General features: G+C 68.2%; 48 protein-coding genes (1 of these 48 running past the window's edge). 16 read left to right on the forward strand and 32 right to left on the reverse strand.

Features of this window, described 5'->3' with window-relative positions; translation table 11 throughout:
* Positions 1 to 99: 99 nt before the first annotated feature.
* Genes kce through HV742_RS24085 form a run of 3 tightly spaced genes read right to left on the reverse strand, consistent with a single transcriptional unit; the run spans position 100 to position 2772 of the window.
* A complete protein-coding gene (kce, locus tag HV742_RS24075) occupies positions 100 to 1035 on the reverse strand; it encodes a 3,5-dioxohexanoate:acetyl-CoA acetone transferase (RefSeq protein ID WP_054417316.1) in 936 nt (311 codons plus the stop codon).
* Entirely contained in the window at positions 1028 to 1990 is a 963-nt protein-coding gene (locus tag HV742_RS24080; RefSeq protein ID WP_175146573.1) for a 3-hydroxyacyl-CoA dehydrogenase, read from the reverse strand. The genes kce and HV742_RS24080 overlap by 8 nt, the downstream gene beginning before the upstream one ends.
* The gene (locus HV742_RS24085) at positions 1990 to 2772 is read right to left on the reverse strand and encodes an SDR family oxidoreductase (protein WP_026383327.1); all 783 of its coding nucleotides are present in this window, start codon (positions 2770 to 2772) and stop codon (positions 1990 to 1992) included. Before HV742_RS24085 ends, HV742_RS24080 begins: the two co-directional genes overlap by 1 nt.
* A 380-nt stretch (positions 2773 to 3152) precedes the next feature.
* Between HV742_RS24085 and HV742_RS24090 the strand changes: the two genes are divergently transcribed.
* The 6 genes from HV742_RS24090 (at position 3153) to HV742_RS24115 (ending at position 9600) form a co-directional block, all read left to right on the forward strand.
* Positions 3153 to 4304: an ABC transporter substrate-binding protein gene (locus HV742_RS24090; RefSeq protein ID WP_211485570.1), complete on the forward strand. Its 1152-nt coding sequence runs from the start codon at positions 3153 to 3155 to the stop codon at positions 4302 to 4304.
* A 149-nt stretch (positions 4305 to 4453) separates the two neighbouring features.
* Positions 4454 to 5320, forward strand: a complete 867-nt coding sequence (locus HV742_RS24095) for a branched-chain amino acid ABC transporter permease (protein WP_006387153.1) — start codon at positions 4454 to 4456, stop codon at positions 5318 to 5320.
* 22 nt (positions 5321 to 5342) lie between these two features.
* Complete coding sequence (locus tag HV742_RS24100) at positions 5343 to 7124, forward strand: branched-chain amino acid ABC transporter ATP-binding protein/permease (protein ID WP_175146574.1); 1782 nt, start codon at positions 5343 to 5345, stop codon at positions 7122 to 7124.
* On the forward strand, positions 7117 to 7821 hold the full coding sequence (locus HV742_RS24105; RefSeq protein WP_049073023.1) for an ABC transporter ATP-binding protein: 705 nt from the start codon (positions 7117 to 7119) through the stop codon (positions 7819 to 7821). The genes HV742_RS24100 and HV742_RS24105 overlap by 8 nt, the downstream gene beginning before the upstream one ends.
* 19 nt (positions 7822 to 7840) lie before the next feature.
* The gene (locus HV742_RS24110) at positions 7841 to 8836 is read left to right on the forward strand and encodes an NAD(P)H-quinone oxidoreductase (protein ID WP_169536192.1); all 996 of its coding nucleotides are present in this window, start codon (positions 7841 to 7843) and stop codon (positions 8834 to 8836) included.
* Positions 8833 to 9600, forward strand: a complete 768-nt coding sequence (locus HV742_RS24115; RefSeq protein ID WP_175146575.1) for an SDR family oxidoreductase — start codon at positions 8833 to 8835, stop codon at positions 9598 to 9600. The genes HV742_RS24110 and HV742_RS24115 overlap by 4 nt, the downstream gene beginning before the upstream one ends.
* Positions 9601 to 9746: 146 nt before the next feature.
* Here the strand turns inward: HV742_RS24115 and HV742_RS24120 are convergent, their stop codons facing one another.
* Both HV742_RS24120 and HV742_RS24125 read right to left on the reverse strand, forming a co-directional pair.
* Positions 9747 to 11945, reverse strand: coding sequence for a TonB-dependent receptor (locus tag HV742_RS24120; RefSeq protein WP_175146576.1), 2199 nt, complete (start codon positions 11943 to 11945; stop codon positions 9747 to 9749).
* Between the two features lie 290 nt (positions 11946 to 12235).
* On the reverse strand, positions 12236 to 13207 hold the full coding sequence (locus tag HV742_RS24125; protein WP_175146577.1) for a pirin family protein: 972 nt from the start codon (positions 13205 to 13207) through the stop codon (positions 12236 to 12238).
* Positions 13208 to 13325: 118 nt separating this feature from the next.
* Between HV742_RS24125 and HV742_RS24130 the strand changes: the two genes are divergently transcribed.
* A complete protein-coding gene (locus HV742_RS24130) occupies positions 13326 to 14234 on the forward strand; it encodes a LysR substrate-binding domain-containing protein (RefSeq protein WP_175146578.1) in 909 nt (302 codons plus the stop codon).
* 392 nt (positions 14235 to 14626) lie between these two features.
* On the forward strand, positions 14627 to 17332 hold the full coding sequence (gene acnA / locus HV742_RS24135) for an aconitate hydratase AcnA (RefSeq protein ID WP_063582602.1): 2706 nt from the start codon (positions 14627 to 14629) through the stop codon (positions 17330 to 17332).
* 104 nt (positions 17333 to 17436) lie between these two features.
* On the opposite strand, the gene HV742_RS24140 is transcribed toward acnA, so the two are convergent.
* On the reverse strand, positions 17437 to 18435 hold the full coding sequence (locus HV742_RS24140; protein ID WP_059271828.1) for an OmpA family protein: 999 nt from the start codon (positions 18433 to 18435) through the stop codon (positions 17437 to 17439).
* A gap of 119 nt (positions 18436 to 18554) precedes the next feature.
* Positions 18555 to 19328: a DODA-type extradiol aromatic ring-opening family dioxygenase gene (locus HV742_RS24145; RefSeq protein ID WP_081330473.1), complete on the reverse strand. Its 774-nt coding sequence runs from the start codon at positions 19326 to 19328 to the stop codon at positions 18555 to 18557.
* Positions 19329 to 19576: 248 nt separating this feature from the next.
* Between HV742_RS24145 and HV742_RS24150 the strand changes: the two genes are divergently transcribed.
* The 3 genes from HV742_RS24150 (at position 19577) to efp (ending at position 22677) form a co-directional block, all read left to right on the forward strand.
* Positions 19577 to 20779: a DUF2863 family protein gene (locus HV742_RS24150; protein ID WP_175146579.1), complete on the forward strand. Its 1203-nt coding sequence runs from the start codon at positions 19577 to 19579 to the stop codon at positions 20777 to 20779.
* A 9-nt stretch (positions 20780 to 20788) separates the two neighbouring features.
* Positions 20789 to 21904, forward strand: coding sequence for an elongation factor P maturation arginine rhamnosyltransferase EarP (gene earP / locus HV742_RS24155; RefSeq protein ID WP_175146580.1), 1116 nt, complete (start codon positions 20789 to 20791; stop codon positions 21902 to 21904).
* Between the two features lie 212 nt (positions 21905 to 22116).
* Entirely contained in the window at positions 22117 to 22677 is a 561-nt protein-coding gene (gene efp, locus HV742_RS24160) for an elongation factor P (protein WP_006220534.1), read from the forward strand.
* Positions 22678 to 22761: 84 nt separating this feature from the next.
* Here efp and HV742_RS24165 read toward each other — a convergent pair whose 3' ends face one another.
* The 17 genes from HV742_RS24165 to HV742_RS24245 all read right to left on the reverse strand — a co-directional run bounded on the left by HV742_RS24165 (position 22762) and on the right by HV742_RS24245 (position 39042).
* Positions 22762 to 23220, reverse strand: coding sequence for a DUF1178 family protein (locus HV742_RS24165; RefSeq protein ID WP_175146581.1), 459 nt, complete (start codon positions 23218 to 23220; stop codon positions 22762 to 22764).
* 191 nt (positions 23221 to 23411) lie between these two features.
* Complete coding sequence (locus tag HV742_RS24170; protein WP_049073011.1) at positions 23412 to 24119, reverse strand: DUF2968 domain-containing protein; 708 nt, start codon at positions 24117 to 24119, stop codon at positions 23412 to 23414.
* A 139-nt stretch (positions 24120 to 24258) separates the two neighbouring features.
* Positions 24259 to 25665 carry a sigma 54-interacting transcriptional regulator gene (locus tag HV742_RS24175; RefSeq protein ID WP_175146582.1) on the reverse strand — a complete coding sequence of 469 codons (1407 nt, stop codon included), beginning with the start codon at positions 25663 to 25665 and terminating at the stop codon, positions 24259 to 24261.
* A gap of 49 nt (positions 25666 to 25714) precedes the next feature.
* Complete coding sequence (locus HV742_RS24180; protein WP_049073009.1) at positions 25715 to 27817, reverse strand: pilus assembly protein TadG-related protein; 2103 nt, start codon at positions 27815 to 27817, stop codon at positions 25715 to 25717.
* 40 nt (positions 27818 to 27857) lie between these two features.
* Positions 27858 to 28304: a DUF3613 domain-containing protein gene (locus tag HV742_RS24185; protein WP_175146583.1), complete on the reverse strand. Its 447-nt coding sequence runs from the start codon at positions 28302 to 28304 to the stop codon at positions 27858 to 27860.
* Between the two features lie 15 nt (positions 28305 to 28319).
* Positions 28320 to 29201 carry a tetratricopeptide repeat protein gene (locus tag HV742_RS24190; protein ID WP_144419113.1) on the reverse strand — a complete coding sequence of 294 codons (882 nt, stop codon included), beginning with the start codon at positions 29199 to 29201 and terminating at the stop codon, positions 28320 to 28322.
* An 11-nt stretch (positions 29202 to 29212) separates the two neighbouring features.
* A complete protein-coding gene (locus tag HV742_RS24195) occupies positions 29213 to 30217 on the reverse strand; it encodes a type II secretion system F family protein (RefSeq protein WP_049073006.1) in 1005 nt (334 codons plus the stop codon).
* An 11-nt stretch (positions 30218 to 30228) separates the two neighbouring features.
* The gene (locus tag HV742_RS24200; RefSeq protein WP_049073005.1) at positions 30229 to 31158 is read right to left on the reverse strand and encodes a type II secretion system F family protein; all 930 of its coding nucleotides are present in this window, start codon (positions 31156 to 31158) and stop codon (positions 30229 to 30231) included.
* Positions 31158 to 32513: a TadA family conjugal transfer-associated ATPase gene (locus HV742_RS24205; RefSeq protein ID WP_054417300.1), complete on the reverse strand. Its 1356-nt coding sequence runs from the start codon at positions 32511 to 32513 to the stop codon at positions 31158 to 31160. Before HV742_RS24205 ends, HV742_RS24200 begins: the two co-directional genes overlap by 1 nt.
* Positions 32514 to 32534: 21 nt before the next feature.
* A complete protein-coding gene (locus tag HV742_RS24210) occupies positions 32535 to 33875 on the reverse strand; it encodes a MinD/ParA family protein (protein ID WP_049073003.1) in 1341 nt (446 codons plus the stop codon).
* Positions 33872 to 35254, reverse strand: coding sequence for a type II and III secretion system protein family protein (locus tag HV742_RS24215; RefSeq protein WP_100508219.1), 1383 nt, complete (start codon positions 35252 to 35254; stop codon positions 33872 to 33874). Before HV742_RS24215 ends, HV742_RS24210 begins: the two co-directional genes overlap by 4 nt.
* 65 nt (positions 35255 to 35319) lie before the next feature.
* Entirely contained in the window at positions 35320 to 36273 is a 954-nt protein-coding gene (gene cpaB, locus HV742_RS24220) for a Flp pilus assembly protein CpaB (RefSeq protein ID WP_068980672.1), read from the reverse strand.
* Positions 36270 to 36767, reverse strand: coding sequence for a TadE family protein (locus HV742_RS24225; RefSeq protein WP_049073000.1), 498 nt, complete (start codon positions 36765 to 36767; stop codon positions 36270 to 36272). The genes cpaB and HV742_RS24225 overlap by 4 nt, the downstream gene beginning before the upstream one ends.
* A gap of 1 nt (position 36768) precedes the next feature.
* The gene (locus HV742_RS24230) at positions 36769 to 37209 is read right to left on the reverse strand and encodes a TadE/TadG family type IV pilus assembly protein (protein WP_232732795.1); all 441 of its coding nucleotides are present in this window, start codon (positions 37207 to 37209) and stop codon (positions 36769 to 36771) included.
* Positions 37176 to 37679 carry an A24 family peptidase gene (locus tag HV742_RS24235; protein WP_175146600.1) on the reverse strand — a complete coding sequence of 168 codons (504 nt, stop codon included), beginning with the start codon at positions 37677 to 37679 and terminating at the stop codon, positions 37176 to 37178. Before HV742_RS24235 ends, HV742_RS24230 begins: the two co-directional genes overlap by 34 nt.
* Positions 37680 to 37906: 227 nt before the next feature.
* Entirely contained in the window at positions 37907 to 38083 is a 177-nt protein-coding gene (locus tag HV742_RS24240) for a Flp family type IVb pilin (RefSeq protein WP_049072998.1), read from the reverse strand.
* 128 nt (positions 38084 to 38211) lie between these two features.
* On the reverse strand, positions 38212 to 39042 hold the full coding sequence (locus HV742_RS24245; protein ID WP_175146584.1) for an MHYT domain-containing protein: 831 nt from the start codon (positions 39040 to 39042) through the stop codon (positions 38212 to 38214).
* A 493-nt stretch (positions 39043 to 39535) separates the two neighbouring features.
* Here HV742_RS24245 and HV742_RS24250 point away from each other — a divergent pair, with 493 nt between their 5' ends.
* From HV742_RS24250 to HV742_RS24260, 3 genes are all read left to right on the forward strand, one after another.
* On the forward strand, positions 39536 to 41245 hold the full coding sequence (locus tag HV742_RS24250; RefSeq protein ID WP_049072996.1) for a ShlB/FhaC/HecB family hemolysin secretion/activation protein: 1710 nt from the start codon (positions 39536 to 39538) through the stop codon (positions 41243 to 41245).
* A gap of 346 nt (positions 41246 to 41591) precedes the next feature.
* A complete protein-coding gene (locus HV742_RS24255) occupies positions 41592 to 43226 on the forward strand; it encodes a collagen-like triple helix repeat-containing protein (protein ID WP_175146585.1) in 1635 nt (544 codons plus the stop codon).
* A gap of 28 nt (positions 43227 to 43254) precedes the next feature.
* Entirely contained in the window at positions 43255 to 43794 is a 540-nt protein-coding gene (locus tag HV742_RS24260; RefSeq protein ID WP_053085997.1) for a MarR family winged helix-turn-helix transcriptional regulator, read from the forward strand.
* Positions 43795 to 43849: 55 nt separating this feature from the next.
* Here HV742_RS24260 and HV742_RS24265 read toward each other — a convergent pair whose 3' ends face one another.
* The 7 genes from HV742_RS24265 to HV742_RS24295 form a co-directional block, all read right to left on the reverse strand.
* Complete coding sequence (locus HV742_RS24265; protein WP_049072994.1) at positions 43850 to 45544, reverse strand: ABC transporter ATP-binding protein; 1695 nt, start codon at positions 45542 to 45544, stop codon at positions 43850 to 43852.
* Complete coding sequence (locus tag HV742_RS24270) at positions 45541 to 47049, reverse strand: ABC transporter permease (RefSeq protein WP_059271848.1); 1509 nt, start codon at positions 47047 to 47049, stop codon at positions 45541 to 45543. Before HV742_RS24270 ends, HV742_RS24265 begins: the two co-directional genes overlap by 4 nt.
* A gap of 5 nt (positions 47050 to 47054) precedes the next feature.
* Positions 47055 to 48032, reverse strand: coding sequence for an ABC transporter permease (locus tag HV742_RS24275; protein WP_049072992.1), 978 nt, complete (start codon positions 48030 to 48032; stop codon positions 47055 to 47057).
* The gene (locus HV742_RS24280; protein WP_175146586.1) at positions 48029 to 50266 is read right to left on the reverse strand and encodes an ABC transporter substrate-binding protein; all 2238 of its coding nucleotides are present in this window, start codon (positions 50264 to 50266) and stop codon (positions 48029 to 48031) included. The genes HV742_RS24275 and HV742_RS24280 overlap by 4 nt, the downstream gene beginning before the upstream one ends.
* Positions 50267 to 50405: 139 nt before the next feature.
* The gene (locus tag HV742_RS24285) at positions 50406 to 51074 is read right to left on the reverse strand and encodes a thermonuclease family protein (protein WP_175146587.1); all 669 of its coding nucleotides are present in this window, start codon (positions 51072 to 51074) and stop codon (positions 50406 to 50408) included.
* Positions 51075 to 51176: 102 nt separating this feature from the next.
* On the reverse strand, positions 51177 to 52187 hold the full coding sequence (locus HV742_RS24290) for a magnesium and cobalt transport protein CorA (RefSeq protein WP_054417291.1): 1011 nt from the start codon (positions 52185 to 52187) through the stop codon (positions 51177 to 51179).
* Positions 52188 to 52311: 124 nt separating this feature from the next.
* Complete coding sequence (locus HV742_RS24295; RefSeq protein ID WP_175146588.1) at positions 52312 to 54402, reverse strand: ATP-dependent helicase; 2091 nt, start codon at positions 54400 to 54402, stop codon at positions 52312 to 52314.
* Positions 54403 to 54512: 110 nt separating this feature from the next.
* Between HV742_RS24295 and HV742_RS24300 the strand changes: the two genes are divergently transcribed.
* The gene (locus tag HV742_RS24300) at positions 54513 to 55424 is read left to right on the forward strand and encodes a DUF72 domain-containing protein (RefSeq protein WP_054417289.1); all 912 of its coding nucleotides are present in this window, start codon (positions 54513 to 54515) and stop codon (positions 55422 to 55424) included.
* Positions 55425 to 55569: 145 nt separating this feature from the next.
* Here the strand turns inward: HV742_RS24300 and pdxR are convergent, their stop codons facing one another.
* Positions 55570 to 57099, reverse strand: coding sequence for a MocR-like pyridoxine biosynthesis transcription factor PdxR (gene pdxR, locus HV742_RS24305; RefSeq protein WP_366617436.1), 1530 nt, complete (start codon positions 57097 to 57099; stop codon positions 55570 to 55572).
* Positions 57100 to 57194: 95 nt separating this feature from the next.
* Here pdxR and gabT point away from each other — a divergent pair, with 95 nt between their 5' ends.
* A protein-coding gene (gabT, locus tag HV742_RS24310; protein ID WP_175146589.1) for a 4-aminobutyrate--2-oxoglutarate transaminase crosses the window boundary here: on the forward strand, positions 57195 to 57671 show its start. The gene runs 786 nt beyond the window's last position; 477 of the gene's 1263 nt are visible here — the first part of the coding sequence; the start codon lies at positions 57195 to 57197; its stop codon lies beyond the right edge, outside the window.

Raw genomic sequence — 57671 nt, forward strand, 5'->3', positions numbered from 1 at the left:
CCCGCGAGCGCCGCGACCCGCATCCGGCGGGCCGCGCGCCGCCCCATCGGCGGGGGCATCAATCCGGCGGCGGCGCGCACGCCCTTGCCCGGCCTGGCGTCAGAACGCCACGTTGTCGCCGCCCTTCAGGCCCAGCTTGGCGCGCGTATCGGCGGGCGTGGCCACTTCCAGGTTGAGCGCCTCCAGGATGGTGCGGATGCGCTCGACCTGCGAGCGGTTCGACTCGGCCAGTTGGCCCGGCCCGATCCACAGCGAATCCTCCAGCCCCACCCGCACGTTCGAGCCCATGGCCGCGCCGATGGTGGCCAGCGGCATCTGGTTGCGGCCGGCGCCCAGGATCGACCATTCGTATTCGTTGCCGAACAGGCGGTCGGCGGTGCGCTTCATGTGCATCAGGTCTTCGGGGTGCGGGCCGATGCCGCCCAGGATGCCGAACACCGACTGGATGAACGGCGGCGACTTCACCAGGCCGCGGTCGACGAAATGCGCCAGGTTGTACAGGTGGCTGATGTCGTAGCACTCGAACTCGAAGCGGGTGCCGTTGGCGTTGCCCAGCTCCAGGATCGACTCGATGTCCTGGTAGGTGTTGCGGAAGATCAGCGAACGGCTGTTCTCCAGGTGCTCGCGCTCCCACTCATGCTTGAAGTCCTGGAAGCGGCCCAGCATCGGGAACAGGCCGAAGTTCATCGAGCCCATGTTCAGCGACGCCAGCTCCGGCTTGAAGGTGGTGGCCGGCCGCATGCGCTCCTGCACCGTCATGTGCGGGCTGCCGCCGGTGGTGATGTTGATGATGGCGTCGGTCTCGGCCTTGATGCGCTTGAGGAACGGCTCGAACAGCGCCGGGTCCTGCGACGGCTTGCCGGTCTCGGGATCGCGCGCGTGCAGGTGCAGCACGGCGGCGCCGGCGCGGGCCGCGCCGATGGCGGCCTCGGCGATCTCGTCGGCCGTCACCGGCAGGTGCGGCGACATGCTGGGGGTATGGATGGCGCCCGTCACGGCGCAGGTGATCACGACCTTCTGTTTCGGCTTAGCCATTTTCGTCTCCGTTGTCTTGCTGTTGCTTGTGGCGCATCAGGCGCATCAGTTGTTCGTCGCGCCAGTAGCGGCGCGTCGTCAGGTCTTCGGCGGGCAGCAGGCCGCGCCGCTCGGCCGCCAGGGCCTCGACCAGCGCGCCGTCCCAGGGCACGGGTTCGCGCTGGCTGGCGCCGATGGATTGGTACAGCCCGCCGTAGCGCGCGCAGTAGTCGGCAAGGCCGCCGGGCGCGTTCAGGTCGATGGTCTCGAACGGCCCCATGAACGACCAGCGCAGGCCCAGGCCGTCCTTGACCGTGGTGTCGATGTCCTCGGCGCTGGCGATGCCGGCGGCGGCCAGGCGGAAGGCCTCGTGCAGCAGCGCGCCCTGCAGGCGGTTGAGGATGAAGCCCTCGATCTCGCGCCGCATCGTCACCGGCTTCTGGCCGATATCCAGCATGATGTCGCGCGCCGCCTGCATGGCGGCCTCGCTGGTCCAGGGCGCCGGGCACAGCTCCACCACCGGGATCAGGTACGGCGGATTGACCGGATGCGCCACCAGGCAGCGCGCCCGGCCGGGCAGGTCTTCGGTGAATTCGCTGGCGGGAATGCTGGACGTGGAACTGCCGATGATGGCGTCGGGATCGGCCGCCGCGTCCAGTCGCGCGAACAGCTCGCGCTTCAGATCCCGCCGCTCGGGCGAGTTCTCCTGGATGTAGCGGGCGCCGGCCAGCGCCTCGGGCAGGCTGGCGGCCACTTCGATGCGGGCGGCGGCCGCCGCCGCGTCGCGCAGCAGGCCGTGCGCCTGCAATGCATCGAGCTGGCGCCGGATCAGCGCGCCGGCCTCGGCCAGCATGGCGGCGTCGACGTCGTACAGCCGCACCTGCCAGCCCTGGCGCGCGAACACGATGGCCCAGGCCTGGCCGATCAGGCCGGTGCCGATGATGGCGGCATGGCGCCGCCGCGGATCGGCCGCCATCAGTAGAGCTTCTGCGTGAAGCCGTCCACCACGATGGCCTGCCCCGTGACGCTGCGGGCGGCCTCGCTGGCGTTGAACAGCACCATGTTGGCGATGTCGCGCGCGGTGACCATGCGGCCCAGCGCCGCCTGGTTCTCGTAGAGCGCGGCGATTTCCTCGACCGGCTTGTCCAGCGTCCTGGCCTTGGCCTCGATCACGGCGCGGATGCGCGGCCCTTCGACCGCGCCCGGCAGGATGGCGTTGACGCGGATGCCGTGGCCGCCCAGCTCGATCGCCAGCGACTTGGTGAAGCCGATCACCGCCCACTTGGACGCCGAATAGACCGAGCGCCCGGCAAAGCCCAGGTGGCCCGCGGCCGAAGACAGGTTGATCATGACGCCGGCGCGCGACTGCTTGAGCAGCGGGATGGCCTGGCGCGCGCACAGGAACTGGCCGGTGATGTTGACCGCCAGGGTGCGGTCCCAGTCGGCCTTGGACAAGGTCTCGACGAAACCGGTGGGGCCGGCCACGCCGGCGTTGTTGACCAGGATGTCCAGGCCGCCCAACTGCTGGCGCACGGCGTCGAACAGGGCCGCCACGCTATCTTCGTCCGACACGTCGGCATGCACCGCGCGCACGCCGGGCAATTCGGCCGGCAGCGCCGCCAGCCGCTCGCGGTTGACATCGCACACCAGCACCGACGCCCCGGCCCGGTGGAACACCTGGGCCATTTCCAGACCCAGCCCATCGGCGCCGGCGGTGATGAGTACTTTTTTTCCGGCGAAATCCACTTCCTCGAACATGCTCTTTGTCTCCTGGATTCTTATGCTCGAACGCCTTTTGAACATATAGGATATATGATTTAAAGGGGAATTTTCTTGCCATCAGAGCAGCCATGAAAAGGTCCGAGAAACAGCGCCCGGACAGCGGAATTTGACCTGCCACGCAGGCGAAAACCGCCCGCAAACGCTTTATTCATGCGGCTTGAGGGAAATCCCCGATTCAGCCGGCCAAGTCCGGCACTAGAATCCAGGACGAGGTTCTCACACCCCGCCGGCGCATATATCATATATTCAAAAACAGACGGACGACTCAGACAACAGTCCGCATCCAAACCCACAAAGGAGCGTAGACAGTGTTCAAGATCAAACAATTCGCCATCGCGCTGGGCCTGTGCGGCGTCATGGCCAGCGGCACCGCGGCGGCCGACATCAAGGTGGGCGCCCTCTTCCCGTTCAGCGGCGCGCTGGCGTTGCTGGGGCAGGAGAGCTATCGCGGCCTGGAACTGGCCGTCAACGAAATCAATGCCGCCGGCGGGATCAACGGCGAGAAGATCCAGATCATCAAGGCCGACGCGGTCGATCCGACCCAGGCGGTGTCCGAGACCAAGCGATTGATCTCATCGAACGTGGTCGGCGTGTTCGGCAGCTACGCCTCGGGCATCTCGTACGCGGCCTCGCCCGTGACCGAGCTGGCCGGCGTGCCCTACTTCGAGCTGGGCGCCACCGCCCACAAGATCACCACGCGCGGCTACAAGTACCTGTTCCGCAGCAACCCCAACACCGCGCTATACGGCGTGTCGGTGGTCAACGCGCTGCACGACATCATCGGGCCGGGCATGGGCCTGAACCCGAAGGAAGTGCGCATCGGCATCATCCACGAGGACGGCCCCTACGGCACCGACGTGGCCGCCACCGAGAAAAAGCGCGCCCAGGAACTGGGCTACACCGTGGCCGAGGTGCTGCCCTATTCGGCCAAGACGGTCGACCTGTCCTCGCTGATCCTGCGCCTGAAGGGCGCCAAGGTCGACGTGGTGCTGCAGACCGCCTACCAGAACGACGCCATCCTGTACTTCAGCCAGGCGCGCGCCGCCGGCTTCAAGCCCAAGGTGGTGATCGGCGCCGGCGGCGGCTATTCGCTGGCCGACACCGCCAAGGCCGTGGGCGCCGACATGAACGGCGTGTTCGACCTGGACTTCCCGCAGGCGTCCATCAATCCGGCCGGCGCGCCCGGCCTGGACAAGTTCCTGGAAGCCTACAAGACCACCTACAAGAGCGACCCGCAGTCCGGCCACAGCCTGACCAACTATGTCGGCGCCAAGGCCTTCTTCGAAGCCATCGCCAACGCCAAGTCGACCGACAAGGACAAGATCCGCGCGGCCGTGCTGGCGTACAAGAAGCCGGCCGGCCAGACCGCCAACGGCTGGGCCTTCGACTTCGGCGAGGACGGCCAGAACAACGCCTCGACCTTCTACGTGATGCAGTGGCAGGATGGCAAGCTGGTCACCATCGCGCCTGACAACCTCGCGCTGGGCAAGCCCGTCTTCAAGAAATAGAACGCCGGGGCCGCCATCGGGCAGGCCCGGCACGGCAAGCCAGCAAACCGGACGCTCGGGGGCGTCCGGCGTTTCACTGGGGCCCGCGGCCCCGGCCCCGCCGGCGACGGCGCGCGGCCGGGACGCGCCCCGTTCCAAGAGGTTGCACCATGGATATCTTCATTCAACTGGTCATCAACGGCCTGTTGCTGGGCGGCGCCTACACCATCATCAGCCTGGGGCTGACGCTGATCTTCGGCGTGGTCCGCGTCGTCAACTTCGCGCATGGCGAATTCCTGATGATCGGCATGTACGCGGTCTACCTGATCGCGGCGCAGTTCGGCGTGCACCCGTACATCGGCCTGGTGCCGGTGGCGGTCATCCTGTTCGCGCTGGGCGCGCTGACGCAGAAGGGCATCATCCAGCCGCTGCTCAACGCCGACCAGCACATCCAGATCTTCGCCACGGTGGGCGTGTCCACCATCCTGCTGAACCTGGCGCTGGTGATCTTCGGCGCCAACGTGTTCCGCGCCCCGGTGCAGCTGGGCACCAGCACCCTGGACGTCGGCAACTACTCCATGGTCACCGGCCAGCTGGTGACCTTCGTGGTCGGCCTGAGCCTGGCCGTGCTGCTGCACCTGTTCATGCACCGCACCTACCTGGGCCGCGCGCTGCGGGCGGTGGCGCAGCACCGCTACGCCGCCACGCTGATGGGGGTGAACGTCAACAACGTCTACGCCATCGCCTTCGGCCTGGGCACCGCCTTCGTCGGCATCGCCGCGGGCCTCCTGGCGCCGCAGTATCCGGTGTTCCCGACGGTGGGCACGTACTTCGTGCTGACCGCCTTCGTGATCGTGGTGCTGGGCGGCCTGGGCAGCCTGTACGGCGCGGTGGCCGGCTCCATGATCATCGGCATCGTCGATACGCTGGCCGGCTACTACATCGCCCCCGACCTCAAAGAGGTCGTCTATTTCGGGATCTTCCTCTTGATCCTTGTCCTGCGTCCGACCGGCCTGTTCGGCGTCGGCACAGAGTGATCAGAGCCACAAGGAGCGAGACGTGTTTCCCGACTTTCGAAGCCCCAAAGCCTACGTCAGCCTGATTCTGCTGATCGTCATGTTCATCGTGCCCGTCGTCACGGGCACGCCGTTCTGGACCAACCTGTTCGTCCTGCTGTTCGTCTTTTCCGCGCTGTCGGTGGCCTGGAACATCGTCGGCGGCTACGCCGGCCAGTTGTCGCTGGGCCATGCGGTGTTCTACGGCATCGGCGGCTACACCGCCACCCTGCTGACGCAGAACTTCGGCATCTCGCCGTGGTTCGGCATGCTGGCGGGCGCGGCCATCTCGGCGGCCGTGGCCATCATCATCAGCTATCCCACGCTGCGGCTGCGCGGGCCGTTCTTCGCGCTGGCCACCATCGCCATCCTGGAAGTGGTGCGGCTGCTGGTGATCCACGAGGAAAGCTGGACCGGCGGCTCCAGCGGCATCAGCCTGCCGCTGAACATCGGCTGGGCCTGGATCGTGTTCCGCGAGAAGATCAACTACGTGATCATCGCCTTCGGCCTGTTCCTGCTGGTGACCTGGGTGTCCTGGTACATCCGCAAGTCGCGCATCGGCCATTACCTGATCGCCATCCGCGAGCGCGAGGACGCGGCGCTGGCGGTGGGCATCCACACGGTGCGCGTCAAGATCATCGCCGCGGTGGTGTCGGCCATGCTGACCAGCGTGATCGGCACCTTCCACATCACCTACCTGACCTTCGTCGATCCCAGTTCGGCATTCTCGCTGGAACTGTCGATCCAGGTGGCGATGTTCGCGCTGATCGGCGGCCTGGGCACGGTGGCCGGCCCCATCGCCGGCACTTTCCTGGTGCTGCCGATCGCCGAGCTGGCGCGCGGCTGGCTGTCCAGCGTGGGCAACGGCATGCACGGGCTGATCTACGGCCTGATCCTGGTGGCGGTGGTGCTGACCATCCCGCGCGGCCTGGCCGGCGCTTTCGGTCCGGCCATCGAGCGCGCCCTGGCGCGGCTGCCCTACCTGGGCACGCCGCGCGCCCGGCGCCAACTGGTCGAACCGGCCCGTCCGACCGACGCGGCGCGGCGCGAGCAGCCGGTGCTCAAGGCCGAGAACCTGTTCAAGAGCTTCGGCGGCCTGCGCGCCACCAACGACGTGTCGCTGACGCTGAACCAGTACGAGATCCTGGGCATGATCGGCCCCAACGGTGCCGGCAAGACCACGGTGTTCAACCTGCTGTCCGGCTTCCTGTCGCCCGACAAGGGCGCGGTGTCGATGATCGACGCCAAGGGCAACTGGGTCTCGTGCAGCACGCCGGACGAGTTCGCGCACCAGGGCCTGGGCCGCACCTTCCAGATCGCCAAGCCGTTCACCGGCCTGACGGTATTGGAGAACATCATGCTGGGCGCCTTCATCCGCACCGCCGACCGCGAGGAGGCCGAGCAGATCGCGCTCAAGGTGGCCGAGGAAACCGACCTGCTCAAGTACCTGAACACCGAGGCCCGCAGCCTGACGGTGGGCGGCATGAAGCGGCTGGAGATCGCCCGCGCGCTGGCGATCCGGCCGCGCATCCTGCTGCTGGACGAGGTGATGGCGGGGCTGAACCCCACCGACATCGAGAAGTCGATCAAGATGATCCGCCGCATCCGCGATTCGGGCGTGTCGGTGCTGCTGATCGAGCACATGATGCAGGCCACCATGGCGCTGTCTGACCGCATCATCGTGCTGAACGAAGGCGCGGTGCTGGTGAGCGGCGCGCCCAAGGACGTGGTCGAGAACCCCGCCGTCATCGAGGCCTATTTGGGCAAGGAGTACCAGGATGCTTAAGGTTTCGGATCTGTCGTCGGGCTACGGCAAGAGCCAGGTGCTCAACGGCCTGAACTTCGAGGTCAATGCCGGCGAGATCGTGACGCTGATCGGCGCCAACGGCGCCGGCAAGACCACCACCCTGAAGACGCTGTGCGGCGTGGTTCCCGCCACCGCCGGCCGGGTCGAGTTCGAGGGCCGCGACCTGACCAACCGCACGCCCTACGACATCGTCGACGCCGGGATCACCATGATTCCCGAAGGCCGCCAGTTGTTCCCGCACTTCACGGTGCGCGACAACCTGCTGATGGGCTCGTACAAGCGCGCCGCCCGCCCCATCGTGCAGCGCAAGCTGGAGGAAGTGCTGCGGATCTTCCCGCGGGTGCGCGAGCGCCTGGGGCAGTACGCCGGCTCGCTGTCCGGCGGCGAGCAGCAGATGGTGGCGATCGCGCGCGGCATGATGGCCGACCCCAAGCTGCTGGTGTTCGACGAGCCCTCGCTGGGCCTGTCGCCGCTGCTGGTGCAGCAGATGTTCGACATCATCCGCGACGTCACCTCCCACGGCGTCACGGTGCTGCTGGTGGAGCAGAACGTGTTCCGCACCCTGCGCTTGGCCGACCGCGGCTACGTGCTGGAGAACGGCGCCATCGTGCGCACCGGCACCGGCGCCGAGCTGCTGGCCGATCCCCATGTCAAGAAGGCCTATCTGGGCCACTGAAATCCGAAGGACCGCATTCATGTCTCTACGCTGCACATTCATCGACCACGGCACCGGCGGCGCGCCCGATTGCCTGCGCCTGGCCGAACGCGAGATGGCCGCGCCCGCCGGCCGCCAGGTGCTGATCGAGGTGGCCTACGCCGGCGTCAACCGCCCCGACGTGCTGCAACGCTCGGGCTCGTATCCGCCGCCGCCCGGCGCCTCGCCCTACCTGGGACTGGAGGTCGCCGGCACCATCGTCGCCGTCGGTCCCGACGCCACGCGCTGGCAGGTTGGCGACCAGGTCTGCGCGCTGACGCCCGGCGGCGGCTACGCGCAGTACTGCCTGGCCGACGAGCGTCACTGCCTGCCGGTGCCGCGCGGCCTGGACCTGCTGTCCGCCGCCGCCATCCCGGAGAACTACTTCACCGTCTGGACCAACGTGTTCGAACGCGCCCGCCTTGCGGCCGGCGAGAAGTTCCTGGTGCACGGCGGCTCCAGCGGCATCGGCCTGACCGCGATCCAGCTGGCGCGCGCCTTCGGCGCCGAGGTCTGGACCACGGTGGGCAACCAGGAAAAGGCCGAGGCCTGCCTGAAGGCCGGCGCGCAGCACGCGCTGATCTACCGCGACACCGACTTCGAGGCCGACATCCGCCAGGCCACCGGCGGCCAGGGCGTGGACGTGATCCTGGACATGGTCGGCGGCGCCTATATCAACAAGAACCTCCGCCTGCTGGCGGTGAATGGCCGGCTGGTGCAGATCGCCTTCCTGGAAGGCAGCAAGGCCGAAATCGACGCCCTGCCCATCATGACCAAGCGACTGTCGTTCACCGGCTCCACCCTGCGTCCGCGTTCCGACGAAGACAAAGGCGCCATCGCCCAGGCGCTGGCCGACAAGGTGCTGCCGCTGATGGAACAGGGGCGCTGCCTGCCGCTGATCCACCAGGTGTTCCCGCTGGAAGAAGCGGCCCAGGCCCACGCGCTGATGGAAAGCAGCCGGCACATCGGCAAGATCATGTTGAAGGTGCGGGCATGAGCGCGCGCTTCCAGGATCAGGTCATCATCGTCACCGGCGCCGTCGGCGGCATCGGTTCGGCCATCGTCGAGGGCTTCCTGGCCGAAGGCGGCAAGGTCGGGCTGATCGACTTCAATTCGCAGGGCGGCCAGGCCTACGAGAAGGAACTGAAAAAGCGCGACCATGCCGTGACCTTCGTGCACGCCGACGTCTCGCACTTCGACCAGTGCCAGGCTGCGTATGACCGCATCACCCGCGACCTCGGCCCGGCCACCATCCTGGTCAACAACGTCGGCATCTCGCCCAAGACCGACGGCCGCGCGCTGAAGGTGTGGGAGATGACGCCGGGCGAATGGGACAAGGTGGTGGCGGTCAACCTGAACAGCGTGTTCTACATGACCCACCTGGCCACGCCGCACATGGTGCGCCAGCGCCAGGGGCGCGTGATCAACATGTCGTCGGTGGCGGGCAAGGCCTATTGCGACATCGTCGCCGCGCACTACGCCGCCACCAAGGCGGCGCTGCTGGGGCTGACGCGCCACTGGGCCGCGGAACTGGGCGAGCACGATGTCACCGTCAATGGCCTGGCGCCGGGGCGCATCAGCACGCCGTTGTTGAAGAGCGTGCCCAAGGAGATCAACGACGCCGTGGCCGAGGTTACCGCGCTGCGCCGGCTCGGCACGCCCGAGGAAGTGGCCGACGCCTGCCTGTTCTTCGCCTCGGACCAGGCGCGGTTCGTGACCGGGCAGGTGCTGGACGTGGCGGGCGGCTGGTTGATGACCTGACCGTGCACGGCCGGCCCGCGTCCTGGCGGGCGAGCCGCGGCGCGGCGGACTTCGTGCGAACCCGCGCGAACGCCGCGAGGGTAGGCGGACAGGCGCGCATCACATACCCGATCGCGATGCCCGCCCGGCAGCGGGCGGGATGGCGATCAGAAGTCCATGCTGGCGCTCAACGAGAAGGTGCGCGGGCCGCCCAGCACCAGGTAACCGTTGCCCGGGTAGCCGCCCACCGAGGCCCAGTAGTTGCGGTTGGCGATGTTCTCGACGCGGGCGCGCAGCGTCACCACGTGGCCGTCCACGTCCATCATGTAGCGCAGGCCGGCATCGAAGCGGGTCCAGCCGGGCACCTTGAGGGTGTTGGCGTCATCCGCGTAGGAGGCGCCGGTGTAGACCACGCGGCCGTCCACGGCCAGGCCCTGCACGCCGGGGATGTCCCATTCCGCGCCCAGGTTGGCCTGGAAGCGCGGCACGCCGATGACGCGGTTGCCGTCGATGGCGGTATTGCCGGTGGAACGCTGCTTGGCGTCCAGGAAGGTCAGGCCGCCCAACACGCGCACGCGGTCGATCGGCTCGCCAAACACGGTCAGCTCGATGCCCTGGTGGCGGTCCTTGCCGGAGGCGGTGAACCGATTGGACGCGTCGTAGGCCGCGCGCGGCTTGTCGGTGGAGAACAGCGCCAGGCCCGCGCCCAGGCCGCCGCCGTCGTACTTGACGCCGATTTCCTTTTGCTTGGAAACGTAAGGCTGCAGGCTCTCGCCTACGTTTGGCACGGGTTTGCCATTAGCGATTGCAGGTGCCGTATCGCCAGCGACGAGTGCCTCAATATAGTTGGCGTATAGCGATACGCTAGGAGTTACCTTGAACACAATGCCTGCCGCTGGCGAGTTGCGACTAGCACTGTACGCGGACGTCTCACTACCAGTCACATAGTCATAGCCCCGAGAAACCAAGCGTTGATGTCGGATACCTAGCGTCAGTAGCACCTTATCGTCCACAAAGGACAGCGTATCGCCCAATGCATAGCTGCTAGTCTGCACACGTCCGGTCAGCAGAGGGGAATCCAAGTCTCCGCCTTTGGTCTGAAACGCACCAAAGCTCGGTCGATCGTAAGAGATCGGGCTGTAAATGTTGGTCGCAAAGCTCCCAGAGTAATCGTAGGCATTTTTCTTCTTGAGCTGAAAGAATGCAGCGGACGCAACGATTTCATGACCAATTGAGCCAGTGCGCAGCTTCGCCCGCAGCCCCAACTCCCCAGTATCGACCGAATCTTTGCGCGTGTTATCAAAACGATAAAAGCTAGCATCGCCGGTACGACCGTTATTAACAGTCACGTTAGCCAACGAATTCGCTTCATCGCTCCGACGCAGGCCGTAAGCCGCCCAGCCAGTAAGCTTGTCGCTGAAGTCATGCTCAGCGCGAAACGTACTGAACACGTCGCGCTCGTTTGAATAGGACCACGGTTGCGCGTAATTGGAACTGGCATCCGGTGCGTCAGGCACATGCGTTACGCCAGCGGCCAGCGTCACGTTCGGACGCGCGCGCTTGAGCTTGTTCTCCTGCCAGCCGATATCCGCCGACAACCGCGTGTCGGCCGAACGCCAGTCCAGGCCCAGCGACACCAGGCTGGTGCGCGAGTGCTCGTCGTCGATGGCGGTGTCGCCGCTGCGGTTGGCCACGTTCAGGCGGATGCCGGTGCTGTCGCCAGGGCCGAAGCGGCGCGCGATGTCGGTGGAGACCGAGAACTGGCCGCCGCTGGAGATGCCGGTGGTGAAACGCGTGAGCGGATCGTTCGGGGCGCGCTTGGGCACCAGGTTGACCGTGCCGCCAATGCCGTCGCCGCCGGGCGAGGCACCCGTCAGGAAGGTCGACGCGCCGCGCAGCACTTCGACGCGCTCGAACAGTTCCGTGGCGATGTACTGGCGCGGCAGCAGGCTGTACAGGCCGTTGTAGGCCACATCATCCGAGCTGAGGATGAAGCCGCGGATGAAGTACGACTCCTGGAAATTGCCGAAGCCGCGCGCCACGCGCACGCCCGGATCGTTCTGCAGCACGTCGCCGACGCTGCGCGCCTGCTTGTCCTGGATCAGCTCGTTGGTGTAGCTGGTGATGCTGAACGGCGTGCTCATGATGTCCTGCGTACCCAGCACGCCGACGCGGCCGCCGCGGGCCACCTGGCCGCCCGCGTAGGGCTGGGCCAGGCCGCCGGCCGACGCGTCGGCGCTGGCCTCGACCTTGATCGCTTCCATCGAAACGACGGAGCCGTCGGCGGCGGGCGCGGCGGATTGGGCGTGGACCAGCGCGGTGTACGGCAGGGCCGCAACCACGCATGCAAGAGTTCGTATTTTCATATCGGGAATCGGTAGGCGGGCGCTTCGCGGGAAGCGGGGATCGCAACAATCCCGATGGGGGTCACGCGGGATAACGGCTTGCCACTCGAACGGCCGCAGCGCCAGCCATGCCGGTCTTGTGGAGTCCGTTCACAAAGGGAGATTGAGATCGTGCGGGGTTGATTCTATATAAAACGAAATCATTCTCATTGCGTCCCTTAATATAGATGACAGCTTTGTTGCCCGTTTACAACGATTGGTTTCCGATAACCGTCCGCGACGCCCGCTTGCGCCCGGTCCGCGGGGTCTCGTCAACCCGGCAGGTCCGCCGCGTCGCGCAGTCGGCCGAATTCCCCGGCTTCGTAGGCCGCCATGGTCTGTCCGAGGGCCCGCGCGTCCGCCATGACCAACGGCCCGCGCTGGATCACGGGCTCGTCGATGGCCCGCCCCGCCACCAGCAGGAAGTGGCCCGGCGCTCCGGCGGCCAGCAATTGCAGCAGCCCATCGCGATCCGCCGTGGCCGTCAGCGCCGCCCCCGGCGGCAGGATGGCAAAGTCGGGATCGGCGGGGCGCCTGTCCGCCACCGCCCCCCGGCCGCGCGGCCGGAACGGCGCCATCGGGCGCGTCCCGAGATCCGCCGGCGGGCGCGCCGGCGCCGTGATCTGGTGGCGGGCCCGCACCCCCAGTTCGCCGTGGACCGCGTATAGCCAGGCGTTCCAGCCGGCCGGCAGCATCACCAGCCGCGACGCTCCCGGGCGCAGCCAGCCATCCAGGATCAACAACGGCTCGGGGGTGGCCAGCGGCGCCTCCCAGCCATCGTAGCGGCCCGACACCACCCGCACGCGGCCGGCGTCACCCTGCAGGACCGGCATCTCCCAGGCGCGCAGCAGCGAGGCCTCGGGCGGCAGCGACTTGAGCCGCTGCGGCAGGTTGACGTACAACCGCACCCCGTTCAGGCGCGACTCTCCCACGGGCTGCTGGTCGTGAATCACGCCGTGTCCGGCCACGGTCCAATGCAGGTCGCCGGCCCGGATCTCATGGTCGTTGTCCAGGCTGTCGCGGCTGCGCAGGGCGCCGTGGCTGTCTTCCAGCAACAGCGTCACGGCCGACATGCCGGCGTGAGGGTGCGGCGCGAAGCTGGGGCCGGTCATAACGAAATGCTCCGCCAGCACCAGCGGCGACATGCCGCGCGGAAAATCGGGTTGGCGGAATTGCCGGAACGAACAGGCGTCGCCCGCGGGCTCGAACGGTTTGGCCACGGGCGGACTGAGGCGGATGGTCAAGGAGCTGCTGCCTGGATTTTTGGGTGGCGCAGAGCTTATGGGTTCCGCGTCCGACACAGTAGATGCCAATTTCAGGAATAATTGTCCTGCCGCACAGGACAATTCCCCAACCTGGCCCATGCACTCCTATATCCATCATCTCGACGACCTGCTGCTTTTCACCGAAGTGGTGGAAAAAGGCGGTTTCTCCGCCGCCGCCCGCGTGCTCAATATGCAACGCTCCAAACTCAGCCGGCGCGTGGCCGAACTGGAGACGCGGCTGGGCCTGCGGTTGCTGCAACGCAACACCCGCCGCGTCTCGCTCACGCCCATGGGCGAGCAGATCTACGTGCATGCGCTGGCGATGGCGCGCGAGGCCCGCAGCGCTTTCGACCTGGCGGCGGCGATGGGCGACACGCCCAGCGGCCTGCTGCGCATGACGGCGCCCTCCGCCCTGGCCGTGACCCTGCTTGGCGAATTGGTGTCGCGCTTCTGCCTGAAGCACCCGGGCGTGCGGGTATTGCTGGACACCCGCGACCAGATCATCGACCTGGTGGGCGAAGGCTACGACCTGGCCTTCCGCGCCCAGGGCGCCTCGCTCACCGATTCGAGGCTGGTGGCGCGCGAGCTCGCGCCGGTGCCGCTGATCCTGGTGGCGGCCCCGGAGATGGCCCGCGCCGCGCCGCGCCATCCGCGCGAACTGAGCGCGCTGCCGCTGCTGGCCCATGCCACCCAGGACAGCCCGCAAAGCTGGCATTTCACCGGCACCGCGGGTGAAGCCGAGTCGATCGAATTCCGCCCCCGCTGCCTCAGCACCAACCTGGCGGCGCTGCGCGAGATGGCGCGCGCCGGCCTGGGCGTGGCGCTGCTGCCCCACTATCTGTGCGCCGGTTCCCTGGCCAGGGGCCACCTGGCGCAGCTGCTGCCCGCCTGGCGCGCCGCCCCGGCGCGCATCTACGCGGTCATGCCCGCCCGGCGCGGCGCGCCGCTGGCCCTGCGGCGTTTCCTGGATTTCGCGGCGGCGGAAATGCCGGCCTTGCTGGCCTGACGAGCGGCGCCTGGATCACCAGGCCTTGGGCCTGGAAGCGGTCGCGGAAATCCGCCTGGCGCATCACCGCGGCCACGGCCTCGCGCAGCCTGTCCGCCTCGGCCCCGGGCGTGTCGCGCGGCACGGCCCGGCCTCTCGCCGCCATGCGCTTGTAGGACTTCTTTGTTAAAAAAAGGGGACTTGCAGGGACGACGCGGCTGCCGCACAGTAGGGGTTTGCGCGACCGCCGCGCAACCCGCAGGCCGGCGCGGGCGGGAACTTTGACGCGCCCCTCAAGTCTTATATAAGATATAAGACACAGACCGAACCCGCGCCGCTGTCGCCCGGAATGACAAACGCGCCGAAACGCCTGAAAATGCCGGCTTTACGCGGGCAAAACCACGGAGTCCATCATGCCGCACAACACCCTCGACACACTCAAGAATTTCAAGATCGGCAACAAGTCCTGTCAGTACTATTCGCTGCCGGCGCTGGGCAAGGCGCTGGGCGTGGATGTGCAGCGGCTGCCGGTCTCCATCCGCATCGTGCTGGAATCCGTGCTGCGCAATTGCGATGGCAAGAAGGTGACCGAGGAACACGTGCGCCAGCTCGCCAACTGGCAGGCCAACGCCAAGCGCGAGGATGAAATCCCGTTCGTGGTGGCGCGCGTGGTGCTGCAGGACTTCACCGGCGTGCCGTTGCTGGCGGACATCGCCGCCATGCGCTCGGTGGCCGACAAGATGGGCAAGAGCCCCAAGAGCATCGAGCCGCTGGTGCCGGTGGACCTGGTGGTGGACCACTCGGTCATGATCGACTACTTCGGCACCAAGAATGCGCTGGACCTGAACATGAAGCTGGAATTCAAGCGCAACCAGGAGCGCTACCAGTTCATGAAGTGGGGCATGCAGGCCTTTGACACCTTCGGCGTGGTGCCCCCGGGCTTCGGCATCGTCCACCAGGTCAACCTGGAATACCTGGCGCGCGGCGTGCACCAGGACAAGAAGAACAATATCTACTACCCCGATTCGCTGGTGGGCACCGACAGCCACACCACCATGATCAACGGCATCGGCGTGGTCGGCTGGGGCGTGGGCGGCATCGAGGCCGAGGCCGGCATGCTGGGCCAGCCGGTGTACTTCCTGACCCCCGACGTGGTGGGCGTGGAACTCAAGGGCAAGCTGCGCGGCGGCGTCACCGCCACCGACCTGGTGCTGACCATCACCGAAATGCTGCGCCGTGAAAAAGTGGTCGGCAAGTTCGTCGAGTTCTGTGGCGAGGGCACGGCCAGCCTGTCCGTGGCCGAACGCGCCACCATCGGCAACATGGCGCCCGAGTATGGCGCCACCATGGGCTTCTTCCCGGTCGACGGCCGCACCATCGACTACTTCCGCGGCACCGGCCGCACCGAAGACGAAATCGCCGCGTTCGAGGCCTACTTCAAGGCCCAGGACATGTTCGGCGTGCCCGCCGCCCAGGACATCAACTACACCAAGCTGCTGACGCTGGACCTGTCCACCGTCGCGCCGTCGCTGGCCGGCCCCAAGCGCCCCCAGGACCGCATCGAGATCGGCAACGTCAAGAGCACCTTCATCGACCTGTTCTCCAAGCCGGTCGCCGAGAACGGCTTCAACCAGCCGGCCGAAAAGCTGCAGCAGACCTTCACCACCAGCACCGGCACCAAGGTCAAGAACGGCGACATCCTGATCGCCGCCATCACCTCCTGCACCAACACCTCCAACCCCAGCGTGCTGCTGGCGGCGGGCCTGCTGGCCAAGAAGGCCGTCGAAGCCGGCCTGAAGGTGCCCAAGCACATCAAGACCTCGCTGGCCCCTGGATCGCGCGTGGTCACCGAATACCTGACCAAGACGGGCCTGCTGCCCTATCTGGAGAAGCTGGGCTTCGACGTGGCCGCCTACGGCTGCACCACCTGCATCGGCAACGCCGGCGACCTGACGCCCGACCTGAACGAGGTCATCACCAGCAATGACCTGGTGTGCTCGGCGGTGCTGTCCGGCAACCGCAACTTCGAGGCGCGCATCCACCCGAACATCAAGGCCAACTTCCTGGCCTCGCCGCCGCTGGTGGTGGCCTACGCGCTGGCCGGCACCGTGACGCGCGACCTGATGACCGAACCGGTCGGCCGCGGCAAGAACGGCGACATCTGGCTGGGCGACATCTGGCCGACCACCGAGGAAGTCGAGGCGCTGCTCAAGTACGCGCTGGACCCCAAGGCCTTCGAGGCCAACTATGGCCAGGTCAAGAGCAACCCCGGCAAGCTGTGGGAGAACATCAAGGGCGTCACGGGCGAGACCTACAACTGGCCCGATTCCACCTACATCGCCGAGCCGCCGTTCTTCGAGGGCTTCGGCATGACGCCGGGCGCGATGCCGACCGTCAAGAACGCCCGCGCGCTGGGCGTGTTCGGCGACTCGGTCACTACCGACCACATCTCGCCGGCCGGCTCCATCAAGGAAACCTCGCCCGCGGGCAAGTGGCTCAAGGAACACGGCGTGATGAAGGCCGATTTCAACAGCTACGGCTCGCGCCGCGGCAACCATGAAATCATGATGCGCGGCACCTTCGCCAACGTGCGCATCAAGAACCTGATGATCCCGGCGCGCCCGGACGGCAGCCGCTTCGAAGGCGGCGAAACCCTGTTCCAGCCCACCGGCGAACAGATGTCGATCTACGACGCGGCCATGAAGTACGTGGCGGCCGGCACGCCCACCGTGGTGTTCGGCGGCGAAGAGTACGGCACCGGCTCGTCGCGCGACTGGGCCGCCAAGGGCACCCAGCTGCTGGGCGTCAAGGCCGTCATCACGCGCAGCTTCGAGCGCATCCACCGCAGCAACCTGGTGGGCATGGGCGTGCTGCCGCTGCAGTTCAAGGGCAACGACAGCGTGCAGTCGCTGGGCATCACCGGCGAGGAAACCTACGACATCTCGGGCCTGGAAAACGGCATCAAGCCGATGCAGGACGTGACGCTGACGATCACCCGCAAGGATGGTTCGAAGCAGGACGTGACGCTGCTGCTGCGCATCGACACCCCGATCGAGGTCGACTACTACCAGCACGGCGGCATCCTGCCCTTCGTGCTGCGCCAGCTGCTGGCCGCGTAACGCGCGGGCCGCAAAGGCAAAGCCCCTGGAACCGCGAGGTTCCAGGGGCTTTTTTTCAGGGCCGCGCGCCGCCTGCCATCGCGGCGCGTGGCAGGCTCACCGCATCATTGCGCGACCAGTTCGACCCGGCGGTTCTTGGCGCGGCCGGCCTCGGCGTCGTTGGCCGCCACCGGCGCCAGCGACGCCACGCCCCGCGCCGACAGGCGCGCGGCCGGAATCTTGTAGCCCGACTCCAGCGCCTTGACCACGGCGTCGGCGCGCTTTTGCGACAGGTCCAGGTTGCCGGCCAGCGTGCCCTGGTTGTCGGTGTGGCCGACCACGTAGACCTTCAGCTTCGGGTTGGCGTTGAGCAGCTTGCCCATCTCGTCGAGCGCGGCCTTGGACTCGGGCTTGACCTCGGCCTTGTCGGTATCGAAGTAGACGCCGTAGACCGCGACCCGGCCGGATTCGGCCAGCGATTTCTGCATGGCGGCCATGTCCAGCACCTTGACCTGCCCGGTCTGCATGGGCTTGGTCTCGATCACCTGCTGGAACACCGGCGTGATGTTGTTGGAGGTGTCGTCCATCACGTCCAGGAACACGTAGATGTCGCCGGTGGGCGCCTCTTTCTTGGCCAGCACCGCGTAGTACTTGCCGCCGAACGCCGCGTCGCCCTGCCCCGGCTGGCTGACCTTGCCGCTGTTCAGGACGAACGACTGGAAGTCGCCGCCGCACTGCTCGTCGCCCTTGCATTCGAACAGGGTCTTGAAGCCGCCGGCCTGCAGCGCGCCCTGGTAGTTGCGATAGACCTCCAGCGCCGACTTCTTGCCATCGATGCGATAGGCGATGCGCGTCAGCTTGCCTTCCAGCGTCATGCCCTTGGCCTCGCTTTCGCGGGTGATGGGCTGGTTGGGCATCACGGCTTCGTCGTAGTCCTTGAATTCGTAGGCACGGATCTCGGCGCCCTCGAAACGCGTCAGGGCGGGATGGTCGCGGGAACCCTTGACGTCTTCGGCCCAGGCGGACGAAGCCGCCGCCAGCGTGGCGGCGACGATGGCCAGACTCGCGGATTTCACGATATGCGCATTCACGATCTCTACACTCCCGACCGGCGGCGCCGGCATGCGTCCAGAACAAGGAAACGCCCGCGATGCGGGCGGCAGCCATTATGCATAGACGCAGCGGTGGTTGGAACCGCATGGGGTAACCAAACGTTGACGGCGGTAAGCGGCGTCAACAGGCCTCAGTTGAACGCATAGGCGTCCATCGCCAGCGCGCCGTACGAGATCTCGTCCGTCAGGCGGGTGGCCTGGCCACCGCCCGCGCCCAGCGCCACGTAGAGCGGCATCAGGTGGTCGTCGTGCGGATGGGCCTGCGCCGCGCCCGGCGCGCGCGCCTGCCAATCGAGCAGCGCCGGCACGTCGTTGGCGGCCAGGTGTTCGGCATACCACGCCTGGAACGCCGGCACGTAAGGCGCCGGCGGCGCGTCCTGCGGCATGCGCACGTCGCGCAGGTTGTGCGTCAGCGACCCCGAGCCGATGATCAGCACGTCCTCGTCGCGCAGCGGCGCCAGGGCGCGGCCTAGTTCCAGCTGGCCGGCGGCGTCGCGGCCCATGTCCAGCGACAGTTGCACCACCGGCACGTCGACCTCGGGATAGAGATAGCGCAGCGGCACCCAGGCGCCGTGGTCCAGCGGGCGGCGCGGATCGCGGTCGGCGGCAATGCCGGCCTCGGCCAGCAGGGCCTGCGTGCGCGCCGCCAGCTCGGGCGAGCCGGGCGCGGCGTATTGCAGCGTGTAGAGCTCGGGCGGGAAGCCGCCGAAGTCGTGCCAGGCCACCTGCTGGTCGCGGGTGGACAGGGCCAGGCCGTGGCCCATCCAGTGCGGCGACACCACCAAAATGGCGCGCGGTTTGCGGCCCAGGGACTGGCTCCAGGCGGCCAGCGCGGGGCCGGTGGAACCGGGTTCGACGGCCAGCATGGGGGAACCGTGGGAAACGAAAAGCGTAGGCCAGCGCATGGCGATGACTCCAGGAAAGCTTGATGATGGGTCCATTGTCGGTCGAATCCAATCAGCAATAAATCCCCTAAACAGGCACGATCTGTTGCCAGAACGGCACCAATCCCCGGCCAAGGCGGGGGCTCCGCCTGGCCGCCCTGCACGCCCTTGTCCCGCTCGATTCGCGGGCGCCAGAGCGCCACGGCGACCAGCGCCGTGGCGGGCGTTAAACTACGTCGTTACACACTTACTGGACGCCCTCCGAAGTCATGGCCCGAACCCGCAGCCAATCCGCTCCCCGCTTGACCCGCGACGCCACCCGCCTCATCACGCTTGCCCAATCGCTCAACCGCTCGGGCAGCCGCGTCGAAGACGTGTACTGGGAGAATCAGCTTGGCGAAGCGATTCCGAAACTGCTCAAGGCAGGCCAGGATGCCCCGCTGGAAGCCGCGCTGGACCATCTCGCCCAGGGCGACGTGGGCGCCTACGAAATCCTGATCGAGCAGGCCGAGACGCTGTCCGAGTCGATGAAGATCGACAAGAACGGCGTGCGCCACGACGTCCTGCTGATCGTCGCGCCCGTGGTCGCCTGGACCCGCTACGCGATTCCCACCGGCCCGGTCCCGGCCGCCGCCCAGCAGGCGCTGCTGGCGCAGCTGCATGGCCATGTGCTGTCGAGCCAGGCCCGCAGCGCGCTGATGCCCTACCTGGTCAGCGTCGACCAGATGCCGCGCACGTTCTCGGAAACCTGGCAATGGCTGCAACGGCTGGGCACGCAGGCGCTGGGCGCCGAGACCACCAAGCCGGCGCTGAACACCGAGGCCGAAACCGCCAACATGCTGGCCGACACGCGCTATATCGTGGCGGCCGTGGCGGTGCCCGAGTTCGCGCCCGTGTTCCGCTGGCAGGAGCAGATCGGCGAAGCCGAGGCCAGCCGCGACGCCTGCCTGGCGCAATGGGCCGCGCAGGCCCAGCCGACGCTGGCCGGCCTGCTGCCGGGCTGCGGCTTCGAAGCCCTGCTGCCCGACGCCTACTACGTCAGCAACCGCGAGGCCGACCGCCGCGTGCGGCCGCTGTCGCTGCGCGCCGCCATCAGCTGGCTCGAAGGCGCGGTCAGCCTGGAAGCCTCGCAACTGCGCGCCGTGGTGGCCGGCTGCGGCGAAAGCCGCGTCGACGAATACCGCGTCAGCTTCACCGCGCGCAACAGCAACGACGTCTACTACGGCTGCGTCTGGCCGCTGTACGGCCGCGAGGAAGACCTGCCGGCCGACGAGAGCCAGCCCGACGTGGTCGACGAGATCGCGGCGCTGCTCAAGGAATACGGCGTGAGCGACGTGCGCCGCATTCCCGGCGTGCTGCCCCCGGAATACTGCGAGGATTGCGGCGCGCCCTACTTCCCCAACCCGCTGGGCGAACTGGTGCACGCCGAACTGCCCGAGGACGCCGAGGCCGCGCCCGCCAAGTTCCACTGAGCCGCGTCGATGCAAGCGGACCTCTTCTGCCGCGTGGTCGACAACTACGGCGACATCGGCGTCTGCTGGCGTCTGGCGCGGCGGCTGGCGCACGGCCATGGCTGGGACGTGCGCCTGTGGGTCGACGACCTTTCCAGCTTCGCGCGCATCCAGCCCGGCATCGACGCCGGCGCCGCGCGTCAGGTCTGCCAGGAAGTGGATATCGTGCACTGGTCGGCCGCGCCCGATCCGGCGCTGGCCGCGCGCGACGTGGTGATCGAGGCCTTCGCCTGCGATCCGCCCGAGGCCTTCCTGGCCAGCATGCGCCAGCGCCACCCGGTCTGGATCAACCTGGAATACCTGAGCGCCGAGGCCTGGGTGGAAAGCTGCCACGGCCTGCCGTCGCAGCGGCCCGACGGGCTGGTCAAACATTTCTTTTTCCCCGGCTTCACGCCGGCCACCGGCGGCCTGCTGCGCGAAACCGGCCTGTCGGCCGAACGCGACGCCTTCCAGGCGGATCGCGACGCGCAGGAGGCATTCCTGCGCGGCCTGGGCGTGGCGGACAGCCTGCTGTCGCTTCGCCGCAACGGCGCCCGCACGGTGTCCCTGTTTTGCTACCCGAGCGCCCCGGTCGACGCGCTGGCCCGCGCGCTGGCGGCGACCCCTGGCGCCACCCTGCTGCTGGTGCCGGAAGGCGTCGCCCCCCGGCTGGAAGCGGCCTGCGCCGTGCCCGGCGGCCCGGCCGTGGCGCGCCTGCCGTTCGTGGCCCAGCCTGACTTCGACCGCATCCTGTGGTGCGCCGACCTGAACTTCGTGCGCGGCGAGGACTCGTTCGTGCGCGCGGCATGGGCGGCGCGGCCGCTGGCCTGGCAGATCTACCCGCAGGACGAGAACATCCACCTGGAAAAACTCGACGCCTGGCTGGCGCGCTATCCGGCCCCGGAACCGGCCGCGGATCTCATCCGCGCCTGGAATCAGGAGGATGCGGGCGCCGCCGCCGAGGCCGCGCTGGCGGCGGCCCTGCGACCCGGCCCCTGGCAGGCCTGGAACCAGGCGGCCCGCGACTGGGACGCGGCGCAGGCCGCCCGGCCCGACCTGGCGGAGAATCTGGCTGGTTTTTGCGCAGAGTTGGCCAAGAAACGCTAGAATAGAGAGTTTTCTGAGTCGCCCTGGATTGTCGGCGCCTCAACTATGACGCCTCCCGGGGTGTGCATGAAGCCAGATGCGCGGGCTCGTTCTGACGGGTTCCGCGCGAATCTCCAGGCTGATGTCGATGGGCCTTGCGGCCCGTCGCCAGGCGCCTTCGGCGGCTTTCTGCAAGCACGGCGAGTGCACCCTTTCCCCCCGGAGTTTTATCGATGAAAACCGCTCAGGAATTGCGAGTCGGCAACGTGGTCATGGTCGGCAAGGATCCCCTCGTGGTCCAGAAGGCCGAATACAACAAGTCCGGCCGTAACGCCGCCGTCGTCAAGCTGAAGTTCAAGAACCTCTTGACCGCCTCGGCCAGCGAATCGGTCTACAAGGCCGACGAAAAGTTCGAAGTCGTGCAACTGGATCGCAAGGAGTGCACGTACTCCTACTTCGGCGACCCGATGTACGTCTTCATGGACGAAGAGTACAACCAGTACGAAATCGAAGCCGAAAGCATGGGCGACGCGCTGAACTACCTGGAAGAAGCGATGCCCGTGGAAGTGGTCTTCTACGACGGCCGCGCCATCTCGGTGGAACTGCCCACGACCATCGTGCGCGAAATCACCTACACCGAACCGGCCGTCCGCGGCGACACGTCGGGCAAGGTGACCAAGCCCGCCAAGATCAACACCGGCTACGAACTGAACGTGCCGCTGTTCTGCGCCATCGGCGACAAGATCGAAATCGACACGCGCACCAACGAATACCGCAGCCGCGTCAACAACTGATCCGGCGGCAGGTACGAAAAAGCGCCAGCCCTTCGGGGTCTGGCGCTTTTTTTTGCCTGGCGCGGCGGACAAGGCCGGCCGCGGCTATTGCAGGCGCTCGTCGTCCAGGAAGTCGGGCACGGCCATGACGTCGATGCCATCCTCGGCCAGGGCCTCGCGCTCTTCGCGCGTGGCGGTGCCGCGGATGGGGCGGTCGTCGGCGTCGCCCTCGTGGATGCGGCGCGCTTCCTCGGCGAAGCGCGCGCCGACGTTTTCGGTATTGCGCAGCAGCGCGCGCACCTGGCGCATCACCACCGCCTGCAGCGCCGACATCTTCTCGGCGTCGGTGGCGCCGGCCGGCGCCGCCGACGGCACCGCGGGCGCGTGCAGGTGCGCCACGTTCAGGCGCGGCGCCGACAGGCGCTTGGTGATGCTGGCCGAGCCGCAGACCGGGCACGACACCAGTCCACGCGCCTGTTGCGCGTCATAGTCTTCGTGCGAGCCGAACCAGCCTTCGAAGATGTGGCCGTGCTCGCACTGGAGGTCGAAAACTTTGAGAGCCATGATGGGAATATGGGGGCTGGCATCCAGAATACAAGAAAGCGCGCACGCGCCGCCGGATACCGGGCCGCGAACGGGGTTTTCGGCCGATTCCGGGCGGTTTGGCGGCATTCGCGCCACACACCGGCGGCGGCTTCCGCCCCGCGCCCAACGAAAAGCGGGCCCGGGGGCCCGCTAGCTGGCGTGCGAGGCGCTTACTTGCCGCGCCTGGGCGTGGCCGGCGCCTGGCCGATCTGCGCCTGCTGCGCCTGCAAGGCGTCGATCTGGCGTTGCAGGTCGCGCAGTTGCTGGCGCACGTCCTTCTGCTGGTCGGCCAGCGCGGTGGCTTCCTGGCGCGACTGCTCCTGGCGCGCGGCGACCTGCTCTTCCTGCTGCATGCGCAGGGTGCGGTCGGCCTGCAGCGTGCTCAGTTCAGCGCTGCGGCTGGCCAGCAGCTTCTCGGCGTGGGTGTATTCGGCCTGCAGCTTGATGCGCTTGATGTCCACTTCGGCCAGGTCGGCCGACTGGGCCGCAAAGGCGCGGTAGGTGGCCTCGGCCTGCTTGTCCGACTTGGTCTTGAGCACCCGCCAGAAATCCTTCTGCTGGAACAGGGCCACGTAGTAGGTCAGATCGTCCGGCTTGAACAGCAGGCTGGCGCCGTACGTGCCGTTGTAGCTCGTACGCAGCTCGGAAACCTGGCGGTTCTGGATCAATCCCTGCAGCTCGGCCACCGTCGACGACGGGCGCGCGGCGGGCGCCGGCGCGGGCGGAGTCACCGGCGTGGAGGCAGCCTGCTTGTCCTCGACCTGCTGCACCGTGGGGCGCGGGGGCTCGGATTGCGCGCTGGCGCAGGCCGCCAGGCCGGACAGGGCCGTACCCAACAGCGCCATGCGCGCGGCGGCACGGATAAAGTGGACGTTCATGCCTTCCCCAAAAAAATCGTTGCGGAACTATAGCAATTTATTTCGCTCGCGGCTGACGCGCTTACATAGCACAGCGCGATACTGTCGCGCGCTAAGGGCCATTCCCTATTGCGCCACGCCGGGCCCACGGCAGAAGGCCTCATGAGGCCTCCACGATGCCATCGGCGGTTTCGCCCTGGCCGCCGCCCAGGTGCAGCTTGCGCATCTTTTCCCACAGCACCTTGCGGCTGATGCCCAGGGTGTTGGCGGTGTCCTGGCGGCGCCAGCCGTTGACGTCCAGCGCCGCCAGGATACGGGCCCGTTCGGCGCGCTCGGCGTCGGTGAAGACTGGCGGTTCACACTGGCTGCTGGCGCCGGCCGTGGCCAGCGCGCCTGGCGCCCGCAGCGGCTCGGCCAACTGGTCGAAAATGCGCTCGATGCGCGGCTGGTCCCAGGCCTGGAACTGGCGACGCACGATGGCCACGCGTTCGGCCACGTTGGACAATTCGCGCACGTTGCCGGCATAGCGGGTGCGCGCCACCCGCTCGACCAGCCAGCCCGGCGGCTCGCCCTCGGCGCCCAGCCGTTCGAGCAGCGCGCGGAAGATCGCCGCCTTCTCCTCGGGGCCGCGCTGCTCCAGGTTGGGAATGCGCAGCTCGATCACCGCCAGCCGGTAGTACAGGTCGGCGCGGAACTCGTCCTGGCCCACCAGCACCCGCAGATCCTTGTTGGTGGCCGCGACCAGGCGGAAATCGACCGGCACCTCGACGGTCGAGCCCAACCGCGTGACCGCGCTCTGCTCCAGCACCCGCAGCAGCTTGACCTGCTGGTAGAGCGGCAGGTCGCCGATTTCATCCAGGAACAACGTGCCGCCGCTGGCCTGCTCGAAGTAGCCCTTGTGCGCCCCCACCGCTCCTGTGAAGGCGCCCTTGGCATGGCCGAAGAAGTGCGCTTCGAACAGGCCCTCGGGGATGGCGCCGCAATTGACCGCCACGAACGGCCCGTCCGACCAGGCGGCGCGGTCGTGCAGCAGGCGCGCGATGCGTTCCTTGCCCACGCCGGTCTCGCCGTGGATCAGCACGTTGCTGCGGCAGTCGGCGAACATCTCGGCCTCGGCCAGCAGCGCCCGCATCGGTTCGGACACCGCGATCAGCGGCTGTTCGCGGCGCGGCGCGCCGCGGCTGAACTGGTCCAGCGTGCCGAGCAATTCGAACAACAGCTTGCGCAGGTCCGACGTGGTGAAGGCCAGCGGCAGTGTGTAGGAGTATTCGGGCGGGTAATAGCGCGGATCGCGGCCGCGCGCCTCGGCCGCCACCCAGATCACCGGCATGGCCTGCCCCGACAGCCAGTCGTAGCCGCTGAAACGGTTGTCGCCCATGACCGAGACCGAAACCAGCGCCACGGCCGGGCGCGACGGATCGCGCGGCGGGGGAAACGCGGTGCCGGCATCGGCCCGCACCAGCGAGACGTCCATGCCGGCCAGGCAGCGCTCGGCGCGGCTGGCGATGTCGGAGGTGCCCTCCCAGACATAGACGTCGAATTCTTCGCGCGAGAATTTCTGGGTCATGGCGACCACCGCGCCGGCCAGGGTTGGGCAGGAATCAAGGGCTTCATCATCAATACACCAGACGGGGCTTGCCGCAGTCCACCGACAGCAGCGATACATCGGTTTGGCCGACGCTCAGGCCAAGCAGGTCCAGCAACTGCTGCAGCAGGGTCGATAGCATGCCCAGCAGCGGCTGCAGCAGGGTCACCACGATCGACAGCACGCCGCCCACCTGGTTGCCGCCGCTCAGCGCCAGCGTGGACACCGCGTTGACGCGGCATTGGCGGATGGCGTCCGGCGTAATCGCCAGCAGACAGGTCACGTCGCTCAGCGGCGCCAGCAACAGCGAATTGAGGAGGTTGCCGACCAGTTGCAGCGTGCCGCCCAGCACCCCGGTCAGGCCGCCGGTGGACATGCGCTGGCCCAGCTGGTTGAGCGCGGTCGAGGACCACTGCATGTCGTTGACCACCTGCGAAATGGACTTGCCGGGATTGCTGCCCCCGCCGCCGACCAGGGTGGTGGCCAGCGAGGCGCGCTGTTCCGGCGTCAGCGGCGTGCCGGTGCCGATCAGGTCGCCCAGGATGCCGCCGACCACGGCGTCGGCCAGGTTCGAGGCCAGCGCGCCCAGGTTGATCGAGGTGGCGTTGACGGTGGCGGTGGAATTGGGCGACGGCGGTTCGGTCAGCGTGACCGACACGGGCGCGGTCGAATTGAAAATCGGCAGCGTGACCTTGCTGGTGAGCGGCAGGATGCCGAGCACGTTCAGCACCTGGTAGCGCTGGATCGCCGCGAACGAACTCGGCTGGCAACTGTTGGTGATGGACAGGAAATTGGCCTGCACGTTGTCGACGGCCGACGACATGCCGGGAAAGCGTCCCAGGCAGATGTTGGCGACGGACGAAGTCACGTCGATGGTGGCCTGCGACTCGGTCAGCGGCGCCTGGCACAGCTTGGAAACGGTGCCGGTCGATTGCGCCACGTCGATGATGATGGGCAGGTCGATCTTGGTGCCCAGCGTGTTGGCCAGCAGCGGCCCGACCAGCGGGATGTTGCTGGTGTTGGCCCGCAGATAGACGCGGATGCCGGCGCTGGTGGCCTGCGTGCCGACGCCGCCCACGCCGATGGAGGGCGGCTCGACGATGCGCACCTGCGACTGCACGCCCAGCAGCGGCACGTTCAGGCCCAGGTTCACCAGGTTCTGGCCGTTGGCGATGACCAGCGCGGTTTCCAGCACATTGAGCGCGTTGATGTTGGCCTGCAGCGCCGAATTGATGTCGCCGCTGATCACGTTCAGGTCGAGCACGCCGCCGTCGCCGAACAGCTTGACCGGCAGGTTCACCGGCATCACGTTCAACACCACGTTGATGGCGTTGGTCAGCAGCCCGAGGCTGGCGCCGGCGGTGTCGCCGGCCTTGTTCATGACCGTCAGGGTGGCCTGCAGCAGCTGGCCCAGCGTCAGGTTGTTGAGCGCGGCCAGCTGCGCCGGCGTGCCCACGCCGGTGGCTACCGACACCGGCAGGCCCAACGCTTCCAGCAGGCCGGACGGCGTGATGTTGACGCTCGCCAGGCCGGCGGCGTCGAGAATGTCCAGCTGCGCCGGCGTGGCGCCGACGGTGGCCAGCAATTGCGACAGCAGGCCGCCCTTCTGCAAACGCAGCAGGCGCGAGCCGACCGTGAACACGGCCACCGGCTGGGTGTTGGCCGCCACGGAGATGGTCTGCACCGGCGTGCCGCCCACGATGAACGCCGGCAGCAGGCTGCTCAGGGTCTTGTTGAGCGTGATGCGCAGCGCGTTCGGCACCTGCCCGCTGCTCGGATCGAACAGGTACATGCCGCTGGCGTCGGGGCGCGAGGTGTCCCAGAGCTTGCACTCGACCGTCACGTCGCCGGCGGCGAAGGTGTCCAGGATGTTGGGCACGTTGGCCAGCACCGCGGCCTGTCCGGCGGCCTGGGCCCGGGCGCAATCGGCGGGCGCGCCCATCCCCAGCACCTGCACCGCCGACAGCGCGGCCAGGTCCGTGGCCTTCTGCATCTCGCGCTTCATATAGTAGGCATAGCCCAGCTGGGCCACGCCCAGCAGCACCAGGCCGACGATGACCGCGAAAACGATGGCCACCGTCATGCTGCCTCGCTGCCGCGGGCAGATTGCAGAACGGGAATGCGTGGCTGGCATGATCGCGGCTCCGTGACTCGATGAGACAGGTCCTGCCCAATCAATTCGTGTTGTTGGTCTGCACCCGCTTGTCGAACCATTCGGGGATCGGCCGGGTGAAGCTGTCGATGTAGCGGTTCCAGGCGGCGGTGGATGCCGCGCCCAGCACCGGCAGCGCCGCGCCCGCGCGGCGGCCGTCGGCCTGGGCGGCCAGCAGGCCGCGCGTGATGTCGCCGAATTCCTCCCGGGCCTGCTCGGGCTGCGCGGCCGCCTGGGGCGCCGGCTGCGGCATGGGCGTCTGTACCTGCTGAACCACTGGCCGCGCCGGCATCTGCGCGGCCGGCGCGGCCGCTGGCGCGGTGGCGGGCACCGGCGCGGCCTGGGCCACGCCGCCCCCGCTCATGGCGCCGGTCAGGGGCGTATTCGATTGCGCCTGGCTGGCCCAGGGCGCGGCCCCGGCCAGGAACAGCAGCAGGGAAAGCGAAGCGTATGAAGCGGTTCGAGACATGGTCGGGGTTCCTGGTTAGCGCATGATCGGGCCGTTGCCCAGTCTGTCCATCAAGGGGCTCATGACCGGCATCACGATGCCCTCGCCCCGCGACACGCGGGTGCTCGACACGTCGGCCGCGGTGGCCCCGGCGCTCGCCGAGGTGACCGCCGGGGCGGAGGCCTGGCTGCGGATCTCGGTGGCCAGGCGCAGCACCTGGCCGCGCGCCTCGTCGCCGAGCTTGGCGCGGTCCATCACGTTCTGGGCCCGCACCGGTTCGCCTTCGACCAGCAGCAGCAGGGCCAGGTTGGCCAGCACCTTGGCGCTTTCCGGCGCCAGCTCGGCGGCCTGGCCCAGCGGCACGCGCGCGCCGGCCGGATCGCCGGCGCGCAGGCGCGCATAGCCCAGGTCGCCCAGGATGCGCGGGTCCATCGGCGACAGCTTGGCGGCGCGCGCGAAGTAGTCGGCGGCCTGGTCGAACTGGCCGCGCGAGCCGGCGATCAGTCCCAGCCCGTGCCAGCCATCGGCCGCTTGCGCGGTGCCGATCAGGGCGCGGTAGGCCTGCTCGCTGGAGGCGGTCTGGCCCGTCTGGCGCAGCGCCTCGGCGCGCAGTACCGCGATACGCGGATCGTTGCCGAACTTCTGCTGGAATGCCTCGATATAGGCCAGCGAGGCGAAGTAGCGCTCCTGCCGCTGCGACTCGGCAATCATCGACAGCATCATGTCCGGCTCGGTCGGCTTGCGCCGGTTCTCGGCTTCGTCCTCGCGCTGGCGCATCAACGCCTGCTCCTGCTGCTGTTGCTGGATCAGCTGCCAGGCGGTCTCGGCGTTGTTGGTCTGGCACCCGGCCAACGTCCCGGCGCCCGCGGCCACCGCCGCCACCAGGGTCCAACGCCACGCGCACCGCGCATTTCCCATACCGCCCGCCATCACATGCCCCCCATGCGCGACAAACCGCGCAATACCGCCACGAAGCCCGCGCCGCCTGTCACGATCAACAGCGCCGGCAACAAGGTCACGATCATGACCGCCGTCATCTTGACGGTGGTCTTGCCCACTTTTTCCTTCAGTTCCAGGCGGCGCTTCTCGCGCAGGCGTTCGCCAAAGCGGTTCAGCGGCTCCTGCACCGCGCCGCCGTGCTGGTCGACCTGCGCGATCAGCCGGCAGATGGCCGACAGGTCGTCGTTGTCGAAGCCGGCCGCCAGCCGCGCCAGCGATTGCTCGCGGGTCCGGCCCCGCACATAGAGCTCGGACGCCAGCCGCAGCTCGTACGCCAGCACCGGCAGCACCTGGTCGAATTCCTTGGTCAGCACCTGCAGGCTCTGGTCGATCGACAGGCCGACCCCTTGCAGCAGGCGCAGCAGGTCGATCAGCAGCGGCAGTTCGTTGGCGGCCTGCTTGCGGCGCCGCGACAGGCGCCGGCGCACGAACCACTTGGGCAGCATGTAGCCGATGGCGAAACCGAAAAACGCCGCCACGAACAGGCCCAGCGACGAACCGCCGACCTTGCGTCCCAGGTCCAGCGCCACCGCCGCCGCCGGCAGCAGCAGCGCCAGGGTGAAGCGCGCCACGATGAAGCGCAGCCGCGCCGTGGCCGGATTCTGGTAGCCCGCCATGTCGACCAGCTTGCGGTCCTCGCCCGCCAGCAGGGCCTCGGCGAAACGGCCTTCGCTCAGGCGCTTGCCGAACGAATCGGCGGCGCGCGTGGCCGCGGCCAGGCGTCCCTGCATGCCCTCGGCCGGCGGCGCGGCCGCGGCCTGCGCCTTGGCGCGCCCCTCGCGCGTGGCCAGGGCCTGGTCCACCACCTGGCGGCTGCGGTCCTGCCCGCGCAGGCGCCGGGTCATGCTCAGGCCCACCACCAGCATGGCGGCGGCGACCAGCATCAGCGCCACCGCCAGCACCGTCGAGACATTCCAGGATTCGATCGCTTGCATGCGCGGCGCCCTCAAATGGCCTTGGCCATGCGGTACAGGATGTACGAGCCGCCCAGTTGCAGGCAGACCGCCGTCATCAACATCTTGAAGCCCAGCGGATCGACCCACAGTCCCATGAACAGGTCATTGTTGGCCACCATGATGAAGCCGGCGATGCCCAGCGGCAGCAGCGCCAGGATCCAGGCCGACAGCCGGATCTCGGCCGAACTGGCCGACAGCTCGGCGCGCGCCTGGCCGATGTCGCGCATGAATGCGGCCATGCGCTCGAGCACCTGGTCGCTGCGGCCGCCAAAGCGCAGCGCCACGGAAACCACCGCCGCCACCATATAAAGCTCTTTCATGTCGTACTGGCGCGAAACCTGCACCAGCGCCGCGTCCAGTTCCTTGGCCGAACGGCTCAGCGCGGCCGCGGTCTCGACCACTTCGCGCAGCGGCTCGTCGGTGGCGGCGGCCGCGGTCTGGAAGGCGGAAGCCATGCTGTTGCCGATGGTGACCAGGCGCACGATGTTGTCCAGGAACGCCGGCAGTTGCGACACGCGCCGCCGCTGGCGCCGGTCGGCCCGCAGCCACAGCAGGAAATAGGCGAACACGGACAGCAGCACCAGCGCCACCAGGGCCGACAGCCAGCCCAGAAAGGCCCAGGCCAGCAGCGCGCCCGCCACGATGGGCAGGATCAGCCGGGCGTAGAAACCGGGACTCTGGCGCACGCCGCCCTGCAACAGCAGCATGTCCCAGCGCGAAAAGCCGCTGCGCAAGGCGCGCGCGCCCTGCGCGAACGGCAGCTTGCCGCTGACCGGCGCGCCGCGGCTTCGGCGCAACTGGTCTTCGAGGAAAGCGGAACTGGCGGCCCGCCGCTGGCCGCTATTGGCGTGCCGCCACAGCAGCACCGCCGCCAAGGCCAGCACCAGCGCCAGGCCACCGATCACCCCGGCTTGCAGCATCAGCGCCTCCTGCTCCAGAAGCCGCCGCCCTCCGACTCGGGCGGCGTGTTGTCGGCGGGACGTTGTTCGTTGCGCATCTTGGCCAGCTTGGGCGTGTGCGGATGGATGCCGAGCCAGTTCCAGCGGTCCTTTTCCTCGCCCTCGGGGGTGGCGAAGGTCTCATGGCGGTACAGTTCCTGGGTCGAGATCACGCTGTCGCCCATGCCGGTGACCTCGGTCACCGACAGCACCCGGCGCTTGCCGTTGGACAGGCGGCCGATCTGCACGATGAAGTCGAGCGCGCTGGCGATCTGGCGCCGCAGGCTGTCCTCGCTGCCCTGGAAGCCGGCAAACCCCGCCAGCATCTCGATCCGGTACAGGCATTCGCGCGGCGAGTTGGCGTGGATCGTGGCCATGGAGCCTTCGTGGCCGGTGTTCATGGCCTGCAGCATGTCCATCACCTCGGCGCCGCGCACTTCGCCCACCACCACGCGGTCCGGGCGCATCCGCAGGCTGTTGCGGATCAGTTCGCGGATGCTGACCGCGCCGCTGCCGTCAAAGCCGCCCTGGCGCGATTCCAGCCGCACCACGTGCGGATGGTTCAGCGACAACTCGGCCGTGTCCTCCACCGTCACCACGCGCTCGGTCTCCGGAATGAAGAAGGCCAGCGCGTTCAACAGCGAGGTCTTGCCGGAACTGGTGCCGCCGGACACCAGGATGTTGCAGCGGTTCTTCACCGCTTCGTGCAGCAGGCGGTAGATCTCCTCGTCGAAGGTGCCCAGCGTCAGCAGGTCGGCCGGCTTGAGCGGATCCTGGCGGAACTTGCGGATCGACACCATCGGGCCGTCGACCGCCAGCGGCTCGATCACCACGTTCAGGCGGCCGCCATCGGGCAGGCGCGCGTCGACCATGGGGCTGGACTCGTCCAGCCGGCGGCCGATCGGCGCCAGGATGCGGCGCACGATGCGCAGCACGTGCTGGTTGTCGGTGAAGCGCAGCGTCTCGCGCGCCAGCACGCCGCGGCGCGACACGAACACGTTGTCGTAGCCGTTGATCAGGATGTCCTCGACCGCGGGGTCGGCCAGCAGGTCCTCCAGCGGCCCCAGGCCGGCCAGTTCCTTGGTCAGCGCCTCGGCGATCTGGCGCATCTCGCCTTCGTTGATCGGCACGCGCCGCAGGCGCACGAAGCTGGCCACCTCGATGTCGACGAATTCCTGGATCGCCGAGCGCGCCCAGCGGCCGAATTCCGCCCCCAGCTCCTCGATGCGCGAGAGCAGGTGCTCGTAGGCCGCCGTCTTCACTTCCTGGAAGCGGTTGGACGACGCGAAACCCTTGTCGCCATCGCCGCCGAATTCTATGGTCGCTGTCATGATCATGTGGGATCCCGCCGCCTTGCGTTACTCGACCACCATGCGGCGGTGCACGCCGGGCAGCCAGGTGGCCAGCCAGCTTGCCCGCCCGCCGGGCGTGTTTTCTTCCGCGCTCAATTTCTCGGCCAGCGCCTGTACCGCGCGCACATAGACGTCGCGCTCGGCCTCCTCGTGCAGCAGGTGGCCCTGGTTGGTGCAGACCATCAGCGCCAGCGTGCGGTCCGGCAGCGTGCCCACCAGGTCGAGCTGGAAGCGCTCGGCGATCTGCTGGGCCGTCATGCCGTAGCGTTCGTCGTAGCGGTTAACGATCAGGCCCAGACTGCGGCGGTCCACATGCAACTGCTCCAGTTCCTGCAACAGCCCGGCCAGCGACACCAGCGCGCCCACGCTCTGGTCGGTGACGATCCAGTTCTGCTGCGAGGCGCGCGCCAGGCCGGCCACGAATTCGGGATTGGTGAACCCGCCCGAGTCGGCCACCACCACGCCGAAGTGCTGGCGCATGCGTTCGAACACCAGCAGCGAATCGGATTGCGACACGTCGCGCATCTGGCCCAGGTCGCGCGGCAGCGCCAGTACGCTCAGGCCATTCGCGGTATGCGACATGGCCGAACTCAACAAGGTCGAATCGAGACGGCGCAGATTGCGCGCGGCCTCGGCGAAATCGAAATCGCCGCCGATGTTCAGGTACAACTGGCAATCGCCCACCGGCCAGCCTAGATCCATCAGCGCCACCCGGCTGCCCAGGGGCAGGTGGCTGCCGCTGTCCGCGGCCGGCTTGGCGCTCTTGGCGCCCGAGGCCGCGGCGCGCGCGCCATGCTGCTGCTTCAACCGATCCTGCACCATGCCGGCCAGGTGCACCGCCAGCGTGCTGGTGCCCACGCCCGGCCGCGCGCCCAGCAGCAGCACGCTGCGGCGCGAGCCGTCCATGCGGCCGCCGCCGGCCGGCACGTCCAGCAGGCGCTGCACCACGTCCTTGACTTCCTGCGGCGCCACGGTCGGATCGACGAAGTCGCTGACCCCCGCGCGCAGCGCGGCGATGGCGCCTTCCGGCTGGCTCAGCAGGCCCACCGCGACGCGCGGGATCGTCGGCGCGATGCGCGCCAGCAGACGCGCCAGTTCGGCCGACTTGAACAGCTTGCCAGGTTCGTCCTCGCTCAAGGTGAAGTCCAGGAACACCACCTGCGGCTCGATTTCGGACAGGCGCCTGCCCAGTTCCTCGACGCCCGGGACTTCCTGGGTCAACAAGCCCATGTCGCCCAGCGCCTGCCCGAGCTGCGCGGCGACGCCGTCGCCCTTGGAACAAAACAGAAACCGATTGCCGTTCTGCAAGCCAACCCACTCCCTGGCATGTGTCTTCATATCGCTCACCGTGAGAAACCCGGCATTTGCTGCCCGCCTACTGGGCCCATCAGGTAATAACCCCAAGCATTGAACGCGGTGTCGGTCGCTTCCTGTTTGGCCCCCGGCAGCGGCAGGGTCACGCCGCGCGCAATGGGCCGCACCAGGCGCGGCGTCACCACGATCACCAACTCGGTATCCTCCTGGGTGTAATCGACACTACGGAAAAACGAACCGATGATGGGCAGGTCGCCCAGCATGGGGACCTTGTTGACCAGCGCCTTGGTCTGGCGCGACACCAGGCCGCTGACGACGAAGCTCTCGCCGTCGCCCAGTTCCACCGTGGTGTCGGCGCGGCGCGTGCGCAGCGCCGGGATCAGCGTGGTCGAATTGGTGCCATTCGAGATCGCGATGGCGTTGCTGTAGTCGAGCTCGCTGGCCTCCGGCGCCACCTTCAACGCGATGCGCTCGCGCGACAGCACCGTGGGGGTGACCGTCAGGCCGATGCCGAACGGCTTGAACGTCACCGTGGTCGTGCCCAGGCCGCCGGCCTCGGGAATCGGCAGTTCGCCGCCGGCCAGGAAACTGGCGCTCTGTCCGGTCAGGGCCACCAGCGTGGGCTCGGCCAGCACGCGCGCCATGCCATTGTTCTGCAGCAGCCGCAGGCGCGCGCTGAAGTCATTGGAGTCGTAGAACAGCGAGAAGCCCGAGGCCAGGGCCGCGGTCTTGCTGAACCCCAGCGGCGCCGGGAAGCCGTCGGGCGTGATCGAGTTGGTGCCGCCCCACGGCCCGCTGCGGCCGGCGAAGCTGATGCCGGCCTGCTTCATGACCGAGCGCGACACCTCGACCACCTTGACCTCGACCTGCACCACGCCGCCGGTGCCGGCGGTCGACACGTCGACCACGTTCTTGTCGCCCACCACCGCGCCGGCCGCGGCCACCGAGGCCTGGTGCGACAACGGGGAATCGGCCTGGCCCGAGACCACCGCGCGGTCGCCCGCCACGTCGACGTTGGCGCCGCCGCTCATGCCGCGCCCGGCCATCACCTGCTGGACGTTGCCCGCCACCCGCACGTTCCACAGCTGCGGCGCGGCATTGGCGCCGGTCCAGACCTGCAATTGCGTGGTGCCGGGCTTCTTGCCATACAGCAGCAGCGAGGCCTGCCGCTTGCCGGAAGCCGGCAGCACCTTGACGTCGGCCACGTCCGGATCGCCAATGGCGATGCGCGCCGGCGCGCCATCCAGCATGAGCGTCTGCTGGCCTTTGACCGCCACGGCGATGTCGCGGGCGGGCGCGGGCGCGCCCGGCGCGGTCTGCAAGGCGGTCTGCGCCAGGCCGGCCGCGCCGTGGGTCATTGCCGCTGCGGCCGACAGGACGCAGATCAGGGTGGTGCGCTGAAATCTCTTCATTTGCTGGATCTGGTTGACAGGTAAGGTCCAGCCGCGGGCGGCACCAGGCCACGCGCAGCCACGTTTCAATAGCGCACGCGCTCGGATTTGTCTCCTCGCAGTATTTCCACCGTGCGGCCGCCCGCGCCGCCGGCGGCGCGGGCCGGCGCGGGCCTGGCCGCGGGTGTCGGGGCATCCAGCTGCGCCAGGCTGTCGCCGGCGTAGGCGCGGTTCGGACCGCTTTGCAGTTGTTCGCGCTGTTCCGGCGTCAGGTCGGCGCGCGCCGGCAGCACGGCGCTGCGCTGCGCGAACAGCTGGGTATCCGGCTTGCCCTCGTCGCCCACCGGCCGCAGCGCCAGTTGCAGGCGCCCAGAACGGCTGGCCAGCACCAGTTCATTGACCTGCTCGACCGGCACCGCCAGCACCGCGGTGCGGGCCGGCTGCCCGGGCGGGCCGGGCAGCGTGGACTTTTCCTCGGGACCGTCGACCGAGGCCGCGCCATACGCCAGCACGCGCACCTGCGATTGCAGCAGCCGGGCCTGTCCGCCCTGGATCTCGACGCCCTTCTCCAGCAGGAAGAACACATCCACCAGGTCTCCCGGCGCGATGCGGTTGCCGCCGCCCACCACCTCGTCAACAGCGATCGCCAGCGCGCGCTCGCCCGGCTTGAGCTGGCGCGCCAGGCCCTGCGCCAGCATGCTGGGCAGCAGCGGGTCGCCCGCGGCCACGTCGACCCGCGTGTAGGCGCCCTGCAGCGGCGTGGTCGCGCTGTAGCTGCCCGATAGCGCCACCTGCCACTGATCCACCCTGAGCATCTTGTCGCTGTCGATGCGCGTGCCGGCAGGGATCGCCGCGGCCGCCACCACCACCGGATAGCGCTTGACCGGCGTCTCGGCCGGCGGGGTCGCCGTGGCCGCCACCGGACCGGCCGGCGCCGCCGGCGGCGCCGACGGTTCCGACGCCAGGCGCCAGGCCACGAACGCCAGCACAATGCCCGCCGCCAACAACACGCCCGCGATGATCTTGCTCAGACTGCTCATGGTGTCCCTTGGGAGATTTGCACGATGGCTTTGGACGACAGCCGGGTCGGAATCCAGTTCTTGTCGGTCCCCGGCAACATGGCGATGAACGCCTGGAAGGTCGAGAGCACCGGCCAGGCCTGCACGTTGAAAGTCATGGCGACCGTGCTGCACTGAGCTGTCTGTCCGCCCGAGCCGCTCCACGCGCACGGCGCGCTGGTGGCGGCGCAGGCCACCGCCGAGCCGCTGCCGAACACGCTCATGGCCGCCGAGCAGGCCGCGCCGGGCACATCCGCCTTGCCGGAAAAGCGCGCGTAGACCGCGGCCCGCGCCCCTTCCGAGGCGGCCGAGGCCAGTTGCTGCTGCATCCAGAACAGCACGCCGTAGCCCACCACCGCGCAGACGAACATCAGCAGCATCGTCACCATCAACGAGAACTCGAGCGTGGCGATGCCGCGCTGGCCGTCTGCGCGGCGACGGCCGGTGGCGGCATCGAAGGCGGCGCGCTCGTTCATGTCAGGGGCTCCCGTCCAGCGCGTTGCCCAAATGGACCGTGGCGCGCGCGCTCAACACGCTGGTGGGCGGCATCAGCGCCTGCGCCAGGAACGGAAAATTCGGGATCAGCGGGTTGGCGCCGTAGGGATAGCTGACCGTCACCTCGATCTGGTCGGCGCTCAGCGGCAAGCCGCTGCAGGCCCCGCCCGCGGTGCTGCTGAGCGTGCCGGTGGCGCCGCACACCGCCACCGCCACGGCGGCCGATGACATGGTGGTGATCCAGCCGGAGCGGTCCAGCGCGATATCACGGCCGGCATTGGCGCGCACGGTCAGCGAGGCGGCGCCCGGCTGCCATTGCAGGACCTTGCGGGCGCCGTCCTGCGCGGCCAGCGTGACGGAGTGCTGCGCGGTGAACACCAGGGCATACGTCAGGATCGCGTAGAACACCAGGAAAAACACCACGAATACCAGTCCGAATTCAAGGGAATAAACACCACGCTGAGCGCGGCCGCGCCCAGGTAGGCGCCGTAGGGGATCTGGCGAGCCCGAAGCGGCAGCGCCCGGCTTCGGGAAATGAACAGGTAGAGCAGCGCGTGCAGGCCGGCCAGCAGGCTGGCGGCCACCAGCGTCATGACCAGGGGCGCAAAACCCAACAGCAGCCCGAGGATGGCGATCGCCTTGACGTCGCCCGCGCCCATCAGACGCCGCGTCCAGAGGGGAAAGAATGGCAATGCCAGCGCGAAGCCGGCCAGGGCCATGGACCAACCCGCCCAACGCGGCGGATAGCCCCATGCGGGCGCCAGCCAGGCCGCCAGCAGCCACAGCGCCTGTCCCGCGAATCCCGCGACGATGAGCGTGTTGGGTACGCGGCGATAGCGCAGATCGGCGTATATCAACACCAGATTCCAGCATGCGAACAACAGCCACCACAGCGCTTCCCCTGGATACAAGGCAGGACCTTCTGACGGTTTCGGATTCAACCTGGCAAGACATCCCCGCGCGCGATCCGGCGCGCCACGCCGTCAATCCGCAACCGCCCGAAGTCGCTGCGCGGGAAATGTGGTCAATAAGGGCTCCGCGCCCGGCGGAGCGGCAGGCCCGACCGTTCGACCCGCCCTGGCCGAAGCCAGGCGCGCCGAAGCGGCCGGGGCCTTCGGCTTCACTTGGACGCGTTGGCGAGCTTGGCCTGTAGCGACGTGAACAGGCCGCTGAGCGCGCCCGTGAATGTCGCCAACGCCGCTACCAGCGCCACCGCAATGGTGCCCGCGATCAGCCCGTATTCCAGGGCGGTGATACCTTCTTCTTCGTTCCAGAACTGCGCAAGTTTCGCTTTCATATCGAGCTCCTGAGGTCTCGCTTGATAATCGAGCCATGCCATCGAGATGGCGCTGGCCCCCTAAGCCCGGTGCTGCCGGCGCGTTGGCGTGTTCCACACCCCGCGCCCTCCGGGTACCGCAACAGACGCTAACTCGGCCCCAGGGTGGATCCGGGCGCCCTGCCCGGCTCCACCAGGGGAGCCGATTCAATGATCGAGTCGATGCGCTGCGCCAGGCGCGCGCGGAACCGGCGCGACGCGCGCTGCAAATGCCAGCGCATCACCAGCAGCATGACGGCCGACAGCGCGAACGCGATGTACGGCAGCATCACCCCGCCGATCTGCATGCTGGAAAAATCCCTCGGCGTGGTGCAGACCACCGTTCCGGCCGCCGCGCCCGTGTAATGCATGCCGCACACGGCGATCGCCATCAAAATGGCCGCCGCGACGCGCTGTAGCTCATTGCGCGTATTGAAAGCGAGCCACAATGCGGCTGACGCGGCAATTACCGCTATCAATACCGATAAAACAACCATCGGCAGATTCCAGATAAATACGGCCGGCATGCGCATGGCGCTGATGCCGACATAATGCATCGCCGCTACGCCCAGACCCGCGGCCAGGCCACCCACCAGGCAGCGCATAAATGTGAAGCGCTCGCGGCCCACATACCAGAAGGCCCACCCGGAAAAACCCGCCGCCACCAGGAAGCTGATCGCCGTCAATCCAATCTGGTAACCTACGCTGAACGGCAATTCCTGTGCCTGCATGCCGATGAAATGCATGCTCCAGATCCCGACGCCGCCCATCGCCAGGGCGCCGATAAGGATGTAACCGATGCGGATCTCGCCGTCCTGCATTTCGGTACGGATGCCGACCGCCGCCAGCAGCGCGACATAGGAGCCCAAGGCCGCCATCAGGAACGACAGCGCGACCAGGCCGCCATGGAACGAGAGCGGGACGATATCGCCGGGGTTCATTCGCGGCCCCTGTGGGTGGGCCGCCGGCGAGCTTGCGCGGCCGGCGTGCGGGCAACGATTCCGTTGCGGTCATCCTGGTCCATCTGCGGACTCCCGAGAGCCTGTAAACCCGATGTGTTTTGAAACGTTTATATAGTCTTATCTATTAACAATTAATACACATCAGGGTTTATACCAGTATTCGCAACACTGCGACAGCTTACTTGTAACGAATACCCGGAAATTCGCCACCTTCATTTTCCGGAATACCGGTAAACCCTGTACCGCGCATTGCCAGGATTGCGTTTCATTGCCGTCTGTTGTTATATCCACGTTTCCAGGCAGTCACATGAAATAATTTGTCATTACCCAGATGCGCTGGCAACATACCGCCTGAGCGGCGCGCGACCCGTTTTATCCATATAGCGACCCCGTATATTTAAAGCCTTTATTCAGGCCATTTACCGGACACCTGTTTAAAACGGCCTTGGCGGCAAACGAGAGACAACACGGCATGAGACGTACGCTTCCTGCAAGTCCGCTTTCCCTCGCCCTGATCTGCACGCTGGCCGCCCTGGGCACTGCCCATGCCGATGGCCCGTTGCGTGGCAATCCCGTCGACGCCATGCCCCAGATAGAACGGCCGCCCACCGCCACCCAGCCGCCCCCGGTGGTCCAGGCGCAGACCCCGGAACAACTGGCCCTGCAGGCGCGCCTGGCGCAGCGCATCGTGCCGCGCAACTTCGACGTCACCGGCGTGCACGAAATGCCGTTCGAGGAGGTGGCCAACCTGCTTTCGCCGCTGTCCGGCAAGGAGATCAGCCTGGGCGAACTGGTGCAGCAGGTCGACAAGATCACGCAGCTGTACCGCGACCGCGGCTACCCGCTGTCGTTCGCGCTGGTGCAGAACCAGAGCTTCGCCAACGGCCTGGTGGTGGTCACCGTGGTGGAAGGCTATATCGGCACGGTGCGCATCGAAGGCGACATTGGCAACGCCCAGGACAGGCTGGAATCGCTGGCCGAGCCGCTCAAAGAAGAAAAGCCGCTCAAGCAGGCCACGCTGGAACGCGTGCTGAACCTGATGCGCACGGTGCCCGGGGTGAAATTCACGCCGTCGCTGGACCTGCCGCGGCGCGCCGACGGCGCCACCGAACTGGTGCTGGCGGCGTCGCGCCAGCCGGTCAGCCTGACCGGCGGCGTGGCGGACCTGGGCACCGGCATGCAGCCGCTGGTGAACCTGGCCACCAACAGCCTCACGCCGCTGGGAGAACAGGTCAAGCTGACGGCCTCGGTGCCGTTCAACACCGACGACGTCAAATACGTATCGGGCGAAATCCGCGTACCGCTGGGCAACGACGGCCTGGCCGTCAAGATCGACGGCTACCACTACGACGCGCGGCCCAAGGACGACGCCATCGACTACCTGGGCTTCAACCGCCGGGTCAAGAACGACCGCATCGGCATCGGTGTCAGCTATCCGTTCCTGCTCAACAACACCCGCTCGCTGACCGGCACGCTGGGCGTGTACGCCGCCAATTCCAAGGACCGCTACGAGGCCAAGGAATCCGACCGCTGGCTGCAGCAGGACGCGCAGGTACGCGCCGCCAATCTCGAAATGCGCTACATCCAGGTGTCGGAATCGGCGACCTCGGACGTGACGCTGGCGGTCGCCAAGGGCTTCAACACCGCCGGCGCCAAGAAGGAGATCAACACCAACTATGGCTACTCGGCGGTGCCGATCCTGGACCTGGACTTCACCCGCTACAACCTGAATGCCAAGCAGACCTTCGCCCTGCCGGCGCAGTTCGGCCTGACCCTGTCCGGCGCCGCGCAGTATTCGAGCAATATCCTGCCGTCCTCGGAACAGGTGTCGTATGGCAGCTGGCGGTATGCGATGGGTTATCCGCAAGGCGAGCAGAGCGGCGACAAGGGCGTCGGGGTTTCCGCTGAGGTCAATCGCCGTTTCGGCATCGGCTGGCAGTATCTGACCAACGTGCAGCCGTATGCGCTGATCGACTATGCCCGCACCTGGTACAACAATTCCGGCCTGCAGCAATTGAATCAGCGCCACCTGTCATCGGTGGCGCTGGGACTGCGATTTACCGACGACAAGTACTACCTGTTTGATTTCAACGTGGCCAAGCCGATTGGTTCGGCCACCGTCAACGACAACCGCAACGTGCGCTTCAACGCCAATTACTCGTTGTATTACGACGCGTTCTGATCCGCGGCGATATCCCGCGCCATGCCCTCGCGCCTGTTTCGACAGGCGCTTTTTCTTGCCCGTTCCATACACCGCGTTACGTAACGCGGCCCGTAACGTAACGGCTGATACGGGCTCGAACGTAACATTCGCAGGCGGCGCGTCATCGTAAAAATGGGGGATTCCCAATATTGGTACAAACCCTCTGTTTTTCTTTCAAATCATTGATTTACATGGACTTTATTTTATTTGAAGAGAGACTGAACAGGGCCTGACATCGCGTTCGAAAAATATTGGCACGGTTTATGCATGTAGGGATGTATCGGGCAGTTTCCACGCCTGACACTTCCCCCCACAGGAGCTCGCCATGAATGCCAAGATTGAAACGCAGCGCGTACAACGTATTCTGACCTCCACCGTCATGGCGGCCGCGCTGATGAGCGCGCTGGCCGCATGCGGCGGGGGTGGCGGCGGCCACAAGAGTTCGGCCGCCCTGCCCGGCACGGATATTCCGACCAACCCCGGCGGTCCGAACAATCCCGGTAATCCCAATAATCCGAACAACCCCAACAATCCCAACAATCCGGTCACGACGGGCTTGCTGCAAACCACGTTGGGTAATACCGGCAACGCCGTCGACAACACGCTGCCCCTGAACCTGGGCACCACACTGGGCGGTGTCGGCAAGGCGCTGGATCCCACCGTCAAGCCGGTGGTCGATACGGTGGTCGGCCTGACCCAGCAAGTGGGCGCCACCACCGGCCTGGGCCAACCCGTGGACGGCACGGTCAAGCAAGTGGGCGGCCTGGTCGAAGGCCTGGGCACCACGGTCAAGGGCACCGGCCTGCCCGGGGGCCTGAGCAGCGGCGTCGGCGGCCTGGTGGAAGGCCTGGGCAAGACGGTGGCCAGCACCGGCGGCCTGTTGAACGCCGATCCCAAGAACCCGCAGCCGCTGACCACGATCCTGGGCAACGCCACCAACGCGGTGGGCGCCTTGACCGGCGGCCTGTCCGGCCAGGGCGGCCTGCTGAACCCCGTCACCCAGCTGGTCGGCGGCGTGACTGGCGGCGTGCTGGGCGGACCGTCCAAGCCTTTGCTCGAACCGGCCCTGGGCAACGTCGGCAAGACCGTCGACAACGTATTGCCGCTGGGCCTGCAGCCGACCCTCGGCGGCATCGGCGCGGCGCTCGATCCGACGGCCAGCCCGCTGGCCGGCACGGTGGTCGGCCTGACGCAGCAGGTGGGCGCCACCACCAAGCTGGGCGCGCCGGTCGCCGGCCTGCTCAACACGCTGGGCGGCACCGTCAGCAACCTGGGCGGCCAACTGCCTGGCGGCAACGTGGCCGGCCTGAACGGCGTGCTGCAGGGCCTGGGCGGCGCGGTCAGCAGCGCCGGCGGCCTGTTGAATGCCACGCCGGGCAACACCAACCCGCTCGGCAACACCCTGGCCAATGCCACCGGCGCGGTGGCGTCCCTGACCAGCGGCCTGGGCCTGGGCGGCGCGGTGGGCGGCAACAACGGCGGGCTGCTCAGCCCCATCACCGGCATCCTGGGCGGCGTGACCGGCGGCGCCACGGGCGGCAACGGCGGCCTGCTGGCCCCGGTGACCGGCCTGCTTGGCGGCGTGACTGGTAACCTCGGCGGCGCCACGGGCGGCGCGGCCAACGGCGGTCTGCTGGGTGGCCTGCTCGGCGGCGTGACCGGCGCCACCGGTGGCGGCACGGCCGGCGGCACCACGGGTAACAACGGGGGTCTGCTGGGCGGCCTGCTCGGCGGCCTGACGGGCGGCGTCACGGCCAGCGCCGGTGCCAGCACCGGAGCGGGCGCGGGAGCCAGCGCGGGCGCCAGCGCCGGCACGTCGGGCACGGCCAGCAACGGCGGCCTGCTCGGTGGCCTGCTGGGCGGCGTGACGGCCGGCGTCAGCGGCGGCACCAGCGCCAACGGCTCGACCAACGGCGGCCTGCTCGGCGGCCTGCTGGGCGGCCTGTCGGCCAAGAAGTAATCAACCGGATCCGTGAGGGAGCGACGCCATGCTGCAACAAGAAACCATCGTCCACCACGAGCATGTGACCGTGATGCCTGAATCTCGCAATAATGATCTGCGGCCCGGAATGCTTGACGACATCGCCCTGATGCTGGGCCGGCAGTTCGCCGTGTACAACGCGGCGTGCCAGTCGGCCCTGGCGGAGAAACTGGGTATCCCCCTGGCGGATCTGAAAGCGCTGGAACTGGTGATGGAGTTCGATGCCCTCCCCACCGGCCAGCTGGCCCAGCTGATGGGCATCAGCTCCGGCGGCGCCACCGCCCTGATCAACCGGCTGGAAGCGGCCGGATATGTGCAACGGGGCCGCCACCCGCTGGACCGCCGCATGATCGTGATCCGGCCGGTCGAGGAGCAATGCCAGCAACTGGCCCAGGAACGCCAGTGGGTGGCCGAGGCGGTGGTGTTGATGGCCCGGCGCTACGACGCCGGCGAGCTGGAGGTGGTGCATGCCTTCCTGGCGCAATGCGTGCGCGCCCTGAGGCACGACACGCTGGTCTGGCTGGAAACCCGCAACGCCCACGACTGAGCGCCCGCGCGACAGGCTCGCCGCGCCCCGATCCGCGAGGATCCGGGCGCGGTTTTCATTGGGGCGCGCCGAATTGAAGCCGCGGCACCGCTTCCAGCAACCGGCGCGTCATGTCCTGGCGCGGCGCGTGCAACACCGCATCGGCCTCGCCCAACTCGACGATGCGGCCGCCGTCCATCACCGCGATGCGGTCGGCCAGGTACTCGACCACGCCGAAGTTGTGCGTGATGAACAGGTAGGCGATGCCGAGCTCGTCCTGCAGCTCGCGCAGCAGATCCAGGATCTGCGCCTGCACCGATACGTCCAGCGCCGAGGTCGGCTCGTCGCAGATCAGCACCTTGGGCTCGACCGCCAACGCGCGCGCAATGGCGATGCGCTGGCGCTGGCCGCCCGAAAACTCGTGCGGATAGCGCGCCAGCGTGTTGGCCGGCAGGCCGACGCGCTCGACCAGCCGCGCGGCGCGGTCGCGGCGCTCCTGCGCGCCCATGCCGCGGCGCAGCGATTCCAGGCCCTCGTCGAGAATGTCGCCGACCCGCATGCGCGGATCGAGCGAGGCGTAGGGATCCTGGAACACGATCTGGATGTCCTGCCGCAAGCGCTGCAGCCGGGCCCGATCGGCGGTCAGCAGATCCTGCCCCTGCAGCATCGCGCGCCCCGAAATGCGGGCGCCGTCGATCAGGCGTAGCAGCGCCTTGCCGGTGGTGGTCTTGCCGCAACCGGACTCGCCCAACAGCGCCAGGGTTTCGCCGGCGCGCAGCGTGAAGGTCACGCCGTCGACCGCCTTGACCCACGCGGCCACCCGCCGCAACGGGCCCTTGCGCACCGGGTAGTGCACCTTCAGGTCCTGCACGTCCAGCACCACGCCGGGCTCGCGCGGCCGGCGCCTGGCGCCTTCCGCTCCCTGGGCGGCGCGGCCGCCCTCGCTGAGCGGCGCGCCGCGCTTCTCGAAGGTGGGAATGGCGTCGAACAACTGGCGCGCGTAAGGGTGCTTGGGCGCGCGGAAGAATTCCTCGGCGCTGGCGCTTTCGACGATCTCGCCGCCGCGCATCAGGGCCACGTGGTGGGCGACGTTGCGCACCACCGCCAGGTCATGGGTGATGAGCAGCACCGCCATGCCGATCTCGCGCTGGATGTCGGCCAGCAGGTCCAGCACCTGTGCCTGCACGGTGACGTCGAGCGCGGTGGTGGGCTCGTCGGCGATCAGCAGCAAGGGCTCCGCCGCCAGCGCAATGGCGATCATGACACGCTGCTTCTGCCCGCCGGAGAACTGGAACGGGTAATCGTCCACGCGCCGCTCGGGCTCGGGGATGCCGACCCGCCGCAGCCAGTCGATGGCGCGCGCCCGCGCCGCGGCGCCGCGCAGCGGCGTGTGCGCCACCAGCGTCTCGATGATCTGGTCGCCGACCCGCATGACCGGGTTCAGGCTGGTGGACGGTTCCTGGAAGATGATGCCGATGCGGCCGCCGCGCACGCCGCGCATGGCGCTTTCGGGCAGGCGGTTGAGGTCTTCGCCATCCAGGTCGATCTGGCCGCCGACGATGCGCCCGGCATCCGGCAGCAGGCGCAGCAGCGCCAGCGCGGTCATGCTCTTGCCGCAGCCGGACTCGCCCACCAGGGCGAAGGTCTCGCGCTGCGAAATCGCCAGTTGCAGGCGCTTGACCGCGTGCGTGATGCCGCTGTCGCCGGCAATGTCCACGTCCAGGCCCTGCACGGCCAGCAAGGGCGAGTCCTGGCGGAGGTCCTGGCTCATGGCGTGTCTCCCGGCTTGGCCGCGCGGGCATCGGCCGCCAGCGCGGCGCCCGGACGGCGGCCGAACCAGCCCGTGCCGGGCACGCGGCCCGGCTTGTAGCGGCGGGTGCGCGGGTCGAAGGCGTCGCGCACCGCATCGGCGAACAGGTTGGCGGCCAGCACCAGCGCCAGCATGAAGAGAAACGCGGTCATCAGGTTCCACCAGATCATGGGATCGCGCGACATTTCGAGGCGGGCGCCATCGATCATCGAGCCGAACGAATTCATGCTGGGATCGACGCCGATGCCCAGGTACGACAGCACCGCCTCGTACAGCACCAGCCCGGAGAATTCCAGCACCACGGTGATCAGCACCAGATGGGCAACGTTGGGCAGCAGGTGGCGCGTCATGATGCGCCAGTGCGATACGCCGAAGGCGCGCGCGGCCTGCACGTATTCCAGCTCGCGCAGCTTGAGGGTCTCGGCGCGCAGCAGGCGGCACAGGCCGGCCCAGCCGGTGAAGCCGAGGATCATGCACAACAGGAACAGGCGCAGGTCGGCGCGCGCCGCCGAGGTGTCGAACAGGTCGGCGTGGTTGTCGATATAGACCTGCATCATCAGGGCGCAGGCGGCCACCAGCAGCACGCCCGGGATCGAGGTGATGGTGGTGTAGAGATACTGGATGGCGTCGTCCACCCTGCCCTTGAAATAGCCGGCCGCGATGCCGAAGATGATGGCCGGCGGCAGCATGGCGAGCGTGGTCAGGCTGCCGATGACGAGCGCGGTGCGGATGCTCTTGAGCGCCTGCCACAGCACGTCGTTGCCGATGCGGTCGGTGCCCAGGGCGTGGTAGCCGCTGGACAGCCCGGCCAGCGCCCCCGCCACCAGGCACAGCAGGGTGAAGGTGATGGCCATGGCGCGCCACGGCACCTCGGCGCGCCCGCCCAGAAGAGCCTCTGCCGCGGCCGATGCGCCGCCGCGCCGCGCCAGGCAGGCGAACAGCAGGCCGGCGCCGACCAACGACACGGCCAGCCCCGCCGCGAGCCCCAGGCCGAGGCGGTAAGAGACGTCGCCCAGGTGGTCACGATCAGGATCGGCCAGGTGCGTGCCGGCCGCCCGCAGCCGCGGGAAGTCGCGCACCGGCTTGTCGTCGACCAGCAGGGTCTCCTTGGTGAACTGGCGCACCGCCAGCGGGCTGGAATAGGTCTTCTCGGGCTGGGTCAGCACGCTGCCGCCCAGCAGGCCGTCCAGCGCCGACTTGACCGCCGGCGCGTAGACCGGGGCGGCGTCGGCCGCCGCGCCCGGCGCGGGCGGCAACTGCGGCCGGTAGTGGACGGAATCGAGCAGGCCGACCAGCGCGAACGCCGCCAGCACCACGGCCGAGCACATCGCCGGCGTGTCGCGCGCCACCCGCGCCCAGGTCGCGCGCAGGTTCGGGCTGCGCCGCACGTGCCAGGCATAGGCCAGCGCGCCCAGCACCATGAGCCACAGCGCGATGTCGGTCCAGAGGAATACGAACTTGGGCATGGCGGCTACTCGAAACGGACGCGGGGGTCAGCCAGCGTGTAGGAAATGTCGGCCAGGATCAGCCCCACGATGTACAGCGACGCGCCCAGGAACACCATGGCGCGCACGATGGAGAAATCCTGCGCGTTGATGGCGTCGATGGTGTAGCTGCCCAGGCCCGGGATGCCGAAGAACGACTCGGCGATCAGGCTGCCCATGAACAGCAGCGGCAAGGCCGCGACGGTGCTGGTCAGGATCGGCAGCATGGCATTGCGCAGCACGTGGCGCAGCAGCACCACGCGCTCGGCCAGCCCCTTGGCGCGGGCGGTGCGCACGTAGTCCTTGCCGATTTCCTCCAGGAACAGGGTGCGGTAGAAGCGCGCCTCGGGGCCCAGCCGCGAGACGATCGCCACCAGCACCGGCAGGGCCAGGAACTTGACCATGTCCAGCCCGCCCTCGAAGCCGGAGAACGGCACCAGCCGCAGCAGCTTGGCGAACATCCACTGGCCGGCGATGATGTAGAACAGGCTGGAGATCGACAGCAATATCACGCACAGCACCACGCCCCAGAAATCCAGCCGGGTGGCGCGGAAATACACCAGCGTCAATGAAAACACGATGCTGGCGAACAACCCCAGGAAGAAGGTCGGCACCGCCAGCGCCAGGCTCGGGCCCATGCGGGTCTGGATCTCGCGGCCGATGTCGCGGCCGCCGTCGGACGCGCCGAAGTCCATCGCCAGGAGCGGCACCGAGCGCTGGTAGAACACGGTGTCGGTCAGTTGCGCCGTGCCCTTGGCCTGGCCGTTGTAGAACAGCGGTTTGTCGTAGCCGTGCTCGACCTTCCATTTCTCGACCGCGTCCTGGCTGATGCGCTGCCCGCCGATGGCCAGGCGCGCCATGTCGTCGGGCGTGTTGACGGCGAAAAACAGGATGAAGGTGAAGAGGTTCACGCCGATCAGAATCAGCACGCCGTACAGCAGCCGGCGGATGACGTAGCCGATCATGATTGATGCTCCTTGCGGGAAGCCTGGGCGAAGGCGGTCTGCCGCTCGCGCCGCTTGAGCGCCACGTACGACGGCCAGATCGCCAGCGCGATCAGCAGCGCGAACAGGCCCACCGGCCACCAGATGGGGGAATTCCACTCGTCGATCTTGCGTTCGCGCAGGACCGGGTCGATCTTCATGTACTGCAGCGTGTTGCGCACCATCTGGGTCGGCTTGGCGTTGCCGACCCACTGCTGATAGGCGCCGCCGGACATCGGGAAGTAGCCGAACATCCACGGCGCGTCGCGCTGCACGATGGCGACCATGCGCTGGATCAGGGCTTCCTTTTCGGGGCCGTCGTCCAGGAATTTCATCTGCTCGAACAGCTTGTCGTATTCGGGGCTGTCGTAGTTGGCGGCGTTCTCGCCGCCGCCCTTGGCCTTGGCGTTGGGGCCGTACAGCAGGAACAGGAAGTTCTCGGCGTCGGGGTAGTCGGCGTTCCAGCCCCACAGGAAGATCTGCGCCGACCCGCGCCGCATCTTGTCCTGGAAGCGGTTGTAGTCGGTCGAGCGCACGTCCATCTGCACGCCGAGCTTGGCCATCTGCCGCCGCATCCAGTCGAACTGCGGGTTGGAACCGCCGCCCGTCATGGAGTCGTAGTACAGCACCAGCGGCGCGCCGGTCACGGCGTTGCGGCCGTCGGGGTAGCCGGCCTCGGCCAGCAGCTTGCGCGCCACCTCGATCGGCTTGCGCACCGGCTTGCCATCGATCAGGTCGTAGACCACCGGGTTCACGCCCTCGGGCGGTTCGCGGTAGCCCAGCACGCCGGGCGGCACCGGGCCGTAGGCCACCGAGGCCTGGCTGTTCTCGAACACCGCCACGTATTCTTCCCAGTCGAAGGCGATGCTGATGGCCTGGCGCAGCTTGCGGTTCTTCTCGGCCTGCTCGGGCGTGTCGCCCTTGCCCACCACCGGATCGAGCCAGTTGAAGCCCATGTACCAGTTGGCGGTCTCGACCGTGGTGGGCAGGCGAATGCCGTGCTCGGCGTACTTGCGCGCCTTGTCCTGGCTGTCGCCGGCGGCCACCAGCATGGCCACGCCGTACTCGCCGCGCTCGATCTGCGGCATGTCGTAATAGCCCTGCATGAACTTGCCGGTCAGCGGAATGGCTTCCTTCTCGACGCTGAAGACGGCGCGGTCGATGAACGGCGTGGGCTTGCCGCAATCGTCCAGCAGGCCGGCGGCGCGGTCGCCCGGCTCGCCTTCGCAGGGATAGGGCTCGCCGTGGAAGTTGGGATTGCGCGCCAGCACGTGGCGACGGTTCTGCAGCGACTCGGCCAGCATGTAGGGGCCGGTGCCGACCGGCCAGGTGTTGAGCGACAGGTCGTGCTCGGCCATGCCGGGCTGGTTGTAGAAGCGGTCGGCCTCCCAGGGCACGGGCGCGGTGAAGGTCATGGCCAGCCAGTACTTGAACTGCGGGTACTTGCCGTTGACGCGGATGCGCAGCGTGTGCGGGTCGAGCGCCTGCACGCCGGTGAAGCCGTCGGCCTCGCGCAGGTCCAGCCACGAGGCGCCCGCCCCGCCCGGCAGGTCGCGGCGCAGCGCCTTGTCGCGCTCGCGCAGGCGGTCGCCATATTCCTTGAGGCCGCTGACGTATTCGGCCATCAGCGAATAGATGGGCGACACCACGCGCGGGCTGGCCAGGCGGCGGAAGGCGTAGACGTAATCGTCGGCGGTGAGTTCGCGGGTGCCGGTGCGCGGGAAATCGGGGATGGCGTACTTGTCGGCCAGGTCCTCCGGCGCGATCGGGAAGTAGTCGTAGCTGCCATCGGTCTTGCGGGCGAAGGCCGGGTGCGGCGCGAAACGCATGCCGGGCTTGATCTTGATGTCGTAGACGCTTTCGGCGATCTGCTCGCCCGGCGCGTCGGCCGGCAGCACCTTGCCCTGCGCATCCAGGTAGACCGGCGGGTCGATCGAGGCCGCGGCGCGCGGGATCAGTTCGTAGGGCCGCTTGAGGTAGTGGTAGCCATACAGCGTCTCATAGATGTTGTAGGTATAAGGCGTTTCATCGCCGGAATAAGAACTGGCCGGATCCAGGTACTTGGGGGAACGCTTGACGAAGGCGGAATACAGCGTGTTCTGGCTTTCGGCGCCCGCCGGATAGGGGCTGTTGATGGGACTGCCCTCCCGGGAGCAGCCCGCCAACGCCAGCAACAGCATCATGGCCGCCGCCCAGAGCCGCATCAAAGCACGCATGGAAACCTTTCCTTCTATTCAGTGCGACAGAGAATAGCAAAGGTGCATCCGCCCCAGTACCCTGGCATCCCCCTAGGGAACTTGCCGGGGCGGATCCCCGCGCACAGCAGGACGGATTACCCCCGCCGGCCCGCGGCGATCAGCCGCACTGGCGCTGGCGCCAGCAGTCGTAGCGCCACTTCCAGGGCTGCATCGGGTCCTTGCCGGCCCACAGGCCGCGGCCGGCGGCCTTGGCCTGGCGCTGCAGGTCGGGCATGGCCTTGTCGTGCAGGTAATCGCCCTGGCGCGCGGTGTAGGCCCAGGCGTAGCCAGCCTCGACCTGCAGCCGGTTGGCCGAGCGGCCGTCTTCCAGGATCAGCGCGCAGACGTCGCGGCCATACTGGTCCTTTTCGTAGCACTGGGCGGTCAGGGTCTTGCCGGCCACCAGGCTGGCCAGGTGCTGGCGCGCGGCCTCGGCGTAGGGCTGCCCGGGCTGGTCGGCGCCATGGCCTTCTTCGGGCGCGTCGATGCTGTCCATGCGGATGCGGCGCTGGCCGTCGGGCGCGCGCAGCGTCACGGTGTCGCCGTCCGCCACGTTGACGATCATGCCGGTCAGGGTATAGCTGCCGGCGGGGACGCCGCCGGCCAGGGCCGCGCCGGCCTTGCCGGGCGACGCCGGCGCGCCCGCGCCGGGACGTTCGGCGAGGCGTTCGCCCCCCTGCCGGGAAGGCTGCAGCCAGTTGACGATGGCGCCCGCCGCCGCCAGGATCAGGGCGACGATGAGGGCGGTCAGCTTGCTGCCGCCGCGAAAGGGGGAATTGCCGCGCACGGGCCGGGCTCCTGAGGGGAAAACGCAGGCAGTTTGCCACAGCCGCGCCGGCGCCGCGCGGCAAAGTGCGTCGCCGTCGTCACACTGCCGGCGGGCGTTGCGCTACAGCCAGCCCGACTTGCGGAAACGCCAGTACAGGAACGAACAGACCGACGCGATCACGCCCAGCGTGACCGGATAGCCGAACGGCGATTCCAGCTCGGGCATGAACTTGAAGTTCATGCCATAGATGCCGGCAATGGCCGTGGGCACCGCCAGGATGGCGGCCCAGGAGGCCAGCTTGCGGGTGGTGTCGTTCTGCGCCGCCTGGCCGATCATCAGGCTGGCTTCGAACGCGAAGGCCAGCGACTCGCGCAGCGCATTGAACAGTTCGTCGACCCGCAGCACGCGGTCGGCCACCTCGCCGAAATACGGCCGGGCGTGTTCATCGACCGCCGACATCTCGACCCGCGCCAGGCGGCGGCAGATCTCGGCCAGCGGCGACACCACGGTGTGGATGCGCAGGAGGTCGCGGCGCTGGCGGTACAGCCTGCGGATGTCGGCGTCCTTGGCGCCGCGGATCAGCAGCTTCTGCTCGGCGCCCTCGACCACCGATTCGATCTTGCCGGCCGCCACCACGTAGCGGTCCACCAGCCAGTCCAGCAGTTCGGAGGCGACGTAGTCGCTGCCGCGCTTGAGCAGGTCGGGCGAGGACTCCAGCCGTTCGCGCAAGGGGCTGTGGCCGGCGGTGGCGCCGCGCCGCACCGTGACCAGAAAGCCCTCGCCGATCAGGAACTGGGTCTCGCCGAAGATGGGCCGCTCGGCCTCGACCTCGACGGTGATGACGACGATCAGCACCATGTTGCCGTAGTCGATGATCTTGGGCCGGCGGTGCGACTCCAGCATCTCTTCCTGGTTCTTGTCGCAGGCGCCCAGCTGGTTGACGACGTCGGCCAGCCGTTCGGGGCTGGGATTGCGCAGGCCGATCCACACCATGCCGTGCTTGGGATCGACGTGCTTGCCCACCTCCTCGATGGGCACCTCGTGGTCGCGCCGGCCGTTCACATAGGCGATGGAGGCCACGACTTCGCCCTGGGGCGGCGCGGCGACGGCGGCGGTTGCTTCGGTAGACATAGACATCCTTTGGCGATGCGAGCCCTGCGGGTGCAGCGTATATCCAGCGTATCGGCCGATGATAGCCCACCGGCGCCGCCGCGCGGCGGCGTGCGCGCGGGGTCCGAGCCCCGGCGAACGCGCCCTACGCGAACAGGTTGCGCACGCGCTTGGCCACGTCCACGCTCGGCGCCTGCGGCGCCTTGGCCTCGCGCGCCGGCAGGTCCGGCAGCTTGGGCAGGTGGTCGAACAGCGGCAGCATGGCGTTGGTGATGTAGCGGGTGCGCGAGCCGTAGACGTGGCGGTCGCCCATGCCGGTCTGCTGGTGCACGTAGAAGCGCTGCGGCACGATCAGTTGCAGGCGTTCCTTGGCGCGCGTCATGGCCACGTACAGCAGACGCCTTTCTTCCTCGATCTCTTCGGCGGTGCCAGTGCTCATGTCGGACGGGATACAGCCGTCGACCACGTTCAGCACATAGACCGCCTTCCATTCCTGGCCCTTGGCCGAGTGGATGGTGGACAGGATCATGTAGTCCTCGTCGCGCGAGGGCGCGCCGGATTCGTCGCTGGTGGCGTCGGGCGGGTCCAGCGTCAGTTCGGTCAGGAAGCGCTCGCGCGACGGGTAGCCGGCGGCAATGCGCACCAGTTGGTCCAGGTCGGTCTTGCGCACGCGCGCATCGTCGTACAGCCGTTCGAGCTGGCCGGCGTACCAGCGCAGCGCCAGGTCGACGTCGGCCGGCCAGCGCAGCTTGGGGTCGGCCAGGGCCGCGTAGGTGTCGGCGAACGCGCCCCACTCCGCCTGCGCCGCCGCGCCCGGCTTGAACTCGCGCAGCGCGCGCAGCGGCTCGGCCGATTGCGCCATGGCGTCCATCAGCTTGCCGGCGGTGGCCGGGCCGATGCCGGGCAGCAGTTGCGCCACGCGGAACCCCGCCATGCGCCCGCGCGGGTTCTCGGCCCAGCGCAGCAGCGACAACAGGTCCTTGACGTGCGCCGCCTCCAAAAAGCGCAGGCCGCCGAACTTGACGAAAGGAATGTTGCGCCGGGTCAGCTCCAATTCCAGCGCGGCGCTGTGGCTGGAGGTGCGGAACAGCGCCGCCTGCGACTTGAGCGTGGCGCCGCCCTCGCGCTGCGCCAGCACCTGGTCGGCCACCCAGCGGGCCTGGCCGGCCTCGTCGCTGACGGTGACCAGCTCGGGCAGCTGCGACGATGGCCGGTCGCTCCAGAGATCCTTGGCATAGCGCTCGGCCGCCAGGCCGATGACGGCGTTGGAGGCGTTCAGGATGGGCTGGGTCGAGCGGTAGTTGCGGTCCAGCGTGATGACCCGCGCCGGCCGCGGGAACTGCGCCGGAAAGTCGAGGATGTTGCGCACCGTGGCGGCGCGGAACGAATAGATCGACTGGGCGTCGTCGCCCACCACGGTCAGGCCGCGGCCGTCGGGCTTCATGGCCAGCAGGATGGCGGCCTGCAGCCGGTTGGTGTCCTGGTATTCGTCCACCAGCACATGGTCGAAGCGCGCGCCGACGTCGGCGGCGATGGCCGCGTCGCCCATCATCTCGGCCCAGTACAGCAGCAGGTCGTCGTAGTCGAGCACCTGCTGGTCCTGCTTGGCGGCGACGTAGGCGCGGAACAGGTTCTTGAGTTCGTCCTCCCATTGCGCGCACCACGGGAAGGTGGCGTGCAGCACGTCGGCCACCGGCGTCTGGCTGTTGACCACGCGCGAGTAGATCGCCAGGCAGGTGCCCTTGAGCGGAAAGCGCGACTTGGTGGACGACAGGCCCAGTTCGTGCCGCACCATGCCCATCAGGTCCTCGGCGTCGCCGCGGTCGTGAATGGTGAAGGCTTCGGACAGGCCGATGCGCTGGGCGCAGTCGCGCAGCAGGCGCGCGCCGATGGCGTGAAAGGTGCCGGCCCACGGCAGCGACGGCGCCTGCTGGGTGCCGCGCAGGTTCATGACCCGCTGCAGCACGCTGCCGACGCGGCGCTCCATTTCCTGGGCGGCGCGGCGCGAGAAGGTCAGCAGCAGCATGCGCTGCGGATCGGCGCCGTTCAGGATCAGGTGGGCAACGCGGTGCGCCAGGGTGTTGGTCTTGCCCGAGCCGGCGCCGGCGATCACCAGCAGCGGGCCGTCGTCGCCCGCGCCGCCGACGCCGAATTCGGCGGCCTCGCGCTGGGCGGGGTTGAGGTCGGCCAGGGGATCGGGACGGCTGGACGGGTGGGCGGAATTCTGGTCGGACATGGGGCGTGGAATGGTCGGCGGCGGGCGCGGTCGGCACGGCCCGATACCTGGGGATATATCCAGGTATCATAACCGCATCGCCCCCCGCTCCCGATACGCCTGTTTTCGCCATGCGCCTGCTTGCCGGCACCGCTTCCTGGACCGATCCCACGCTGCTGGCGTGCGGCCGCTTCTACCCGCGCGAGGCGCACGACGCCCAATCCCGGCTGCGCTTCTACGCCACCCGCTTCAGGCTGGCCGAGGTCGATTCCAGCTACTACGCCCTGCCCAGCGCCGACAACGCCTACCTGTGGGCGCAGCGCACGCCCGACGATTTCGTCTTCAATATCAAGGCCTACCGCCTCTTCACCGGCCACCAGACGCCGCTGGCCTCGCTGCCCGCCGACATCCGCCGCGAGCTGGCCGACTGGCCCGAGCCCGTCATCTACCACCACGCCATGCCCGACGACCTGCGCGACGAGCTCTGGCGCCGCTACACGCTGGCGCTGGAACCCCTGCGCATGGCCGGCAAGCTGGGCGCGGTGCACTTCCAGTTCCCGCCCTGGATACGGCGCGACGCGCGCGGCCACGCCCTGGTGGCCGAATGCGCGCGGCGCCTGCCGGAACACCTGCTGTCGGTCGAGTTCCGCCATCGCGGCTGGTTCGAATCAGCCGCCGCCACGGACGCCACGCTGGCGTTCGAACGGGAACTGGGCGTGGTCCACACGGTGGTGGACGCGCCCCAGGGCTTCGACAACAGCGTGCCGCCGGTGTGGGCCTGCACCCACCCCGACCTGACACTGCTTCGCCTGCACGGGCGCAACGCGGCCACCTGGAACGCCAACGGCGCCGCCTCGTCCGGGCGTTTCCAGTATGAATACTCCGAGGCCGAGCTGGCCGAACTGGCGCGCCGCTTCCAGGAGCTGGCCCGCCAGAGCGGGCAGGCGCACGCGGTGTTCAACACCAACTTCGAGGACCAGGGCATGCGCAACGCCGCGGCCTTCGCGGCGGCGCTGGGCGGTGGACAGGACCGCCCGGGTTGAGGCGTTCGGGCCGGGGGATCGCGGCGCTCGGACGGGGGGATCGCGGCGCTCGGACCGGGGGATCGCGGCGCTCAGGCGGCAGGCGCCGGCATCCCGCCAACGGCGGTCAAGGCCCGTGCCGCGCGGCCAGCCTTGACCGCCCGCGTCAGGCCGGCTGCGCGGCGACCGCCGGCGCGGCCGGCGTCGTGCGCGCCACCTCGGCCAGGCTTTCCAGCAGCACCTCGAACTTGCGCGCGATGTCGTGCTCAGGCACACAGGCATAACCCAGCAGCAGGCCGGGCCGGCGGCCTTCGGCGCCGACGTAGTAGCGCGACAGCGGGCGCGTCAGCACGCCCTTGCGGCGGGCCACTTCGACCACCCGCAGGTCGTCCATATGCGGCGGCAAAGTCAGCACCAGGTGCAGGCCGGCCAGGCTGGCGTCGCGATGCAGCCACTCGGGCCCCAGGCGGCGTTCGATCAGGTTGACCAGCATGGCGCGGCGCCGGCCATACAGCATGCGCATGCGGCGGATGTGGGCGGCGTAGTGGCCCTCGGCGATAAAGGTGGCCAGCGCCGCGTGCGTCATCAGGTGGCCTTCGCGGTAGAGCTCGGCGTGGGCCGCCTGGAACGCCGCGGTCAGCGGCTTGGGCAGCACCAGGTAGCCGACCCGCAGGCCCGGATACAGCGTCTTGCTGAAGGTGCCCATGTAGATCACGGGCGCGTCCGGCTCCAGGCCCAGCAGCGAGGCAATGGGCCGGCCCGAGAAACGGAACTCGCTGTCGTAGTCGTCCTCGATGATCCAGCTGCCATGCTGGCGCGCCACCGCCAGCAGCTGGCGGCGCCGCGCCAGCGACATCACCGGCCCCAGCGGATACTGGTGCGACGGCGTCACGAAGATGAAGCGCGGCGGCGCCACGGCGGGCGCGGCATCCGGATCCGGCAGCCGCATGCCTTCCTCGTCGACCGGCAGGTGCACCGTGCGCAATCCATTGGCCTGCAGCACCGTGCGCGCGCCCCAGTAGCCCGGGTCCTCGACCCAGGCGGTCTCGCCCGCTTCGCCCAGGATGCGGGTGGCCAGGTCAATGGCCTGGTGCGAGCCTTCGGTGATGAGGATCTGGTCGGGGTCGCAGTCGATCGAGCGCGTCAGCGCCAGGTGCTGGGCCAGCGCCTCGCGCAGCGCCGGCAGGCCGCCGCCGTAGGCATAGGTCAGCAGATCGGGGGTGGGGTTGCGCCAGAGCGCGGAAAAGATGCGGCCGAACTTCTTGTGCGGGAATTCGGTCAGGTCGGGCACTCCCGGCATGAAGGCACCCCATTGGTAGGGCGAGGCCGACACGCCGTCGACAATGGCCGCGCCCCGGGCCGACAGCGCCGGACGCTGCTGCGGCGGCGGCGCGCGGCGCGACTGGCGGCCGCTGGCCAGGTAGGAGTCGGGCTGCGAGGCATTGACGAAGGTGCCATTGCCCTGCAGGCTGCGGGTATAGCCTTCGGCCAGCAACTGGCCGTAGACGTGCACCACGGTGTTGCGCGCGATGCCGAGTTCGGCCGCCAGGTCGCGCGAGGCCGGCAGGCGCGAGTCGGCGGCAATCGAACCATCCAGGATGGCCTCGCGGATACCATGGTACAGCCGCTTGTTCATCGGCCCGCCCGCGGCATCGGCCAGGCGCAGCTGCAGCAAGTCTCCAACGATGGACCGCAATTGGTTCTACCTGATTTATAAAAGTGGTTCCCACAAATGGGGCCATAGTAGCATTAAAGTAAGGGTTTACCGCCCACTTGCCATCCGAGGCTGAGATGAAGAATCAGGATCTGAATACCCGCCGTTCCCTGGCCACGCCGCGCGGCGTCGGCGTCATGTGCGACTTCTATGCCGTGCGCGCCGAGAACGCCACGCTGTGGGACGCCAACGGCAAGGAATACATCGATTTCGCGGGCGGCATCGCGGTGCTGAACACCGGCCACCTGCACCCCAAGGTCAAGGCCGCCGTCAGCGCCCAGCTCGACAACTTCACCCACACGGCCTACCAGATCGTGCCGTACGAAGGCTACGTCTCGCTGGCCGAGCGCATCAACCGCCTGGCCCCGATCGACGGACTGAAGAAGTCCGCCTTCTTCACCACCGGCGTCGAAGCCGTTGAAAACGCCATCAAGATCGCACGCTCGGCCACCGGCCGTTCGGGCGTCATCGCCTTCTCGGGCTCGTTCCACGGCCGCACCATGCTGGGCATGGCGCTGACCGGCAAGGTCGCCCCCTACAAGCTGTCGTTCGGC

Origin of the sequence: Achromobacter ruhlandii, from assembly GCF_902859695.1 — a bacterium.
GTDB classification, from domain to species: domain Bacteria; phylum Pseudomonadota; class Gammaproteobacteria; order Burkholderiales; family Burkholderiaceae_B; genus Achromobacter; species Achromobacter ruhlandii.

Excerpts from the sequence above, each read along its gene's own strand:
- kce (WP_054417316.1), bottom strand. The coding sequence starts at position 1,035 with ATGGCTAAGCCGAAACAGAAGGTCGTGATCACCTGCGCCGTGACGGGC.
- HV742_RS24080 (WP_175146573.1), bottom strand. The coding sequence starts at position 1,990 with ATGGCGGCCGATCCGCGGCGGCGCCATGCCGCCATCATCGGCACCGGC.
- HV742_RS24085 (WP_026383327.1), bottom strand. The coding sequence starts at position 2,772 with ATGTTCGAGGAAGTGGATTTCGCCGGAAAAAAAGTACTCATCACCGCC.
- HV742_RS24090 (WP_211485570.1), top strand. The coding sequence starts at position 3,153 with ATGGCCAGCGGCACCGCGGCGGCCGACATCAAGGTGGGCGCCCTCTTC.
- HV742_RS24095 (WP_006387153.1), top strand. The coding sequence starts at position 4,454 with ATGGATATCTTCATTCAACTGGTCATCAACGGCCTGTTGCTGGGCGGC.
- HV742_RS24105 (WP_049073023.1), top strand. The coding sequence starts at position 7,117 with ATGCTTAAGGTTTCGGATCTGTCGTCGGGCTACGGCAAGAGCCAGGTG.
- HV742_RS24110 (WP_169536192.1), top strand. The coding sequence starts at position 7,841 with ATGTCTCTACGCTGCACATTCATCGACCACGGCACCGGCGGCGCGCCC.
- HV742_RS24115 (WP_175146575.1), top strand. The coding sequence starts at position 8,833 with ATGAGCGCGCGCTTCCAGGATCAGGTCATCATCGTCACCGGCGCCGTC.
- HV742_RS24120 (WP_175146576.1), bottom strand. The coding sequence starts at position 11,945 with ATGAAAATACGAACTCTTGCATGCGTGGTTGCGGCCCTGCCGTACACC.
- HV742_RS24130 (WP_175146578.1), top strand. The coding sequence starts at position 13,326 with ATGCACTCCTATATCCATCATCTCGACGACCTGCTGCTTTTCACCGAA.
- acnA (WP_063582602.1), top strand. The coding sequence starts at position 14,627 with ATGCCGCACAACACCCTCGACACACTCAAGAATTTCAAGATCGGCAAC.
- HV742_RS24140 (WP_059271828.1), bottom strand. The coding sequence starts at position 18,435 with ATGCCGGCGCCGCCGGTCGGGAGTGTAGAGATCGTGAATGCGCATATC.
- HV742_RS24145 (WP_081330473.1), bottom strand. The coding sequence starts at position 19,328 with ATGCGCTGGCCTACGCTTTTCGTTTCCCACGGTTCCCCCATGCTGGCC.
- HV742_RS24150 (WP_175146579.1), top strand. The coding sequence starts at position 19,577 with ATGGCCCGAACCCGCAGCCAATCCGCTCCCCGCTTGACCCGCGACGCC.
- earP (WP_175146580.1), top strand. The coding sequence starts at position 20,789 with ATGCAAGCGGACCTCTTCTGCCGCGTGGTCGACAACTACGGCGACATC.
- efp (WP_006220534.1), top strand. The coding sequence starts at position 22,117 with ATGAAAACCGCTCAGGAATTGCGAGTCGGCAACGTGGTCATGGTCGGC.
- HV742_RS24165 (WP_175146581.1), bottom strand. The coding sequence starts at position 23,220 with ATGGCTCTCAAAGTTTTCGACCTCCAGTGCGAGCACGGCCACATCTTC.
- HV742_RS24170 (WP_049073011.1), bottom strand. The coding sequence starts at position 24,119 with ATGAACGTCCACTTTATCCGTGCCGCCGCGCGCATGGCGCTGTTGGGT.
- HV742_RS24175 (WP_175146582.1), bottom strand. The coding sequence starts at position 25,665 with ATGACCCAGAAATTCTCGCGCGAAGAATTCGACGTCTATGTCTGGGAG.
- HV742_RS24180 (WP_049073009.1), bottom strand. The coding sequence starts at position 27,817 with ATGCCAGCCACGCATTCCCGTTCTGCAATCTGCCCGCGGCAGCGAGGC.
- HV742_RS24185 (WP_175146583.1), bottom strand. The coding sequence starts at position 28,304 with ATGTCTCGAACCGCTTCATACGCTTCGCTTTCCCTGCTGCTGTTCCTG.
- HV742_RS24190 (WP_144419113.1), bottom strand. The coding sequence starts at position 29,201 with ATGGGAAATGCGCGGTGCGCGTGGCGTTGGACCCTGGTGGCGGCGGTG.
- HV742_RS24195 (WP_049073006.1), bottom strand. The coding sequence starts at position 30,217 with ATGCAAGCGATCGAATCCTGGAATGTCTCGACGGTGCTGGCGGTGGCG.
- HV742_RS24200 (WP_049073005.1), bottom strand. The coding sequence starts at position 31,158 with ATGCTGCAAGCCGGGGTGATCGGTGGCCTGGCGCTGGTGCTGGCCTTG.
- HV742_RS24205 (WP_054417300.1), bottom strand. The coding sequence starts at position 32,513 with ATGATCATGACAGCGACCATAGAATTCGGCGGCGATGGCGACAAGGGT.
- HV742_RS24215 (WP_100508219.1), bottom strand. The coding sequence starts at position 35,254 with ATGAAGAGATTTCAGCGCACCACCCTGATCTGCGTCCTGTCGGCCGCA.
- cpaB (WP_068980672.1), bottom strand. The coding sequence starts at position 36,273 with ATGAGCAGTCTGAGCAAGATCATCGCGGGCGTGTTGTTGGCGGCGGGC.
- HV742_RS24225 (WP_049073000.1), bottom strand. The coding sequence starts at position 36,767 with ATGAACGAGCGCGCCGCCTTCGATGCCGCCACCGGCCGTCGCCGCGCA.
- HV742_RS24240 (WP_049072998.1), bottom strand. The coding sequence starts at position 38,083 with ATGAAAGCGAAACTTGCGCAGTTCTGGAACGAAGAAGAAGGTATCACC.
- HV742_RS24245 (WP_175146584.1), bottom strand. The coding sequence starts at position 39,042 with ATGAACCCCGGCGATATCGTCCCGCTCTCGTTCCATGGCGGCCTGGTC.
- HV742_RS24250 (WP_049072996.1), top strand. The coding sequence starts at position 39,536 with ATGAGACGTACGCTTCCTGCAAGTCCGCTTTCCCTCGCCCTGATCTGC.
- HV742_RS24255 (WP_175146585.1), top strand. The coding sequence starts at position 41,592 with ATGAATGCCAAGATTGAAACGCAGCGCGTACAACGTATTCTGACCTCC.
- HV742_RS24260 (WP_053085997.1), top strand. The coding sequence starts at position 43,255 with ATGCTGCAACAAGAAACCATCGTCCACCACGAGCATGTGACCGTGATG.
- HV742_RS24265 (WP_049072994.1), bottom strand. The coding sequence starts at position 45,544 with ATGAGCCAGGACCTCCGCCAGGACTCGCCCTTGCTGGCCGTGCAGGGC.
- HV742_RS24270 (WP_059271848.1), bottom strand. The coding sequence starts at position 47,049 with ATGCCCAAGTTCGTATTCCTCTGGACCGACATCGCGCTGTGGCTCATG.
- HV742_RS24275 (WP_049072992.1), bottom strand. The coding sequence starts at position 48,032 with ATGATCGGCTACGTCATCCGCCGGCTGCTGTACGGCGTGCTGATTCTG.
- HV742_RS24280 (WP_175146586.1), bottom strand. The coding sequence starts at position 50,266 with ATGCGTGCTTTGATGCGGCTCTGGGCGGCGGCCATGATGCTGTTGCTG.
- HV742_RS24290 (WP_054417291.1), bottom strand. The coding sequence starts at position 52,187 with ATGTCTACCGAAGCAACCGCCGCCGTCGCCGCGCCGCCCCAGGGCGAA.
- HV742_RS24295 (WP_175146588.1), bottom strand. The coding sequence starts at position 54,402 with ATGTCCGACCAGAATTCCGCCCACCCGTCCAGCCGTCCCGATCCCCTG.
- HV742_RS24300 (WP_054417289.1), top strand. The coding sequence starts at position 54,513 with ATGCGCCTGCTTGCCGGCACCGCTTCCTGGACCGATCCCACGCTGCTG.